General features: G+C 72.4%; 52 protein-coding genes, 1 tRNA gene, 1 pseudogene and 2 CRISPR repeat arrays (1 of these 56 only partly in view). Of the genes and pseudogenes, 26 read left to right on the forward strand and 28 right to left on the reverse strand.

Annotated features, from left to right (window positions below):
- Positions 1–2 precede the first annotated feature (2 nt).
- Positions 3–276: a CRISPR direct-repeat array (repeat unit 30 nt; unit sequence CGGGTCCATCCCCGCGCACGCGGGGAGCAG).
- Positions 277–667: 391 nt separating this feature from the next.
- Entirely contained in the window at positions 668–1,288 is a 621-nt protein-coding gene (locus tag F603_RS0116590) for a TetR/AcrR family transcriptional regulator (RefSeq protein WP_019547108.1), read from the reverse strand.
- 121 nt (positions 1,289–1,409) lie between these two features.
- Here F603_RS0116590 and F603_RS0116595 point away from each other — a divergent pair, with 121 nt between their 5' ends.
- Positions 1,410–2,876 (forward strand): amidase, encoded by a 1,467-nt coding sequence (locus tag F603_RS0116595; protein WP_019547109.1) that lies wholly within the window; start codon positions 1,410–1,412, stop codon positions 2,874–2,876.
- A gap of 148 nt (positions 2,877–3,024) precedes the next feature.
- Positions 3,025–3,787: a CRISPR direct-repeat array (repeat unit 29 nt; unit sequence GGGTCCATCCCCGCACGCGCGGGGAGCAG).
- A gap of 607 nt (positions 3,788–4,394) precedes the next feature.
- Here F603_RS0116595 and F603_RS36555 read toward each other — a convergent pair.
- The 3 genes and pseudogenes from F603_RS36555 to F603_RS0116605 form a co-directional block, all read right to left on the reverse strand.
- A pseudogene (locus F603_RS36555) lies at positions 4,395–4,580 on the reverse strand (IS982 family transposase); the annotation flags it as partial.
- A gap of 54 nt (positions 4,581–4,634) precedes the next feature.
- Positions 4,635–5,588 (reverse strand): TIGR03557 family F420-dependent LLM class oxidoreductase, encoded by a 954-nt coding sequence (locus tag F603_RS0116600; protein WP_019547110.1) that lies wholly within the window; start codon positions 5,586–5,588, stop codon positions 4,635–4,637.
- Positions 5,589–5,939: 351 nt separating this feature from the next.
- Positions 5,940–6,021: transfer RNA gene (locus F603_RS0116605), tRNA-Tyr, on the reverse strand.
- A gap of 205 nt (positions 6,022–6,226) precedes the next feature.
- On the opposite strand from F603_RS0116605, the gene F603_RS0116610 reads away from it, so the two are divergent.
- A complete protein-coding gene (locus F603_RS0116610; RefSeq protein ID WP_019547111.1) occupies positions 6,227–6,715 on the forward strand; it encodes a YajQ family cyclic di-GMP-binding protein in 489 nt (162 codons plus the stop codon).
- Between the two features lie 94 nt (positions 6,716–6,809).
- Here the strand turns inward: F603_RS0116610 and F603_RS0116615 are convergent, their stop codons facing one another.
- Positions 6,810–7,289, reverse strand: coding sequence for a nucleoside deaminase (locus F603_RS0116615; RefSeq protein WP_019547112.1), 480 nt, complete (start codon positions 7,287–7,289; stop codon positions 6,810–6,812).
- A gap of 623 nt (positions 7,290–7,912) precedes the next feature.
- On the opposite strand from F603_RS0116615, the gene F603_RS0116620 reads away from it, so the two are divergent.
- The 3 genes from F603_RS0116620 (at position 7,913) to F603_RS0116630 (ending at position 10,438) form a co-directional block, all read left to right on the forward strand.
- Entirely contained in the window at positions 7,913–8,923 is a 1,011-nt protein-coding gene (locus tag F603_RS0116620; protein ID WP_019547113.1) for a bile acid:sodium symporter family protein, read from the forward strand.
- Positions 8,924–8,998: 75 nt separating this feature from the next.
- Positions 8,999–9,862 carry an aldo/keto reductase gene (locus tag F603_RS0116625; RefSeq protein WP_019547114.1) on the forward strand — a complete coding sequence of 288 codons (864 nt, stop codon included), beginning with the start codon at positions 8,999–9,001 and terminating at the stop codon, positions 9,860–9,862.
- 141 nt (positions 9,863–10,003) lie between these two features.
- Positions 10,004–10,438 carry a DoxX family protein gene (locus tag F603_RS0116630; protein WP_019547115.1) on the forward strand — a complete coding sequence of 145 codons (435 nt, stop codon included), beginning with the start codon at positions 10,004–10,006 and terminating at the stop codon, positions 10,436–10,438.
- A 1-nt stretch (position 10,439) separates the two neighbouring features.
- Here the strand turns inward: F603_RS0116630 and F603_RS0116635 are convergent, their stop codons facing one another.
- From F603_RS0116635 to F603_RS0116690, 12 genes are all read right to left on the reverse strand, one after another.
- Positions 10,440–10,841 carry a YccF domain-containing protein gene (locus tag F603_RS0116635; protein ID WP_019547116.1) on the reverse strand — a complete coding sequence of 134 codons (402 nt, stop codon included), beginning with the start codon at positions 10,839–10,841 and terminating at the stop codon, positions 10,440–10,442.
- A 157-nt stretch (positions 10,842–10,998) separates the two neighbouring features.
- A complete protein-coding gene (gene htpX / locus F603_RS0116640) occupies positions 10,999–11,859 on the reverse strand; it encodes a zinc metalloprotease HtpX (protein WP_016909619.1) in 861 nt (286 codons plus the stop codon).
- A gap of 154 nt (positions 11,860–12,013) precedes the next feature.
- Positions 12,014–13,558, reverse strand: a complete 1,545-nt coding sequence (locus tag F603_RS0116645; RefSeq protein WP_019547117.1) for an NADH-quinone oxidoreductase subunit N — start codon at positions 13,556–13,558, stop codon at positions 12,014–12,016.
- Positions 13,555–15,186 (reverse strand): complex I subunit 4 family protein, encoded by a 1,632-nt coding sequence (locus F603_RS0116650; protein WP_019547118.1) that lies wholly within the window; start codon positions 15,184–15,186, stop codon positions 13,555–13,557. The genes F603_RS0116645 and F603_RS0116650 overlap by 4 nt, the downstream gene beginning before the upstream one ends.
- Before the next feature lie 4 nt (positions 15,187–15,190).
- Positions 15,191–17,203: an NADH-quinone oxidoreductase subunit 5 family protein gene (locus F603_RS0116655; RefSeq protein WP_019547119.1), complete on the reverse strand. Its 2,013-nt coding sequence runs from the start codon at positions 17,201–17,203 to the stop codon at positions 15,191–15,193.
- Positions 17,200–17,601 carry an NADH-quinone oxidoreductase subunit NuoK gene (gene nuoK, locus F603_RS0116660; protein ID WP_019547120.1) on the reverse strand — a complete coding sequence of 134 codons (402 nt, stop codon included), beginning with the start codon at positions 17,599–17,601 and terminating at the stop codon, positions 17,200–17,202. Before nuoK ends, F603_RS0116655 begins: the two co-directional genes overlap by 4 nt.
- Positions 17,601–18,206, reverse strand: coding sequence for an NADH-quinone oxidoreductase subunit J family protein (locus F603_RS0116665; RefSeq protein ID WP_019547121.1), 606 nt, complete (start codon positions 18,204–18,206; stop codon positions 17,601–17,603). Before F603_RS0116665 ends, nuoK begins: the two co-directional genes overlap by 1 nt.
- Positions 18,203–18,790 (reverse strand): NuoI/complex I 23 kDa subunit family protein, encoded by a 588-nt coding sequence (locus tag F603_RS0116670; RefSeq protein ID WP_019547122.1) that lies wholly within the window; start codon positions 18,788–18,790, stop codon positions 18,203–18,205. Before F603_RS0116670 ends, F603_RS0116665 begins: the two co-directional genes overlap by 4 nt.
- Positions 18,790–19,749: a complex I subunit 1/NuoH family protein gene (locus tag F603_RS0116675; protein ID WP_019547123.1), complete on the reverse strand. Its 960-nt coding sequence runs from the start codon at positions 19,747–19,749 to the stop codon at positions 18,790–18,792. The genes F603_RS0116670 and F603_RS0116675 overlap by 1 nt, the downstream gene beginning before the upstream one ends.
- Positions 19,749–21,359 (reverse strand): NADH-quinone oxidoreductase subunit C, encoded by a 1,611-nt coding sequence (locus F603_RS0116680; RefSeq protein WP_019547124.1) that lies wholly within the window; start codon positions 21,357–21,359, stop codon positions 19,749–19,751. The genes F603_RS0116675 and F603_RS0116680 overlap by 1 nt, the downstream gene beginning before the upstream one ends.
- On the reverse strand, positions 21,356–21,991 hold the full coding sequence (locus F603_RS0116685; protein WP_019547125.1) for an NADH-quinone oxidoreductase subunit B: 636 nt from the start codon (positions 21,989–21,991) through the stop codon (positions 21,356–21,358). The genes F603_RS0116680 and F603_RS0116685 overlap by 4 nt, the downstream gene beginning before the upstream one ends.
- Complete coding sequence (locus F603_RS0116690) at positions 21,982–22,353, reverse strand: NADH-quinone oxidoreductase subunit A (protein ID WP_019547126.1); 372 nt, start codon at positions 22,351–22,353, stop codon at positions 21,982–21,984. Before F603_RS0116690 ends, F603_RS0116685 begins: the two co-directional genes overlap by 10 nt.
- 269 nt (positions 22,354–22,622) lie before the next feature.
- Between F603_RS0116690 and F603_RS0116695 the strand changes: the two genes are divergently transcribed.
- From F603_RS0116695 to rarD, 6 genes are all read left to right on the forward strand, one after another.
- Complete coding sequence (locus tag F603_RS0116695) at positions 22,623–23,855, forward strand: sensor histidine kinase (protein WP_019547127.1); 1,233 nt, start codon at positions 22,623–22,625, stop codon at positions 23,853–23,855.
- A gap of 132 nt (positions 23,856–23,987) precedes the next feature.
- Positions 23,988–24,647: a response regulator transcription factor gene (locus F603_RS0116700; RefSeq protein ID WP_019547128.1), complete on the forward strand. Its 660-nt coding sequence runs from the start codon at positions 23,988–23,990 to the stop codon at positions 24,645–24,647.
- Positions 24,648–24,897: 250 nt separating this feature from the next.
- On the forward strand, positions 24,898–26,865 hold the full coding sequence (locus F603_RS0116705; protein ID WP_037956213.1) for a 2-oxoacid:acceptor oxidoreductase subunit alpha: 1,968 nt from the start codon (positions 24,898–24,900) through the stop codon (positions 26,863–26,865).
- The gene (locus F603_RS0116710) at positions 26,858–27,967 is read left to right on the forward strand and encodes a 2-oxoacid:ferredoxin oxidoreductase subunit beta (protein ID WP_019547130.1); all 1,110 of its coding nucleotides are present in this window, start codon (positions 26,858–26,860) and stop codon (positions 27,965–27,967) included. Before F603_RS0116705 ends, F603_RS0116710 begins: the two co-directional genes overlap by 8 nt.
- 172 nt (positions 27,968–28,139) lie before the next feature.
- A complete protein-coding gene (locus F603_RS32285; RefSeq protein ID WP_019547131.1) occupies positions 28,140–28,727 on the forward strand; it encodes a DUF6879 family protein in 588 nt (195 codons plus the stop codon).
- A 144-nt stretch (positions 28,728–28,871) separates the two neighbouring features.
- Positions 28,872–29,870, forward strand: coding sequence for an EamA family transporter RarD (rarD, locus tag F603_RS0116720; RefSeq protein ID WP_019547132.1), 999 nt, complete (start codon positions 28,872–28,874; stop codon positions 29,868–29,870).
- 15 nt (positions 29,871–29,885) lie between these two features.
- Here the strand turns inward: rarD and F603_RS0116725 are convergent, their stop codons facing one another.
- Positions 29,886–30,356, reverse strand: coding sequence for a hypothetical protein (locus F603_RS0116725; protein ID WP_019547133.1), 471 nt, complete (start codon positions 30,354–30,356; stop codon positions 29,886–29,888).
- 131 nt (positions 30,357–30,487) lie between these two features.
- Between F603_RS0116725 and F603_RS0116730 the strand changes: the two genes are divergently transcribed.
- From F603_RS0116730 to F603_RS0116750, 5 genes are all read left to right on the forward strand, one after another.
- Positions 30,488–30,835 carry a GntR family transcriptional regulator gene (locus F603_RS0116730; protein WP_019547134.1) on the forward strand — a complete coding sequence of 116 codons (348 nt, stop codon included), beginning with the start codon at positions 30,488–30,490 and terminating at the stop codon, positions 30,833–30,835.
- Positions 30,836–30,837: 2 nt separating this feature from the next.
- A complete protein-coding gene (locus F603_RS0116735; RefSeq protein ID WP_245600802.1) occupies positions 30,838–31,314 on the forward strand; it encodes a hypothetical protein in 477 nt (158 codons plus the stop codon).
- A 474-nt stretch (positions 31,315–31,788) separates the two neighbouring features.
- A complete protein-coding gene (locus tag F603_RS0116740) occupies positions 31,789–32,442 on the forward strand; it encodes a sporulation delaying protein family toxin (protein ID WP_019547136.1) in 654 nt (217 codons plus the stop codon).
- Positions 32,439–33,113, forward strand: a complete 675-nt coding sequence (locus F603_RS0116745) for an SdpA family antimicrobial peptide system protein (RefSeq protein ID WP_245600803.1) — start codon at positions 32,439–32,441, stop codon at positions 33,111–33,113. Before F603_RS0116740 ends, F603_RS0116745 begins: the two co-directional genes overlap by 4 nt.
- Positions 33,110–34,093, forward strand: a complete 984-nt coding sequence (locus tag F603_RS0116750; protein ID WP_019547138.1) for a sporulation-delaying protein SdpB family protein — start codon at positions 33,110–33,112, stop codon at positions 34,091–34,093. Before F603_RS0116745 ends, F603_RS0116750 begins: the two co-directional genes overlap by 4 nt.
- Positions 34,094–34,149: 56 nt before the next feature.
- Here the strand turns inward: F603_RS0116750 and F603_RS0116755 are convergent, their stop codons facing one another.
- From F603_RS0116755 to F603_RS0116770, 4 genes are all read right to left on the reverse strand, one after another.
- Positions 34,150–35,007, reverse strand: a complete 858-nt coding sequence (locus F603_RS0116755) for an ABC transporter permease (RefSeq protein ID WP_026328478.1) — start codon at positions 35,005–35,007, stop codon at positions 34,150–34,152.
- Positions 34,994–36,037, reverse strand: coding sequence for an ABC transporter ATP-binding protein (locus tag F603_RS0116760; RefSeq protein WP_026328479.1), 1,044 nt, complete (start codon positions 36,035–36,037; stop codon positions 34,994–34,996). The genes F603_RS0116755 and F603_RS0116760 overlap by 14 nt, the downstream gene beginning before the upstream one ends.
- A gap of 11 nt (positions 36,038–36,048) precedes the next feature.
- A complete protein-coding gene (locus tag F603_RS0116765) occupies positions 36,049–37,320 on the reverse strand; it encodes a LolA family protein (RefSeq protein ID WP_019547141.1) in 1,272 nt (423 codons plus the stop codon).
- 277 nt (positions 37,321–37,597) lie between these two features.
- On the reverse strand, positions 37,598–38,611 hold the full coding sequence (locus F603_RS0116770; protein WP_019547142.1) for a polyprenyl synthetase family protein: 1,014 nt from the start codon (positions 38,609–38,611) through the stop codon (positions 37,598–37,600).
- A gap of 579 nt (positions 38,612–39,190) precedes the next feature.
- Here F603_RS0116770 and F603_RS0116775 point away from each other — a divergent pair.
- Both F603_RS0116775 and F603_RS0116780 read left to right on the forward strand, forming a co-directional pair.
- The gene (locus F603_RS0116775) at positions 39,191–39,772 is read left to right on the forward strand and encodes a rhodanese-like domain-containing protein (RefSeq protein ID WP_019547143.1); all 582 of its coding nucleotides are present in this window, start codon (positions 39,191–39,193) and stop codon (positions 39,770–39,772) included.
- 217 nt (positions 39,773–39,989) lie between these two features.
- Positions 39,990–40,532, forward strand: a complete 543-nt coding sequence (locus F603_RS0116780) for a hypothetical protein (RefSeq protein ID WP_051096249.1) — start codon at positions 39,990–39,992, stop codon at positions 40,530–40,532.
- A gap of 585 nt (positions 40,533–41,117) precedes the next feature.
- Here the strand turns inward: F603_RS0116780 and F603_RS0116785 are convergent.
- The 3 genes from F603_RS0116785 to F603_RS0116795 form a co-directional block, all read right to left on the reverse strand.
- Complete coding sequence (locus tag F603_RS0116785; RefSeq protein WP_026328480.1) at positions 41,118–41,618, reverse strand: NUDIX domain-containing protein; 501 nt, start codon at positions 41,616–41,618, stop codon at positions 41,118–41,120.
- 512 nt (positions 41,619–42,130) lie between these two features.
- Positions 42,131–43,372 (reverse strand): FAD-dependent oxidoreductase, encoded by a 1,242-nt coding sequence (locus F603_RS0116790; RefSeq protein WP_019547146.1) that lies wholly within the window; start codon positions 43,370–43,372, stop codon positions 42,131–42,133.
- A gap of 157 nt (positions 43,373–43,529) precedes the next feature.
- Entirely contained in the window at positions 43,530–44,864 is a 1,335-nt protein-coding gene (locus tag F603_RS0116795; protein ID WP_019547147.1) for a carboxylate--amine ligase, read from the reverse strand.
- A 507-nt stretch (positions 44,865–45,371) separates the two neighbouring features.
- On the opposite strand from F603_RS0116795, the gene F603_RS35105 reads away from it, so the two are divergent.
- From F603_RS35105 to F603_RS0116815, 4 genes are all read left to right on the forward strand, one after another.
- Complete coding sequence (locus tag F603_RS35105) at positions 45,372–45,890, forward strand: hypothetical protein (protein ID WP_158678649.1); 519 nt, start codon at positions 45,372–45,374, stop codon at positions 45,888–45,890.
- An 85-nt stretch (positions 45,891–45,975) separates the two neighbouring features.
- Positions 45,976–46,497: a hypothetical protein gene (locus tag F603_RS0116805; RefSeq protein ID WP_019547149.1), complete on the forward strand. Its 522-nt coding sequence runs from the start codon at positions 45,976–45,978 to the stop codon at positions 46,495–46,497.
- Positions 46,498–46,627: 130 nt separating this feature from the next.
- A complete protein-coding gene (locus tag F603_RS0116810; RefSeq protein ID WP_019547150.1) occupies positions 46,628–47,155 on the forward strand; it encodes a GNAT family N-acetyltransferase in 528 nt (175 codons plus the stop codon).
- 410 nt (positions 47,156–47,565) lie between these two features.
- The gene (locus F603_RS0116815) at positions 47,566–49,278 is read left to right on the forward strand and encodes a helix-turn-helix domain-containing protein (protein ID WP_019547151.1); all 1,713 of its coding nucleotides are present in this window, start codon (positions 47,566–47,568) and stop codon (positions 49,276–49,278) included.
- 18 nt (positions 49,279–49,296) lie between these two features.
- Here F603_RS0116815 and F603_RS0116820 read toward each other — a convergent pair whose 3' ends face one another.
- The 3 genes from F603_RS0116820 to F603_RS0116830 all read right to left on the reverse strand — a co-directional run bounded on the left by F603_RS0116820 (position 49,297) and on the right by F603_RS0116830 (position 52,772).
- Positions 49,297–50,505, reverse strand: a complete 1,209-nt coding sequence (locus tag F603_RS0116820; protein ID WP_019547152.1) for an IS701 family transposase — start codon at positions 50,503–50,505, stop codon at positions 49,297–49,299.
- 175 nt (positions 50,506–50,680) lie between these two features.
- Positions 50,681–51,538, reverse strand: a complete 858-nt coding sequence (locus F603_RS0116825; RefSeq protein WP_019547153.1) for an NAD(P)H-binding protein — start codon at positions 51,536–51,538, stop codon at positions 50,681–50,683.
- Positions 51,539–51,548: 10 nt separating this feature from the next.
- Complete coding sequence (locus tag F603_RS0116830; RefSeq protein WP_019547154.1) at positions 51,549–52,772, reverse strand: acyltransferase family protein; 1,224 nt, start codon at positions 52,770–52,772, stop codon at positions 51,549–51,551.
- Between the two features lie 225 nt (positions 52,773–52,997).
- Here F603_RS0116830 and F603_RS0116835 point away from each other — a divergent pair, with 225 nt between their 5' ends.
- The 4 genes from F603_RS0116835 to F603_RS0116850 all read left to right on the forward strand — a co-directional run.
- Positions 52,998–53,996, forward strand: coding sequence for an NADPH:quinone reductase (locus F603_RS0116835; protein ID WP_019547155.1), 999 nt, complete (start codon positions 52,998–53,000; stop codon positions 53,994–53,996).
- A gap of 26 nt (positions 53,997–54,022) precedes the next feature.
- A complete protein-coding gene (locus F603_RS0116840) occupies positions 54,023–55,507 on the forward strand; it encodes an MFS transporter (RefSeq protein WP_019547156.1) in 1,485 nt (494 codons plus the stop codon).
- 56 nt (positions 55,508–55,563) lie between these two features.
- Positions 55,564–56,340 carry an alpha/beta fold hydrolase gene (locus F603_RS0116845; protein ID WP_019547157.1) on the forward strand — a complete coding sequence of 259 codons (777 nt, stop codon included), beginning with the start codon at positions 55,564–55,566 and terminating at the stop codon, positions 56,338–56,340.
- A 375-nt stretch (positions 56,341–56,715) separates the two neighbouring features.
- Positions 56,716–57,048: the 5' portion of a flavodoxin family protein gene (locus F603_RS0116850; RefSeq protein WP_019547158.1), read on the forward strand. The gene runs 288 nt beyond the window's last position; the window shows 333 of its 621 coding nt (coding positions 1–333); its start codon is at positions 56,716–56,718; its stop codon lies beyond the right edge, outside the window.

Below are 57,048 nucleotides of genomic sequence, written 5' to 3' on the forward strand. Positions count from 1 at the left end.
GACGGGTCCATCCCCGCGCACGCGGGGAGCAGTCCAGGTCGCCCAACGTTTTGATGCGGCGGGCGGGTCCATCCCCGCGCACGTGGGGAGCAGCACCCGAAGAAGACCGAGGCAGCCGTGAAGACGGGTCCATCCCCGCGCACGCGGGGAGCAGTTCCCGCTTCCTTTTCATCTCGCCGAAGCTTCGGGTCCATCCCCGCGCACGCGGGGAGCAGCGCCCAGTGACCAAGACAACGCCGTTCGCAACGGGTCCATCCCCGCGCACGCGGGGAGCAGTCTCGTTGACCTGCGCGTTTATCGGCCGCTGACCCCCGTTGAAGCAACTTTCTCCGAAAGCGACAAATAAGGCACCCTTCGGCCGGGCAACTCCACAGTTGCCGTAAGGGACTTGCGTCCGTAGCAGCACAGTCGCCCAGGCTCCTCCTCCGGCTGACAGCTACTCCCGCCGGTGCCGTCCCGGGACGGCACCGGCGAGCATCGAGCCTTCAACTGCCGCCAGAATATGGCAGGTTCAAGCACAGCTCCGCAGCTTGACGATCGGCGCCTCTCCCAACAACCCAACAGGCACCAGTCGCTCCCATCGAGCACAGAGGCACACACAGCACGACCCCTCGCTCCCACCCCAACAACTCACCCGCACCGGCGAATTCGTCGGACCGCGACACCGTCAACCGACAGACGTATTCGATACGACCGACCGCCGCCGATCCACAATCCCCTCAACGATCCTCATCACCCGCTCCCCCACCTGATCGATACTCCCGTTCTGCACACTCACCTGCGCCCCTTCGAGCACGAACGTGATCTCGGCCACCGCTTGCTCCGGCTCGGGAAGCCCCGCCTCGGTGCACATGTCGAGCAGCCTGCGGGCCTGGTGGGCCTTGTGTTCCTCGATCACCTGCCGTGCCGGATGGGAGCGGTCGGGCAGCTCGGCAAGGGAGTTGACGAACGGGCAGCCGCGGTACGTGAGCGCCGGCAGCCCCTCGGCGACGAAGCGGGCCACGGCGAGGATCTGCTCCCCGGGGAGGCCGGGGTGCTCGGCCTCGGCGTCGTCGAAGGCCGCCCGGTAGTCGGCGGCGACGATCCGCAACCACTCCGCGACCAGCTCGTCCTTGGTGCCGAAGTGCCGGTAGAGCGCCATCTTCGTGGTCTCGGCACGCTCGGCGATCGCCTGGACGCCCACCCGCCGAATCCCCTCGTCCCGGAAGAGTTCTTCCGCCGCGTCGAGGATGCGCTCGCGCGGTGGCAGTTTCGCGACTCTGCTCGGTCTCCTGGCGGTCGGTGCCATGGCCGCTCCTTGACGTCGGTCGAATGCGTGGCCACCACACTAAGGTACCCCCGCGTGCCATTCGATACCGCACGGTACCGTATGGTTCTTTACGGTATCGTCCACAACGCCGGGAGTGACAGTGAGAGTTGCCGAGTACGTGAGCCACGACGCAGTCGGGCTCGCAGAGCTGGTGGCCCGAGGCGAGGCGGCCCCCGCCGAGCTGGAAGCAGCCGCACGCGAGGCCGCTCAGGCGGTCGACCCGCACCTCGACGCCGTCGTGGAGACCTGGCCGTCCGACGACGACCCCACGCCCGGCAGCACACCGCTGTCCGGTGTCCCCTTCCTGATCAAGGACATCGGAGTCTCCATGAGCGGGAGACGAACAGAGCTGGGCAGCCGCCTTGCGGAGGGCAACGTCGCCGCCGCCGACTCCGCACTCATGGCGCGCTTCCGCCGCGCCGGCCTGGTGACGTTCGGACGCACCGCGGCACCGGAGCTGGCCTTCAGCACCACGACGGAGCCGGTGCTGTACGGCCCCACCCGCAACCCGTGGGACCCGGAACGGAGCGCAGGCGGGTCCAGCGGTGGCGCGGGCGCCGCCGTCGCCGCGGGGATCGTGCCGCTCGCACACGGCACCGACGCGGCCGGCTCGCTCCGCATCCCCGCCGCCTGCAACGGCCTCTTCGGGATGAAGCCCACCCGCGGCAGGGTCTCCATGGGACCCGACGCCGACGAGGTCTTCAACGGCCTCGCCGTGCACGGCAGCGTCAGCCGCTCCGTACGCGACAGCGCGGCGCTGCTCGACCTGGTCCACGGCCCCGAACCGGGCGACCCCTACTTCGCCCAGCAGCCGTCCCGCCCCTACGCGGAAGAGGTCACCCGCCACCCCGGCGCGCTCAGGATCGGCGTCCTCGCGCAGGCATGGGGCGGACACCGCACCACCGGGCCCGTGACCCGCGCCCTCTCCCGCACCGTGGATCTGCTGGAGTCCCTCGGCCACCGGGTGGACGAGGCCGAGGTCGCCCTCGGCTCCGACTGGGACGAGTTCGTCACGGCCAACGCCCATCTGTGGACGGCGAACCTGGCGGCCTCCGTCGACGAGCTGGCCACCGCCTTCGACCGCCCCATCGACTCCTCGACCCTCGAACCGACGACCCTCGCCAGCTACCACTACGGACGGCAGGTCAGCGGCGCGCAGTTCGTCACCGCCCTCACCGTCCGCAACCGGACAGCCCGCAGCCTCGCCCGGTACTTCACCGACCACGACATCCTGCTCACCCCGACCCTGCCCGAACTCCCCGTACCCCTGGGAACCCACACCGAGAACGCAGCGGAACTCGACGGCCACGGCTGGCTCCGCCGCGTCTTCGACCATGCACCGTTCAGCGCGGCGTTCAACGTGGCGGGCACACCCGCCATGTCCGTCCCCCTCACGACCGACGACGCGACCGGACTCCCGATCGGCATGCAGTTCGCCACCGATTACGGGTCCGAGGACCGCCTCTTCCGACTCGCCGGTCAACTGGAACGGGCACTTCCGTGGTGGGGGAGGACGCCTGGGGTGTGGGCGGGGAATTGTGCGGGAGGAGTGGTGGCGACTGGGTAACGGGGCTCGGTGGCGCGTTAGTTGACGAGTCGTGGCCGGCCCGGTCATCCCGACATGGAACTCCCGCTGCCGCGGAAACTGGGCGGGTGCCGGATCTTTCACTCGGCCGGGGAGGCGCAGTGCGGACGCATTTCGGGCGGGCGTTCTCGGGGGCGACCCCGCATGCGCGGGGAGCAGTTTTGGAGCGGCTCGTCGGCATGGATCTGCCGGGGTCCATCCCCCGCACGCGCGGGGAGCAGTCCCAGTAGTCGCGGCTGATGTCTGCGAATGCGGGTCCATCCCCGCACGCGCGGGGAGCAGGCGGCCTTCCAAGGGTGCCCTCGGGAGACCGGGGGTCCATCCCCGCACGCGCGGGGAGCAGTCCGAGGTCGGCCGCGGCGTCTTCCCAGATGAGGGTCCATCCCCGCACGCGCGGGGAGCAGGCGGCCTTCCAAGGGTGCCCTCGGGAGACCGGGGGTCCATCCCCGCACGCGCGGGGAGCAGTCCGAGGTCGGCCGCGGCGTCTTCCCAGATGAGGGTCCATCCCCGCACGCGCGGGGAGCAGGCCGTGGCCTGCTGCACCGGCCGGTAGGCGGTGGGTCCATCCCCGCACGCGCGGGGAGCAGAACGATCACCAGGAAGTTCAGACCGCAGCCCGGGGTCCATCCCCGCACGCGCGGGGAGCAGGGCCAGGAGGCGGTCGGCGGGTGTGCCGCCGCGGGTCCATCCCCGCACGCGCGGGGAGCAGGGCCTGCTGTTCGGCGTGGGTGAGGTCGTCGGGGGGTCCATCCCCGCACGCGCGGGGAGCAGTACCGCGGCCGTGAGCCGATCACCTTCGAGGCGGGTCCATCCCCGCACGCGCGGGGAGCAGGCGGGCCGGGGTGGGTGGGGAAGGCCGCCGCCGGGTCCATCCCCGCACGCGCGGGGAGCAGTCTCGATGACCTGCGTGTTTATCGGCCGCTTACCCCCGTTGAAGCAACTTTCTCCGAAAGCGACAAATAAGGCACCCCTCTCCGTGGTGGCCGACCCGCCGCGGGCGGCCTCGTTCACGGTGCTGGTCGGTAGCTCGACGACTCAACCCCCGGACGCGAGTCGTGGAATCGTCGTGTTCGCGGGCCTCACGACGGCCCACACCGGAAGCACCCTGGCCAACACTACGAGTCAGAGGAGGTGTCGTGCTCCTCGGATGCTGAAGGCAGATCGTGCTCGGCCCCGGTCGCGGGCTGTACCGCCAGGTGCGATGAGAAAGGCCGCGCGGCCCAGGGGTCGAGGTGGTCGGTGTGTTTGTCGCAGCTCGAGGCGGAGGTGCAGATTCCTGAGAGCGGCGAGGCACAGCTTCCGGGGTGATGCCTGAACGATGGGCTGAGGGCTATGGCATTCGTGGACTCCGCGGCACGAGAGGCAGGTTCCTCAACGTGCGCTGAGCCCAGGAAGGTTGGTGCGTCCGGACGGTGGCTCACGCCTGCCCCTTCGCCCTGGGCCGCCCGCACCTCGCACGGTCGCCGGAGCACGTCGGTCAGTCGCCCCTCCCTGACTCCGCCAGCGCACCTCAGAGGTGAAGCCGAGCATCGCCTGCATCGCCAGGAGCGTCACCAACTCCGCATCGCCGAGCCGAGGTGCGATACCCGCCACGGGCCGCTCCGGCTTGAGTCTTGGTGAGCCTTTCAGCGGGTCATCGATCTTCACGTACGGTGCAGCGGCGAGGGAGTTCAGTCTTATGCACACCGACAGTGGACTCCCTCGCCTCGTGCACGCAGCCGATCCCCTGGAATGCATCGGCTAGCGGAACGACGGGAGCACCTGTTCGCTCCACACCCGGAAGAACTCATCCTGATTCGGGCCGATTTGCTGGACGTAGAGTTCGTCGAACCCGGCGTCGACATAGCTCTGGACGGCTGCCCGGTGCCGTTCCACATCCGGGCCGCAGACCATTTGCCGCCCGACCGCCTCGCGGGAGACCAGCTCGGCGGCGGCAGCGAAGTCCTTGGGACGGGTCAGTGTCGACGGGACCTGTCCCGGCAGCAGCTCAGTGGCCCACAGCCGGTGTGCCAAGTCCAGCCCGGCTTCCTCGGTCTCTGCGTAGCACACCTTCATCCCGCCCTGGACGACACGCTGCCCGCCCCCGGAGTCGCGGTACAACTGGACCAGTTCGGCGTTGGGCGAGGCGGTGGCGAAGGCGTCGCCGATCCGGGCGGCCGTCTTGGTGGCGACGGGGCCGAAAGCGGAGACGGCCATCGGGACCGGCTCGTCGGGCAGCGTGTAGATGCGTGCGTCGTCCACGGAGTAGTAGTCGCCGTGGAAGGTGGTGCGCTTGCCGGTGTGCAGCCGCCGGATCAGGGTGACGGCTTCCTCCAGCATCTGCAGCCTCACCGGTGCGGGCGGCCAGGCCTGCCCGAGGATGTGTTCGTTGAGCGCCTCCCCCGTGCCCACTCCCAGTGTGAAACGCCCGCCCAACTGCACTGCCGCCGTGGCCGAAGCCTGGGCGATGATCGCGGGATGGATGCGGAAGGTGGGGCAGGTGACCGCGGTCCCTACGGGCAGGGACACCGCCTCGGACAGCGCCCCGATCACCGACCACACGAAGGCGGCCTGGCCCTGGCTGTCCTGCCAGGGGTGGAAGTGGTCGGAGATCCACAGCCGCTCGAAGCCGGCCCGCTCGGCCAGCTTCGCCTGTCGTACGAGCTCCTGCGGGGCGAACTCCTCGCAGGCCAGAAAGTAACCGATGCTCACCATGGCGATCGGAATACCGCGATACGCGTGCGGGAAACGGACCACCCCGCGCACGTCGCTGACTCGGCCCCCCACCGTCACCCCGGTGGGGCGCCGCCCGAGACACGCTTGCGCGCGTGCTGCCCGAGCGTCGGTGCACGCCGACAGCCACACCGACGTGCGGTGGTGCGTGAGAGCGCGAACACGTTCCGGGGACGCTGAAGGCTGCCTCACTCATGCCCCACACGCACTGGTCAGGGGGTGGTACGGGGTGAGACAGAACGGGGCGACGGCCCCACACCGCGTTGACATCCCGAGAACGCCAAAGGGCCCCGTGACCAGGATGGTTACTGGTCACGGGGCCCTCTGGAAGGGTGGCGGCGCAAGGATTCGAACCTTGGAAGGCTGAGCCGGCAGATTTACAGTCTGCTCCCTTTGGCCGCTCGGGCACACCGCCTGGGATTGTCGCCCGGGGCCCCGGGGGTGCTCCCTGGCAACGGGCTAAACCATACCTGATGACCCGGGGTGGTTCGCCACCCCGTTGATCAGCGGGGGTGGGCACGGTGGGAGCCGGGGCGGGGGTGGGTGGGCCTAGTCTTGCGGTTGCCCCGGTGTGCCGGGGGACATGACTGACGGACCACGACACGAGGAGCCAACTCACCATGGCCGACTCCAGTTTCGACATCGTCTCGAAGGTCGAGCGGCAGGAGGTCGACAACGCGCTCAACCAGGCGTCGAAGGAGATCTCCCAGCGGTACGACTTCAAGGGTGTGGGCGGCTCGATCGAGTGGTCGGGCGAACGGATCGAGATGCGGGCCAACTCCGAGGAGCGGGTGAAGGCGATCCTCGACATCTTCCAGGGGAAGCTGGTGAAGCGGGGGATCTCGCTGAAGGCCCTGGAGGCGGGGGAGCCGCAGGCGTCCGGCAAGGAGTACAAGATCTTCGCGACAATTCAGGAGGGGATCTCGCAGGAGAACGCGAAGAAGGTGGCGAAGGTCATCAGGGACGAGGGGCCGAAGGGCGTCAAGGCGCAGGTGCAGGGGGACGAGCTGCGCGTCACGTCCAAGAGCCGCGACCATCTCCAGGACGTCATCGCGCTGCTCAAGGGCAAGGACTTCGACTTCGCGCTCCAGTTCGTCAACTACCGCTGAGCGCAAGGCGGACAACCGGGCGGGACGAGGACGCCGGCTCCTCGGCGGTCCCGTCCGGCTTCTCCTGCCCGATCGCGTCGGGCGCCGGCGATGTTCAGCCCTCAGCGCCGTGGAAGCGCCGGAAGAGGGTGCGGATCTCGGCGGTCAGCTCGGGGGACGGTCCTGCCACCTGGATGTCCGGGGCGACCTCGCCGATCGGGAGCGTACGGACGGGCGGTAGCGGGGCCGCCAACTCCGTCAGCCACTGGGCGATTTGGGCGGAGGAGCTCGCGTAGACGACGTGGCCGAGGCCGACCCAGCCGCTGGCCGCCGCGCACATCGGGCAGTGCTCGGTGGAGGTGTAGACCGTCGCCGTGGCGCGCTCGCGGGGTGTGAGCAGGGACGTGGACAGGCGCGCCAGTGCGAACTCGGGGTGCTGGGTGCCGTCTCCGCCCGCCACCCGGTTGCGGTCCTCGGCGAGTACCTCGCCGTCGGCCGAGACGAGCAGGGAGCCGAAGGGCTCGTCGCCCGAGTCGAGGGCCTCGGCCGCCAGCTCGACGGTGCGGCGCAGGTACGTCAGGTCGTCCTCGTTCACGGGTCCTCACTTCGTTCGACATCGGTCACCGCGAGGGTAGCCCCGTCCGTCCGACGCCATGCTCCCGACGGACCCGCACGACGCCGGCCACCCGGCGCTCGCCGGCCGGCGTCCGGCGCGTCCTCGGTCCCGAGCCCGAAAGCCCGCACGGTACGGACACCGGCACCGGGCCGGAAGCCCGTCCGGCGCAAACACAGGCACAGCGCCCGGAAGCCCGCACGGCCCCTGCGACAAACCCGAAAGTCCGCGCAGCACGCACACCGGCACCAGACCGGAAGCCCGTCCGGCGCAAACACAGGCACAGCACCCGGAAGCCCGCACCGCCCCGGCAGCAGAGCCCGGAAGCCCGGACAGCACGCACACCGGCAGCCCTCACCGCGTGTCCTTCACCACACCCCGCCGGCCCGCCCGAACGCCGCCGCCCGGCGGCGGAAGCAGGGCTTCGCGTGTCCTTCACCACTCCCGGCTTCTCACCCTCCCATCCGGACTCCCGGCCGAGCGACGGGAGTTGAGAGCACCGGCGGTATGGCGAGCGCCCAGCCGGCGCGGAAGGAGGGCGGGGCAGGCGGGTCGGATGGCGAGACGGTGTTGCGCGGAGGCGCCGGGAGGCGTTGCATCGCGCCGTGCGAGAGCAGAGAGCCCAGCAGTACCCCGAAGAACCTCCGGACGAGGCGGCCCAGGGGAAGCCGCCCGGTTCGAGCGCCGACGGCGGGTCCCAGGACCGCTCGGCGCGGCGGGCCGTCACCGTCTTCCCCGTCCTCGTCCTTGTGGCGGGTGCCCTCGGGTTGGTCATGCCCGGCACCTTCGCGGGGGGCGGCGACGCGGTGCCCTACCTGCTCGGGATCGTCATGTTCTGCATGGGCGTGACGATGACCGTCGACGACTTCAAAGGGGTCGCCAAGCGGCCGTGGGCGGTCGCGCTCGGGCTGGTGGCGCACTACGTGATCATGCCGGGGCTCGGATGGGGCGTCGCGCACGCGCTCGATCTTCCTCCGCAGCTCGCGGCCGGCGTCATCCTCGTCGGATGTGCCCCGAGCGGGACGGCCTCCAACGTCGTCACCTACCTCGCGCGCGGGGACGTGGCGCTCTCGGTCTCCGTGGCGACCGTCTCGACGGTGGTGGCGCCGCTCGTCACGCCGCCGTTGACACTGCTCCTCGCCGGCGAATATCTGCCCGTCGACGCGGGGTCGATGGTCGCGGACATCCTCAAGACGGTGCTGCTGCCGGTCCTCGCCGGGCTCGTGGTGCGGCTGCTCGCCGGGCGGTACGTGACGAGGGCGCTGCCGGCCCTCCCGTGGCTCTCGGCCCTGACGATCGCCGCGATCGTCACGGTGGTGGTCGCAGGGAGTGCGGACGCGATCAAGTCGGCGGCGGCGCTGGTGATGCTCGCCGTCTTCCTCCACAACGGGCTCGGGCTCGGGCTCGGTTACGCGGCCGGGCGGCTCTTCCGCCTCGGGGAGCCGAGCAGCAGGGCGCTCTCGTTCGAGATCGGCATGCAGAACTCCGGGCTCGCAGCTTCGCTCGCGAGTGCGCACTTCAGTCCGCTCGCCGCGCTGCCGGCGGCGATCTTCTCCGTCTGGCACAACGTCTCGGGTGCGCTCGCCGCGGCGTGGTTCTCCCGCAGGGGACGCTGAGCCGCGCGGGAATCCGGCCGCCGGGCTCGCACGTTGGGGTTGCAGAAACTTTCCAGCAGAAGCGAGGAGTCCCGATTGAGTACGACCCCACCGGCGCACGCCGCCGGCACCCTTGCCCTCGGCGGCGACCTGCCCGTGCACCGACTCGGGTACGGCGCGATGCAGCTCACAGGACCCGGCGTCTGGGGCGAACCGAAGGACCCGGACGAGGCGGTCCGGGTGCTGCGCCGCGCCGTGGAGTTGGGCGTGGACTTCGTCGACACCGCCGACTCCTACGGCCCGTTCGTCAGCGAGCGCCTCATCCGCAAGGCCCTCCACCCCTACCGGGAGGGACTCGTCCTCGCCACCAAGGGCGGGCTGACGCGCGCGGGGCCCGACGACTGGCGTCCCGTCGGGCGGCCGGAATACCTGCGTCAGCAGGCGGAGTTGAGCCTCAGGCACCTCGGTGTCGAGCGCATCGACCTCTACCAGCTCCACCGGATCGACCCGCAGGTTCCGGTCGCCGACCAGCTCGGGGAGCTGGCCCTGCTCCAGCAGGAGGGCAAGATCCGGCACATCGGGCTCTCCGAGGTGAGCGTCGAACAGATCGAGGAGGCGCGGAAGCACGCGACCGTGGTCTCCGTGCAGAACCTCTACAACCTCGCCCACCGCGCGGCCGAGGACGTACTCGACTACGCCGAGCGCGAGGGCCTCGCCTTCATCCCGTGGTTCCCCATCGCGACGGGTGAACTCGCGGCGCCCGGCGGCCCGTTGGAGGGCCCGTCGAAGGACCACGGCGCCTCTCCCGCGCAGCTCGCGCTCGCGTGGCTGCTGCGCCGCTCCCCCGCGATGCTGCCGATCCCGGGGACGTCCAGCGTGGGGCACGTGGAGGAGAACATCGAGGCCGCACGGATCGCCCTGAGCGAGGACGAGTTCAAGGCGCTCGCCGAAGCGGTGTGAGGCGGCCCCGCCCGTGCCGTGGCAACCTGCGGCGCGACGTCTGCGTCCGCCGTGTCAGACCACAGCCCCCTGACACGGCGGGCGCAGCGGCCACTACGCTCGGCCGCACGCCCGAGAATCCGCCACAGCAACGGAGGCCCGATGGCTCAGCACGCTGCACCCGCACTCGCCCGTCTGCTCGCGACCGCCGGTACAGGTCACTTCGTCGCACCCCGCGTCTTCGAGGGGATCGTCCCCACGAGGCTGCCGGGCACGGCGCGCACGTGGGTCTACGCGAGCGGGGCCGTGGAGCTCGCGCTGGCGGCCGCGGTCGCCCATCCCAGGACGCGTGCGCTCGGCGGGGCTGCCGCCGCCGGGCTCTTCACCGCCCTCCTGCCGGCCCACGTGAAGATGATGAGGGACTGGCGGGACAGGTCCACCGCGCACAAGGTGATCGCCTACGGCCGGACGCCGCTGCAAGCACCGCTGGTGTTCTGGGCGTTGGAGGTCTCGCGCCGGGCCCCGCAGGAGTCCCTCCGCCCCGGTCGGCTGCTGAAGCGGCTGTCGGCGAGGAACAGCGGGGCCGCGAGCAGCTAGCTCACCACCCGGCGAACCGCTGGTCCGACGGGACCACCTGGCGGCCGAACGGCATCAGGGAGACGGGAATGAGCTTCAAGTTCGCCCAGCCAAAAGGAATGCCGATTATGGACAGGAAAAGAGGGATGCTGGTGAGAATGTGGCCGATCGCCAGCCACCAGCCGGCGAAGACGAGCCAGATGACGTTGCCGACGCAGGAGGGGCTCCCCGCGTCCCGCCGCTCCACGGTGGTGCGGCCGAAAGGCCAGAGCACGTAGCCGGCGATCCGCCCTGCTGCTATGCCGAACGGGATCGTCACCACGAAGACAAAGCAGATCAGCGCCGCCAGCGCGTAGCCGAGCGCCATCCAGATCCCGCAGAAGATGAGCCAGAGCAGGTTCAGCACCAGTTCGATGAGCTTCACCGCGGTTCCCCTCGCACTTCCCCGTCTCCCGGGACCTCCGGGGACGGCCTCGACCGAGCTTTCCACGCGGCTCGGACACACCGGCCACGTCCGGGCAGTTTCGCGCCACCCGAAGTGAAGGACGTCAACGCCCCTGGGCACGGTTGCCGGTTGGCCGTCAGTGCCGGCCGGCCATCCGCTCCAGCCTGGCGATGCGCTCGCCCATGGGCGGGTGGGTGGAGAAGAGCTTCGCCATGCCGTCGCCGCGCCGGAAGGGGTTGGCGATCATGAGATGGCTGGAAGTCTCCAGCCGGGGCTCGGGCGGGAGCGGGAGCTGCTGGGTGCCGGCCTCCAGCTTCCGCAGCGCGGAGGCGAGCGCGAGCGGGTCGCCTGTGAGCTGGGCGCCGGAGGCGTCGGCCTCGTACTCCCGGGAGCGGGAGACGGCGAGCTGGATGAGCGAGGCGGCGAGCGGGCCGAGCAGCATGATCAGCAGCATGCCGAGGAGGCCGGGCCCCTCGTCGTCGTCCGAGCGCCCGAAGGGGATCAGCCAGGCGAAGTTGACGAGGAAGACGATCACCGAGGCGAGCGCTCCCGCCACCGAGGAGATGAGGATGTCGCGGTTGTAGACGTGGCTGAGCTCGTGGCCGAGGACGCCCCGCAGCTCGCGCTCGTCGAGGAGGCGGAGGATGCCCTCGGTGCAGCAGACCGCGGAGTGCCGCGGGTCGCGACCGGTGGCGAAGGCGTTGGGCGCCGCCGTGGGCGAGATGTAGAGGCGGGGCATCGGCTGCCGCGCGGCTGTCGAGAGTTCGCGGACGATGCGGTAGAGCCCCGGCGCCTCGAACTCGCTCACCGCGCGCGCCCGCATGGAGCGGAGCGCGATGCGGTCGCTGTTCCAGTACGCGTAGCCGTTGGTGGCGAGCGCCACGACGACGGCGACGACGAGGCCCGTGGTGCCGAAGAGGCTGCCGATCCCCACGATGACGGCGGAGAGTCCCCCGAGGAGCAGGGCCGTCCTCAGCCCGTTGTGCCTGCGGTGCACAGTACGCCCTCCAGATGGTGCAGCAGGGGAACCCTGTGCCGGGTGCCGTCCCACCGGTCGGTGGGTCCTTCACGTAAGCGTCAACGCGACGCAGCCGCGGTCAGTTCCCGTTCCCCCGTGCGTGGCAGCTCACGCGAACCAGCCGGTCGGGCCACTACAGCAGCGCAGCTCCCGCGAAGCGGAGGATGAGCTGCGGCGCCCCGGAGAGCGCGAGGCCCAGGAGCGCGGTGCCGGCGACGGCGAGCGTGAGGGGCGCGGCCGTGCGCGCCGGCCCCGGCGCGGGGAGCGGCGGCCCCTCGGGGGCGCGCGCGAAGAGGACGGCGGTCCACCGGAGGTAGTAGGCGAGCGCGATCACGACGTTGACGGCCATCACGGCGGCGAGCCACCCCAGCCCTGCATCGACGGCGGCCCGGAAGACGGTGACCTTGGCGAAGAGGCCGACGAGCCCGGGCGGCAGACCCGCGAGGCAGAGCAGGAAGAAGGCGAGGAGCAGCGCCGTCAGCGGGGCGCGCGTCCCGAGCCCGCGGAGGTCGGAGAGCCGCAGCCCGCCGCCGCGCCTCACCAGCGCAACGCAGGCGAAGGCACCGAGGTTGACCACGCCGTACATGAGCGCGTACGCGACCGTCGCGCCCACCGCCTCCCCCGGCTCGTCGGCGTACGCGGCGGCGGCGAGCGGTACGAGCAGGTAGCCGGCCTGCCCGACGGACGACCAGGCGAGCAGCCGCACCGCGCTGTCCGCTGTCCCGGCGCGCTGGCGGAGCGCGGCGACGTTGCCGACGGTCATGGTGAGCGCGGCGAGGGCGGCGAGGAGCGGCCCCCACACGTGCCCGTAGGACCGGAACCCGAGGACGGTGACGAGCGCGAGCCCCGAGAACCCGACCGCCTTCCCGACGACGGAGAGGTAGGCGGCGACGGGCAGCGGGGCGCCCACGTACGTCTCGGGGACCCAGAAGTGGAAGGGGACGGCGGCGGTCTTGAAGGCGAAGCCGACGAGGGTGAGCGCCGTCCCCGCTGCGGCGAGCGTGCTCAAGCGGGGGTCGGCGGTGGGGAGTTCGCGGGCGATGTCGGCGAGGTGGAGGCTGCCCGTCGTCGCGTAGACGAAGCTGACGCCGAGGAGGAGGACGGCGGTGGCGGTGACCGAGGAGACGAAGAACTTGAGCGCGCCCTCGGAGCTGCGCCCGTCCGAGCGCCGCAGCGCGACGAGCGCGAACGACGGCAGCGAGGCCACCTCCAGCGCGACGACGAGCGTCGCGAGGTCGCGCGAGGCGGGCAGCAGGGCGGCGCCCGCTGAGGCGGCGAGCAGCAGGAACCAGAACTCACCGCGCGGCAGATCCTCGTCCTCGACCGCCGTCATCGACATGCAGGCGACGACCAGCGCCGCGCCGAGGACGAGGAGTTGGACGGAGAGCGCGAACGCGTCGGCGGTGTAGCCGCACGGCCCCGCGCCGCCGTCGAGGCAGAACGTGGCGCGTCCCTCGCCGACGAGCGGGAGCAGCGAGAGCAGTGCGAGGGCGAGTCCGGCTGCCGCGGTCCAGCCGAGGAGCCGCTTGCGCGTTCCTTCCAGGAAGAGGTCGGCGACGAGGACGCCGACCCCGAAGAGCGCGGCGAGGAGCGGCGGTGCCAGCGCCGCCCAGTCGATCGACTGCACGGCGCCCGCGGCGAGCGCGGTGCCGGGGGACGCTGCGTCGGTGGCGGTCAACGGGTCACTCCTGGCAGGAAGTTCTGCACGGCGGGGTCGGTGAGTCCGAGCAGCGCCGCGGGCCACAGCCCGGCGAGGACGGTGAGGACGGCGAGCGGCGTCCAGGCGGCGAACTCGTGGGCCCGCACATCGGTCAGTGTGTGGAGCGGCGGCTGCGCGGGGCGCCAGCCGTCCTGCTCGCTCTTCGCCGGCGCCTGCGGCTTCGGGTCGCCCATGCAGACGCGGCCGACGACGAGGAGCAGGTAGGCCGCCGTGAGGAGGGTGCCGAGCCCACCGAGGGCGAGGAAGACGAGGTAAGCGGGGCGGCTCAGTCCGTCGGCCGGGTGGTAGGCGCCGAGCAGGGCGAGCATCTCCCCCCAGAATCCCGCGAGTCCGGGGAGCCCGAGGGAGGCGACGGCACCGAAGGCGAGGAGCCCGCCGAGGCGGGGGGCGCGCGCGTAGAGGGCGGCGCCCGTGCGGCCGGCGAGCGCGTCGAGGTCGGTGCTGCCCGTGCGGTCCTTGACGGCGCCGACGAGGAAGAAGAGCAGCCCGGTGATGAGGCCGTGCGCGACGTTGGCGAAGAGCGCGCCGTTGACGCCGGTCTTGCTCAAAGTCGCAATGCCGAGGAGGACGAAGCCCATGTGCCCGACGGAGGAGTAGGCCACGAGCCGCTTGAGGTCGCCCGCGGCGCCGCGGCGCACCAGCGCGAGGCAGACGAGCGAGCCGTAGACGATGCCGACGGCGGCGAACGCGGCGAGGTAGGGCGCGAAGGTCTGCATCCCCTCGGGCGCGGCCGGCAGCAGGATGCGGACGAAGCCGTAGGTGCCCATCTTCAGCAGCACCCCGGCGAGGAGGACGGAGCCGACGGTCGGCGCCGCCGTGTGCGCGTCGGGGAGCCAACTGTGCAGCGGCCACATCGGCGTCTTGACGGCGAGCCCGAGTCCGACGGCGAGGACGGCGAGGAGCTGCGCGGTGTGCCCGAGGCCCGCGCCGTGCGCCTCGGCGAGGCGGACCATGTCGAAGGTCCCGGCACCGAGGCCGAGCACCAGCAGCCCGAGCAGCATGACGAGCGAGCCGAGCACGGTGTAGAGGACGAACTTCCCCGCGGCCGCGGTGCGTTCGCGGCCCTGCGCGTCCCCGCCGCCCCAGCGCGCGATGAGGAAGTACATCGGGACGAGGACGGTCTCGAAGGCGAGGAAGAAGAGCACCAGGTCGAGCACGGCGAAGGTGGCGAGGGTGCCGGTCTCCAGAAGGAGGAGCAGCGCCACGAAGGCCGTGGGCGTCGGCCCTGCAGGCGGCCTGAAGTAGGCGTGGAGCGCGCAGAGGAAGGTGAGCAGCGCGGTCAGCACGAGCAGCGGCAGCGAGACGCCGTCGACGCCGAGGTGGAGGCGGACGTCGAGTGCGGGGACCCAACTGGCGTCGGTCTGCGCCTGCATGGTGCCGGAGCGCGTGTGGTCGAACCCGGCGGCGAGGGCAACCGTGAGGACGAGCACGACGCCCGTGACGAGGACACCGTGCCGCAGCACCGCCTGCTCGGGCGAGCGTCCGCGGAGCCCGGGCGGAGCCGGGAGCAGCGCGGCGGCGGCCCCGAGGAGCGGCACGGCGACGACGGCGAGAAGCAGGATCTGGAGCACGGTCTCGTCGATCACGGGGTCACGCTCCTGCGGTTCCGGTGGCGGCGACGACGGCGGCGACCGCGAGGACGACCGAGCCGGCGACGAGCACGGCGAGGTACGTCTGGAGGTTGCCGGTCTGCGCGCGGCGTACGAGGGCGCCCAGCATCCGCGAGCCGCGTCCGGCGCCGCGCACGTACGCGTCGACGACGTCCCGGTCGAGCATCCGCGCCAGCCGGGAGGCGGCGAGGACGGGCCGGACGGCGACGGCGCGGTAGGCGGCGTCGAGGCGGAACCCCGCCTCGGCGGTGGTGTGCAGGGGGCCGAGGAGCAGCCGTCCGGGGTCGGCGCTCGCGGTACCCGGCGCGAGCGCGGTCGTGTGCCGCCAGGCGCCGTAGGTGACGACGGCGCCGACGAGGGCGACGCCTGTGGCGAGGACCGAGGTGGTGAGCGTCGGCGCGAGCGTCGCGCTGTCGAACCACGCGGGGAGGGCGTCGAAGAGCAGGCCGAAGGCGAGCGTCGGGACGGCGAGGGCCCAGAGCACGACCGTCATGGCGGCGGGCTGGCGCCTTGCCCGCGGCTGCGAAGGCGGGGTGTCCGGCAGCGAGTTGGGCTCGTCGCCCGGTGGGTCCTCTTCGATCGCGCCGACGCCGGTGGCGCCCGCGGGTTCGGCGGGCGCCGGGGCCTGCGCGCCGGTCCCCCGGAAGGCGAGGAGCCACATGCGGGTCGCGTACGCCGCGGTGAGGAGCGCCGTGAGGAGCCCCGCGACGAGGACGATCCAGCCGGCGACCGCGGGGACGCCGCTCCGGTGCGCGAGGGCCGCGTGCTCGGCGGCGGCGAGGACGGCCTCCTTGGAGAAGAACCCGGAGAACGGCGGGATCGCGGCGAGGGCCAGCAGGCCGAGCGTCGTCGTCCAGTAGGCGTCGGGGACGCGGGAGGTGAGCCGGCGGCGTCCCATCGCGGTGAGCGAGTTGGTGCCCGCGGCGTGGATGAGGACGCCTGCGGCGAGGAAGAGCAGCGCCTTGAAGGCGCCGTGCGAGAGCAGGTGGAAGACGGCGGCGCCGCGGTCGGCTACGGCGAGCGCGCCTGCCATGTAGGCGAGTTGGCTCAGCGTCGAGTAGGCGAGGACCCGTTTGAGGTCGTCCTGCGCGAGGGCGCAGAGCGCCGCACCCGCCATCGTGAGTCCGGCGAGGACGGCGAGGACGAGGAGCGCGGCCGCGGAGGAGGCGAAGACCGGCAGCAGCCGCGCGACGACGTAGATGCCGGCCGCGACCATGGTGGCCGCGTGGATGAGCGCGGAGACCGGTGTCGGGCCGGCCATCGCGGTCGGCAGCCACGTGTGGAGCGGGAACAGCGCCGACTTGCCCGCCACCCCGGCGAGCAGCAGCAGCGCGACGAGCGTCGGATGGACCAGCTCCCAGCCGGAGAGCGAGGAGGTGAGGCGCGTGGTGATGGTGCTGATCCGGAAGGTGCCGGCGTCGGAGGCGAGCGCGAGGATGCCGATGAGGAACGGCACGTCGCCGAGTTTGGTGGTGAGGAACGCCTTCAGCGAGGCGGAGCGCGCCGCGCGGGTCTCCCAGTGGTGGCCGATGAGGAAGTACGAGCAGACGCCCATCACCTCCCAGCCGACGAGGAGGACGACGAGGTCGTCGCTGTAGACGACGAGGTACATCGCCGCGCTGAAGAGCGAGACGAGCGCCGCGTAGGAGGGGTAGCGGGGGTCGTCGCGCAGGTAGCTCGTCGAGTAGAGCTGCACCGCGGTGGCGACGACGCCGACGAGCACGGCGACGAGCGCGGCGAACCCGTCGATGTGGAGCGCGAGTTGGACCGGCAGGTCGGCGTTGCCCGTAGGGGTGAGCTCGGTCGCGCCGCGGACGGGCGTGCCGCCGCCCTGGCGCGCGGCGACGAGCGCCGCGAGCGCCGCGGCGACCGCCGTCGGCAGCACCGCGAGCGGGCGCACGAACCCCGGCGCACGTCCGCCGAGCAGCAGTCCGGCGGCCGCGGAGAGGAACGGCAGGAGCGGGACGAGGACGGCGAGGGTCTGGGTGCTCACTCGGTGGCCTCTCCGCTGGTGTCGGGTCCTTCGCTGCCGCCCGGTCTCGCCGCGGCCGCGCCGGCGGGGGGTTGGGCCGGCTCGTCGCGCGAGTCGTCGCGCAGCAGGCGGAGCCGGTCGACGGCGCTGGTGCCCCGGTTGCGGTAGACGAGCAGCACGATCGCGAGGCCGATGCCGATCTCGGCCGCGGCGATGGCGATGGTGAAGAGCGCGAGCGACTGCCCTGCGTGGAGGGCGTCGCGGAGCCAGACGTCGAAGGCGACGAGGTTGAGGTTGACGGCGTTGAGCATCAGCTCGACCGACATCAGCACCAGGATCAGGTTCCGCCGCGCCAGCACCCCGTAGAGGCCGGTGCAGAAGAGCAGCGCCGAGAGGACGGCCGGGTAGGCGAGGTGCATCAGCGGCCTCCGTCCTCGCTCGTGCCCGCTGCTTCAGGCGGCGCTGCGGAGGCGCCCTGCCGCCGGGAGAGGACGATCGCACCGACGAGGGCGGCGAGGAGCAGCACCGAGAGCGCCTCGAACGGCAGCACCCAGTTGCGGAAGAGGGCTTCGCCCGTGAGCCGCGTCGAGCCGGCCGCCGGCACGTCGAGCCTGATCCACGTCGACCGGAACGCGTCCACCACGAGGACGACGAGCAGCACGGCGGCGCCCCCCGCGACGGTGAGCGCGGCCGGGCGGTTGCCGGAGTCGGCTTCCGGGGAGCGGCCTATCGGCGCCCGCGTGAGCATCAACCCGAAGAGGAGCAGCACGACGACGGACCCGACGTAGATCAGCACCTGCACCCAGGCGATGAACTCCGCGGTGAGCAGCAGGTATTCGACCGCCACCCCGCCGAGCGCGACCACCAACCACAGTGCGGCGTGGACGAGTTGCCGCGTGGTGACCGTCGCGACCGCGGCGCCGAGCGCCACGACTCCGACGAGGACGAACGCGATCTCCACGCCGGTCGGCGAGAGGAAGCCGGGGTGGCCGGCGGCGAGCGGAACGGAGGGAACGTGGGTCATGCGCCGTCGCCCTCCGCGCGGTCGTCCGGCGCCTGCGGTCCGGCGTCCTGGGCGCCCTCCGCTGCCTTCTGCGCCGCCTTTTCGGCTGCCTTCTGCGCCGTCGCCAGCTCCTTCGGCTCCTCGGCCGCGGGGTCGAGGGCGGGCGGCTCGGGGACCGTCCACATCCACTCGCGGAGCTTGTCGCGCTCGTGGGTGAGGTCCCTGATGTCGGTCTCCGCGTACTCGAACTCCGGCGACCAGAAGAGGGCGTCGAACGGGCAGACCTCGATGCAGATGCCGCAGTACATGCAGAGCGCGAAGTCGATCGCGAAGCGGTCGAGGACGTTGTGGCTGCGCTCCCTGCCGCCCGGGGTCGCGGGCGGCGTCGTCTCCTTGTGCGAGTCGATGTAGATGCACCAGTCGGGGCACTCGCGGGCGCAGAGCATGCAGACCGTGCAGTTCTCCTCGAAGAGGGCGATCACCCCGCGGGAGCGGGGCGGGAGTTCGGGCTGCACGTCCGGGTACTGCGCGGTCACCGTGCGCCTCGTCATGGTGCGCAGGGTGACGGCGAGGCCCTTGGCGAGGCCGGAGCCGGGAAGGGACATCAGGAGAGCACCACCTTGACGACGCCGGTGAGCGCGATCTGGGCGAGGGCGAGCGGTACCAGCACCGTCCACGCGAACCGCTGGATCTGGTCGGCACGCAGCCGCGGGTAGCTGACCCGCAGCCAGATGACGACGAACGAGAGCACCGCCGTCTTCAGCAGCGTCCACACCCAGCCGAGCCCGTCGGCGAACGGACCGTGCCAGCCGCCGAGGAAGAGCACGGCGGTGAGCGCCGAGACGACGACGATCCCCGCGTACTCGGCGAGCAGGAAGAGCGCGAACCGCAGCCCCGTGTACTCGGTGTAGGCCCCGAAGATGATCTCGGAGTCGGCGACGGGCGCGTCGAACGGCGGCCGGTGGAGCTCGGCCAGCCCGGCGACGAAGAAGACGAACCCGCCGACGATCTGCCACGGCAGCCACCACCACTCCCACTCCGCCAGGATGCCGGGCAGGGAGAGCGTCCCCGCCGCCATCGCCACCGAGGCGGCCGCGAGCAGCATCGGCAGCTCGTACGCCATGAGTTGGGCGGCGGTGCGCATCCCGCCGAGGAGCGAGTACTTGTTCGCCGACGCCCAGCCGCCCATGAGCGAGCCGAGCACCCCGACGCCGAGCACGGCGAGCACGAAGAACAGCCCCGCGTCGAGCGCCTGCACCACCCCGCCGTGCGGCGCCACCGGCACCGCGACGAGCACCAGCAGATACGGCAGCAGCGCGACCGCGGGCGCGAGCTGGAAGACCCGCCGATCCGCGCGGGCCGGCACCACGTCCTCCTTCTGCGCGAACTTGACCCCGTCCGCCACGAGTTGCGCCCACCCGTGGAACCCGCCCGCGTACATCGGCCCGAGGCGCCCCTGCATGTGCGCCATCACCTTGTGCTCCAACTGCCCCACGAGCAGCGGCAACACGAGAAACGCCACGAGCAGCGCCAGCAGCCGCCACACGGTGTCGAGCACGTCCATCAGCGGTCGTCCCCCTCTGCGCGGTGGGGGGTGTCGCCAGGGGGCGGTTCGGACTGCGCGTCGTTCCGAGGCTCTTCGGCGCCGGGTTCCGGGGCGGACTCCGGGTCGCTCGACGGCGGGTCGGCGTCGGGCTCCGCGGGGGCCGGGGGGCCTGCCGGCCGGTCGGCACCGGGCTCCGCGGGGGACGCCGGGGGACTCGACGGCCGAACGGCACCGGGTTCCGGATCGGACTCGCCCGACGGCCGCTCGGCGTCGGGCGCCGCCGGCACCTCGGGGCCACCCTGCGGCCCTTCGACCCCGGGCTCCGAAGCGGACTCCGCCTCACTCGCACCCGACTCGGCACCGGGCTCCGCGGCGGGCTCGGGGGCACTCGACGGCATCTTGGCACCAGGCTCCGCAGCGGACGCCGGGGCGCCCGGCGACCGCTCGACACCGGGTTCCGCAGCGGACTCGCCCGACGGCGGCTCGGCGCCGGGCAACGGCTCGGACTCGGGTTCGGGTTCGCCCGACCGCGGTTCGGCACCGGAAGCGGCGCGCCCTTCCCCGTCCGGCTCGGCGACCGCTCCCCCGTCGGGCTCGGCGCCGGTTGCCGCGTCGGCCGTCGTCGAGGGGGCAGCGGGCTCCGGTGCGCCCTGGTCCTGCTTTTCGTCGGCAGTGTGCCACGGTGCGTCAGGGCTGCGGGGGGCGGTCGCGTCGTTCCGGGCCCCGGGGGTGCCGGAATCGGTCGGGGCGGGGCGCGAACCGGTGGACGCCCGGGGGGCGTTCGCCTTTTCGGGTGCGGTCGGTTGGGCGCCGTCGGCCGCGCGCTGGCTCGCGGAGCCGGCGTCTGCGCTGCGGTTGCGCCGGGGCCCGCCGCGCGCCTGGCGCGCAGGTGCGGCGTCGGGCGTCTCCTCGGTGCCCGTGCTCTCCTCGGGGCGCTGGCTCGCGGAGCCGGCGTCCGCGCTGCGGTTGCGCCGGGGGCGTGCGGGCCGCTCGCCGCTGCGTCCGCCGCGGGTCGGGCGGCCGGGCAGCGGGGGCAACTGCCCCTTCTGCGGGCCCCACTCGTTGGGGTCGGGTACGCCGGGCGGGAGCATCTGGCGGCGCTTCGGGCCGCCGTGCCCCGACTCGCCCGGCTCCTTTGCGCCCGGCCACTGCTTGACGACGCGCGAGGCGAGCACGAAGTCCTTCCGCAGGGGGTGCCCCTCGAAACCGTCGGGGAGCAGCAGCGTCGCCAGATCGGGGTGGCCGGGGAAGTCGATGCCGAACATCTCGTGCGTCTCGCGCTCGTGCCAGGCGGCGCCCGCCCACACACCCGTCGCGCTCGGCAGCGACGGGTCCTCGTGCGGCACCGTCGTACGCAGGAGCAGGGTGCGGACCCCCGCGCCCTGCTCCTGCGGGAGGGCGGCGACGTGTGCGCAGACGCGGAAGCCCAGCGGGGGCTCGTCGACCGCGCTCAGCCAGTCGAAGAAGGTGCAGCCCAGTCGGTCGCGGGCGCAGGTGAGCACATCGAGCCAGGTGTCGGCGGGGACGTCGACCGTGAGGAGCCCGTACGCCTCGGTCGCCTCGGCACCGGGGCCGAAGAGGGCTCCGACGCTCCACGGCAGCCAGCCCGCGGGTTCCTCGGCGCTCATCGCTCGCCTCCCGGCTTCGGCGGCTGTACGAGCGGGCTGCCGAGCTGCCGCGCGCTCGGGCGGCCGGCGTACCGCTCGGCCGCGGACTCGGCGGCGATCTTCTCCTGGAGCTTGAGGATGCCCTGAAGGAGCGCCTCGGGACGCGGCGGGCAGCCCGGTACGTAGACGTCGACGGGGACGATCTGGTCGACGCCCTTCGTCACCGCGTACGAGTCCCAGTACGGGCCGCCGCAGTTGGAGCAGGCGCCGAAGGAGATGACGTACTTCGGCTCCGGCATCTGCTCGTAGAGCCGCTTCACGGCGGGCGCCATCTTGTCGGTGACCGTCCCCGAGACGACCATGAGGTCGGCCTGGCGGGGGCCCGGCGCGAACGGGATCACGCCGAGGCGGATGAAGTCGTGCCGCGACATCGACGCGGCGATGAACTCGATGGCGCAGCAGGCGAGTCCGAAGTTGAAGACCCAGAGGCTGTAGCGGCGGCCCCAGTTGAGTACGACCTTCATCGGCTCGGGCGCCAGTCGCGAGAGCGCGCCCAGCCGGGAGGCCGAGGGGAGTACGGGTGCGGGCAGGTCGACGGCGCCCGGCTGCCCCTCGGCGCCGGCGTCCGGTTGCCCCTGCTGGCTCACGTCCATTCCAGGACGCCCTTCTTCCATGCGTACAGCAGGCCGACGGCGAGGAAGCCGAGGAAGACGAACATCTCCACCAGCGTCACGCCGCCGAACCCGGGGTCGGCGAAGACCGTCGCCCAGGGAAAGAGGAAGACCGAGTCGACCGCGAAGACCACGTAGAGGAAGGCGTAGACGTAGTACCGGACCTGGGTGTGCGCCCAGTCCTCACCGACTGGGTCGACGCCGCACTCGTAGGTGAGCATCTTCTCCCGCGTCGGCACGACGGGCCGCAGCAGGTGCCCGGCGGCGAAGGCCACGGCGACGAAGGCGACCCCGACCACCGCGACCAGGCCGACGACCGAGTAGCCGCTGAAGTAGTCCGGCACGTCTGCCCGCCCTCACTCGCTCTCTCGGTCCGGTCTGCGTCGACGCGCTGCCTGCGGTCGGCCCCCTCCTGCGCACCCTCCCGGCCGGAACCTACGCGTCCGGTCCCGGACCGCGGCGGCGATCTGTCCGTGCGGAGTCTAGAGGTTGCGGGGACGCGGTTCTATACGCGGCCACCCACCGGCCGTGCGCCGCGGTGGGGTTCTCCCCACCACCGAACAGGCACCGCACCCCATGGCGCCTCCGCCCCGCGCCCGGCACTCTTGACGCCATGAGCCCAAGCCCTCCCCTCAGGTCCGCCGCGGGTCCCCGGCCGCACCCCGAAGCACCCTCCGCCGGGGAGGGCCACGACCAGGCGGTTGCGCGCATCGAGCTTCCGCAGCCCCGGCCGCCGCTGACCGGTGCCACCTGGCGCGAGGTCGCCCACCTGCTCAGCAACCCCCTCCCGGACACGGTCGCCTTCCTCTTCACCCTCGTCACGCTCAGCATCGGGGCCGGGCTCTCGGTGACGCTCGTCGGGCTGCCGCTCATCGCCGTCTGCCTGCTCTGCCTGCGGCGGTTCGGCGCCCTGGAGCGGGGGAGGGTCCGGCGGCTCCTCGGCGTACGGATCGACGAGCCGAGCCCGGTGCGCGCGGAGGCGCCGGGCGCCCTGCCGTGGCTGTGGGCGCACCTGAAGGACCCCGTGGGGTGGCGGCACGCGCTCTACGCGCTGATCCGGTTCCCCTGGGTCTGGTTCACGTTCGCCTCCATGCTCGTCTCGCTCCTCGTCCTCTGGCCGCTGCTGCCGTGGATCGCGCGGGGGCTAGGCAACGTCGACCGCGCGCTGGCGCGCACATTGCTCGCGCCCTCGGACGAACTGGAGCGGCGGGTCGCCGAGCTGGAGTCGGATCGTGGTGCGGTCGTCGACACCGCCGCAGCCGACCTACGACGCATCGAACGCGACCTCCACGACGGCGCACAAGCACGCCTCGTCTCCCTCGCCATGGAACTCGGCCTCGCCAAAGAAAAACTCCTCGAAGACCCCCACGCCGCAGCCCACATGGTCGACGAAGCACACGGCGAAGTAAAAATCGCCCTCCAAGAACTCCGCGACCTCGCCCGCGGCATCCACCCCGCCATCCTCACCGACCGCGGACTCGGCCCCGCCCTCACCACCCTCACCACCCGCTGCACCACCCCCACCACCCTCACCACCGACCTCACCGACCGCCCCGCACCCGCCATCGAAGGCATCGCCTACTTCACCGCCTCCGAACTCCTCCAAAACATCACCAAACACAGCCACGCCCACCACGCCGAAATCGACCTCTGGCGCACCGAGGACCGGCTCATGCTCCAGGTCTGGGACAACGGAGTCGGAGGCGCCACCGCTGGCCCCGGCAGCGGCGGCACGGGCCTCGCCGGCCTCGCCGAGCGCCTCGACTCCGTCGACGGCCTCCTCCTCATCGACTCCCCCGCCGGAGGGCCGACGACCATCACCGCCGAACTCCCCTGGCACACCTGACGGTTGACCCCGCACCCCCGACCGCACCCGGCTGCCCGAGAAGTCTGGAATGCTGGAGGATCGCTGTACCGCGCTCAGGCGGCGCAGCGGTCCTCCAGGAGGACAGCGGACCAACGGGGAAGGACGGCCGGCATGCGCGTGGTCATCGCCGAGGACTCGGTGCTGCTCAGGGAGGGGCTGACCAGGCTGCTGACAGACCGCGGCTGGGAGGTCGTCGCCGGTGTGGGGGACGGTGAGGCGCTGGTGAAGACCGTCGGCGAACTCGCCGCCGAGGCCCGCCTGCCCGACGTCGTCGTCGCCGACGTCCGCATGCCCCCGACGCACACGGACGAGGGGGTGCGCGCCGCGGTACGGCTCCGCAGCGACCACCCGGAGCTGGGAGTGCTCGTCCTCTCCCAGTACGTCGAGGAGCAGTACGCCACCGAGCTGCTCGCCGGCTCCAGCCGCGGCGTCGGCTACCTCCTCAAGGACCGCGTCGCGGAGGTGCGGGAGTTCGTCGAGGCGGTGGGGCGGGTCGCCGAGGGCGGCACCGCGCTCGACCCGGAGGTCGTGGCCCAGCTCCTCGGCCGCAGTCGCCAGCAGAACGCGCTCGCCGGGCTGACGCCGCGCGAACGCGAGGTGCTCGGGCTCATGGCGGAGGGCCGCACCAACTCCGCCATCGCACAGCAGCTCGTGGTGAGCCACGGCGCCGTGGAGAAGCACGTGAGCAACATCTTCCTGAAGCTCGGCCTCTCCCAGAGTGACGCGGATCACCGCCGCGTTCTCGCCGTCCTCCGCTATCTCGAATCCTGAGCCGCCCGCCGCACGCATCGCGGACAAGCCCCGTGCGGCACACGGGCTCGGAATAAGCGCCGCTTGAGCGGCGCTGTACGACGCCACTTGAGCAAGGCTGTAGAAAGCACGGAACAGCACGGGGGTTGGGCGTGACGGGGGGTACGCGTGTTCCAAAAAGGCGTCCAAGCTGCGATCACCCCCTGAGGAAGGCAACCCTTAGCGACGTACGATGGCTGTGAGCCGCCGCCTTGAGGAGGTCCGAACCACCGTGACCAGTCACGTCAGTAGCCCGACCGGAAAGCAGCCCACCGCCGGGGCACCGGACGGGGCCGCCGTCGAGGCGCTCGGTGGCGGAGACGCAGCCACGGGCGGTCCCAACAAGGAGGTCAGGAAGCTGGAGCGCGTCATCATCCGGTTCGCGGGGGACTCGGGTGACGGCATGCAGCTCACGGGCGACCGCTTCACCTCCGAGACCGCCTCCTTCGGCAACGACCTCTCCACGCTCCCCAACTTCCCCGCCGAGATCCGCGCCCCCGCGGGCACCCTGCCGGGCGTCTCCAGCTTCCAACTGCACTTCGCCGACCACGACATCCTCACCCCCGGCGACCAGCCCGACGTCCTGGTGGCGATGAACCCTGCCGCACTCAAGGCGAACCTCGCCGAGGTGCCGCGCGGTGCCGAGATCATCGTCAACACGGACGAGTTCACCAAGCGGGCGATGCAGAAGGTCGGCTACGCCGAGAGCCCGTTGCAGGACGGCTCCCTCGACGGCTACCGCGTCCACGAGGTCCCCCTCACCACGCTCACGGTGGAGGCGCTCAAGGGGTTCGACCTCGGCCGCAAGGAGGCGGGCCGCTCGAAGAACATGTTCGCGCTCGGCCTGCTCTCCTGGATGTACCACCGGCCGACGGAGGCGACCGAGGAGTTCCTCCGCACCAAGTTCGCGAAGAAGCCGGACGTCGCCGAGGCCAACATCACCGCGTTCCGCGCCGGTTGGAACTTCGGCGAGACGACGGAGGACTTCGCCGTCTCCTACGAGGTGGCCCCGGCCTCCACCGCGTTCGCACCCGGCACCTACCGGAACATCTCGGGCAACCTCGCGCTGGCGTACGGCCTCATCGCCGCCTCGCAGCAGTCGGACCTGCCGCTCTTCCTCGGCTCTTACCCGATCACGCCGGCCTCCGACGTCCTCCACGAGCTCTCGAAGCACAAGAACTTCGGCGTGCGCACCTTCCAGGCCGAGGACGAGATCGCCGGCATCGGCGCCGCGCTCGGCGCCGCCTTCGGCGGCTCGCTCGCGGTGACGACGACCTCGGGCCCCGGCGTCGCGCTGAAGTCCGAGACGATCGGCCTCGCCGTCTCCCTCGAACTCCCGCTGCTCATCGTCGACATCCAGCGCGGCGGCCCGTCGACGGGCCTGCCGACCAAGACCGAGCAGGCCGACCTCCTCCAGGCGATGTACGGGCGCAACGGCGAGGCCCCGGTGCCGATCGTCGCCCCCTCCACCCCCGCGGACTGCTTCGACGCCGCGCTGGAGGCGGCCCGGATCGCGCTCACCTACCGCACCCCGGTCTTCCTCCTCTCCGACGGCTACCTCGCCAACGGCTCCGAGCCCTGGCAGATCCCGCAGGTGACCGAACTCCCCGACCTGAAGGTGCAGTTCGCGCAGGGACCCAACCACACGGCGGAGGACGGCACCGCCTCCTTCCAGCCGTACAAGCGGGACCCGCACACCCTCGCGCGCCCCTGGGCCGTGCCCGGCACACCGGGGCTCGAACACCGCATCGGCGGCATCGAGAAGCAGGACGGCACGGGGAACATCTCGTACGACCCGAACAACCACGACTTCATGGTCCGCACCCGCCAGGCGAAGGTCGACGGCGTCGACGTACCGGACGTCGAGGTCGACGACCCGAGCGGCGACGCGAAGCTCCTCGTCCTCGGCTGGGGCTCGACGTACGGCCCGATCACCGCGGCCGTACGCCGCCTGCGCCGCGCAGGGGAGTCCGTCGCGCAGGCGCACCTGCGGTACGTCAACCCCTTCCCGGCGAACCTCGGTGAGGTGCTGCGCCGCTACGACAAGGTCGTCGTCCCCGAGATGAACCTCGGGCAGCTCGCGCGGCTGCTGCGGGCCGAGTACCTCGTCGACGCGCAGTCCCACAACCAGGTGCGCGGCCTGCCCTTCAAGGCCGAGCAGCTCGCGAACGCTTTCAAGGAGGCCCTCGTCCATGGCTGACACCCAGGCACCCGCGACCGCGGAGACCGGGCACGGCCGTCCGCAGGCGCTCTCGCTCGTCCCCAAGGCCGAGGCGAAGCAGTCGATGAAGGAGTTCAAGTCGGACCAGGAGGTCCGCTGGTGCCCCGGCTGCGGCGACTACGCGGTGCTCGCCGCCGTGCAGGGGTTCATGCCCCAGCTCGGGTTGGCGCGGGAGAACATCGTCTTCGTCTCCGGCATCGGCTGCTCCTCGCGCTTCCCGTACTACATGAACACCTTCGGGATGCACTCGATCCACGGCCGGGCACCGGCGATCGCGACGGGGCTCGCGGCGTCGCGCCGGGACCTGTCGGTGTGGGTCGTCACGGGGGACGGCGACGCGCTGTCGATCGGCGGCAACCACCTGATCCACGCGCTGCGCCGGAACGTCAACCTCAAGATCCTGCTCTTCAACAACCGGATCTACGGCCTCACCAAGGGCCAGTACTCGCCCACTTCCGAGACGGGCAAGATCACCAAGTCGACGCCGATGGGTTCGCTGGAGGCGCCGTTCAACCCGGTGTCGCTCGCACTCGGCGCCGAGGCGTCGTTCGTGGCGCGCACCGTCGACTCCGACCGCAAGCACCTCACGAGCGTGCTCCAGGCGGCGGCCGACCACCCCGGCTCGGCGCTCGTCGAGATCTACCAGAACTGCAACATCTTCAACGACGGCGCCTTCGAGATCCTCAAGGACGCCGAGCAGGCCGAGCAGGCCGTCATCCGCCTCACACACGGCGAGCCGATCCGCTTCGGCCCGCCGGCCGAGGACGGGCTCGGGGCCCAGGGCGTCGTGCGCGACCCGGCCACGGGCGACCTGCGCGTCGTCGACGTCGCCGAGCACGGCACGGACGCCGTCCTCGTCCACGACGCGCACTCCGCCTCACCGGTGAACGCCTTCGCGCTCTCACGCCTCGCGGACCCGCAGACCCTGCACCGCACCCCGATCGGCGTCCTCCGCGACGTCGACCGCCCGGTCTACGACGACGCGATGTCCGAGCAGCTCGACGCGGCCGTCGACCGCAGCGGCAAGGGCGACCTCGCAGCCCTCCTGCACGGCAACGACACCTGGACGGTGGTGGGTTGACCCCCGGGCGCACCCGATAGCGGGCCCCGCGGCGTCCGCCGCGGGGCCCGCTCGTGCCGTCGGCCCGGTGTTCGTGCATCGTGTCTCCGCGCACCATGTTCGAAGCGGTCAGGGCCGGGCATCGTGAGGCGTACGGGGCCCGTTCGCTCGTCGAGTGGTGAGGAGCATCGAGGTGTCCGAGATACTCGCAGGCGCGGCGCTGGCCGAGTTCTTCGACCACGGGTTCGCGCGGACGGCCTGGCGGTGGGAGACGCGCCCGGAGTACGAACTCCCGGAGGAGCGCCATGAGTTGGCGCTCTTCCTCCTCGGCGGCCCGGCCGGGGACGAGGACGGGCAGTGGCGGCGTACGCTCCGCTCGCTGCGGCGCAAAGGCAGATGCGTCGCACGGGCCCGCGTCGTCGACGAGCCGCCGACGGCCTACCAGCGGTGGCTGCTCGCGCGGGCGCGCCAGGACGCCGAGGCGGGCGAGGACCTGCGCTGCCTCACCCGCTCCGAGGCGCTCCGACTCCACGTTCCGCTACGGGACTTCTGGCTCTTCGACGAGCACACCGTCGGCTTCGTCCGCTTCGAGGGCGACCGTCCGCTCGGCATGGAGCTCACCCGGGCACCGGACGCGGCGGCGGTCGCGCGGCGGGTGCGCGAGGCGGCGTGGGAGGTGGCGAGGCCGGTCGGTGCGGCGCCCGCTCTCCGACGCGGGCCGCAGCACGCGCGCGCGGCCCGCCGCGCCGACCGCCCGGACTCGACGGGGCATCCGGCCTGAGCGCCCGCGCCTCCGAGGCCCCGGCGGGTCAGGTTCGTTCGGCGAAACGGAAATGACAGGGCCGGTCGCCGTCGTTACCTTGATGCGGGAGCCCGGTCGGCAACGAGCGCCAGGGGCCCGTCCACCACGATCACGGGAGAGGCCATGGCAGCAGCCGACGAGAAGCGGACGGGGCTGCTCTTCGGCTTCGGCGCGTACGGGCTGTGGGGACTCCTCCCCCTCTACTGGCACTTCCTCGACGCCACGGGCCCGGGCGAGCTCCTCGCCCAGCGGATGGTGTGGGCGCTCCCGACGGCGGCCGTGATCCTCGCGGTCCTCGGCAAGTGGACGTGGGTGCGCCCGCTGCTGCGGCAGCCGCGCAGGCTCGCCCTGGTCGCCGCGGCGGCCGCCGTGATCAGCGTCAACTGGTTCCTCTACATCTACGCGGTCACCCACGGCATGGTGATCGAAGGCTCGCTGGGCTACTTCATCAACCCGCTCGTCTCCATCGCCTTCGGCGTCCTGCTCCTCAACGAGCGCCTGCGCGCGCTCCAGTGGACCGCGGTCGGCGTGGGCGCGCTCGCCGTCGTCGTGATGACGGTCGCGTACGGCAAACTCCCCTGGCTCTCATTGGCGTTGGCGCTCAGCTTCGCCACCTACGGGCTGCTGAAGAAGCGGGTGGGCCTCGGCGGGGTCGAGGGGTTCAGCGCCGAGTCGGCGATGCAGTTCCTGCCGGCTGCGGGGTTCGTCGTGTGGCTCTCGGTGCGCGGCGAGTCGACGTTCGTGTCCGAGGGCGCGGGCCACATGGTGCTCCTCGCCTTCTCGGGACTCGCGACGGCGCTGCCGCTGATCTTCTTCGGCGGCGCCGCCGTCCGGCTGCCGCTCTCCACCCTCGGTCTGCTCCAGTACCTCGCGCCGGTCTTCATGTTCGCGCTGGGGCTCTTCGCCTTCCACGAGGAGATGCCGCCCGAGCGGCTCGCCGGCTTCGCGCTCGTCTGGCTCGCGCTCGCCCTGCTCACCTGGGACGCCCTGCGCACGGCCCGCCGCGGCCGACGCGAGCTGCGCCGCGCGGCCGAGCAGGCGCGCGCGAAGGGCGCCGTCGCCGCTCCCGCCGACCGGCACGAGCACGCGGGCTCCTCCGAGACGGAGCCGACGGCGGGCTGACCGCCGGGCGCGGCCTCAGCGCGCCGACCGCCCGGCCCGGGCGCCGAGCGCCTCGGCGAGCTCCTCCGGCCGCCCCGTGCCGACGATGTACCGCTTGCCCTGGCGCGTCACGACCTCGACGGCCGAGGTCCCCCGGAGGACTAGCGCCGTCGCCCCGTCGAGGGTGCGGCGGAGGCCGAGGCCGCCCATGTCGCGGGCCCGGATGGTGCGTTGGCGTACCTCGACGAGGTCGTCGAGCGGCAGGCGCTTGCGCCACACCGGGACGAGCGCAAGGGTGAGCCGGCCGTCGGCGACGGAGACCCTGCTGTGCATGGCCGCGAGGAGCAGCGGGACGACCCCGAGGAAGATCGGGAGCCCTATCCAGGAGGCGACGTCCTCCGCCTCGGTGAAGCCGAGGAGGAACGGGATGCTCAGCACGCACGCGGCGGTGCAGACGAGCACGACCGCGTCTGCCCCCCGGGGCAGCCGCCGCCGTTCGGCGAACACGGGTCGCGCACCTTCGCGGCCTCCGGACACGTCGGACCATCCTCTCCTGGGCGCCGGTCCCTGCTGCGGGCCCCGTGCGGGTCGTCAACTCTACTGCGAATGAGTCTAGTTGATGTAGTCTCATTGTCACCATGCTCCTTGAGGTCGACCCCGCGGAACCGTTGCCGCTCTACGAACAGGTGGCGGCGGGCATCCGCGCCGCCGTACGCGAGGGCTCGGTGCATCCGGGGGACCGGCTGCCGCCGGCCGCCGAGCTCGCCGAGGCCCTCGACGTCAACCGGCACACGGTGCTCAAGGCGTTCCACCTCCTGCGCGAGGAGGGCGTCCTCGAGTTCCGCCGCGGCCGGGGCGTGACCGTCGGGCGCGCCAGCGCGGCCGACGTCGAGCTGCACGAACTGCTGCGCCAGGCCGTCGCGCTGGGGAAGCGGATCGGGTACAGCCGCAAGGAGCTCGCCCGCATGATCGAGAGAGGGGAGTGACCGTGACGGTTCAGGGGGACGGCACGGGCGGCAGGAGCGGCTCCGTACGTACGGCGTGGGTGGGCGGCGCGTCCAACTGGCTGCTCGCCTTCGGCAGCCTCGCCTTCACCGCCGTACTGATCGGCCTCCAGTGGCGAAGCCTCGGGCCGGCGTCGCTCGCGCTCCTTCTCCTGCCGGTTGCGGTGCTCCTCGTCTCCCGGGTCCGGGTCGTCGCGGGCGTCCACGGGCTGCGGATCGGGCTGGGTCCTTGGGGCCGGCCGAGCCGAACGATCGGGGCCGAGCAGATCACGTCGGCCCGCGCCGAGGCCATCTCCGCGATGTCCTTGGGCGGTTGGGGCGTCCGCCGGAAGGGGTCGCTCACCGCCTACCTCGTGCGGGGCGGCGAATGCCTCGTCGTCACCACGGCCGACGGCCGCGAAGTGGCGGTGAGTTGCGACGACGCGGCGCGGGGCGCCGCCGTTCTGGACGGCGGCCGCTGACGCGAGCGGCCGTGCGCACCCCGGGTGCGTACGGCCGCGTCCACTCCGGCTCTCCAGGGAGGATGACTCAACGTCACCGCCCTCACCGGTGCCGCAACCCGTCCGGTGACATGCACCACAACGGCGCACCGGCCCCTCACCCGTGCCCCGAACGACCGCAGGTGAACGTGTTGTTCCCCTTGCCGGGAACGCCGTGAAAAAGAGCATGAAAGGCCGCACAACTTCGCGCGCTCTTTCACCAACCCGTCACGCCGGGACTCCACATATCCGAATTGGGGCGGTAGTTGCGCTTCCCCTGGCTTGTGCGTACTTGATCGAATAACAGAAGGTAGCATTCCACTTTCTACGTTTTCCTCCATCTGAAACCTGCTAGCGTTCGGTGCTCCTTCGGCGAATACGGCACGCACTCAAGTGCCGCATTTACAGGGGGAAATGTTTCCTACAGGAATCAATTGCCGGAGAGGCAGGTTTCAAGTGAGAGCAAAGTCGAAGGCGCTCGCGTCCGTCGTGGCTGCGGCGCTCGCGCTCGGCGGGGCGACCACCGCCTACGCAGCGAGCCAGGCCCCGACAGCCGAGGTCTCCGCGACCGTCCCGGTCTCGGGGAAGGTGGGGGCCGCCGATGACGGACGCTCGCTGTTCCGGGGGATTCTCTTCGGACAGGGCGAAGTCGCCGAAAAACTCGGCGAGTCGGAAGAGCTCTTCGCCACGATGGGCGAGGGCTACGAGAAGAACAACTCGTCCGACGTCCTCAAGGCGGGCGACGCCGTGATGGACGCCGTCGAGAAGAACCGCCCCGGCGCAATGGCGGAGTTCTCGACGGAGATGCGCTCGGGCGACGTCGAGCGCGTGCAGACGGCGCTCCAGAAGACCACGGACGACCTCGTGGACGTCGGCGTCATCGCGGAGGAGAAGGACGACGCGAGCGGCACCTGCCTCTACGTCGCCGTCGGTGCCGCCCTCGTCCACGTGGCGGGCGGGCTCACCGCCGCCGTGGTCGCCGTCATGGAGGCCGCGGTCGTCGGCGCCAACTGGGTCTACGGCACCAACTGGGTCATCTCCAGCGCGTCGGACAGCTCGCTCAGCAAGGAGCAGGCCGTCGCGGAGTTCAGCAAGCTCCTGAAGGCATGACCCAAGGGGGCCGCCGCGCGGCGGCGGCCCCTCCCCGCCGCCCCGACCCGGAAGTGCCGATGTCCCCGACTCCCCCTGTATGGCGCGCGTCCGCACCCGCGCGCACCGCGGTCCCCCGCGCTGCCGTGTGGACGGCAGGCGCCTTCGTCTTCCTCACCGCGCTGTACGGCATCCACGCGCACCTCCCGTCGAACGCGCTCGAGCTGCCGGGCGAAAGCCGTGCCTCGCAGGAGGCGGCGACGCACGTCCTCCCGCAGGGCTGGGCCTTCTTCACCAAGTCCCCGCGGGACCCGGCCGTCGAGATGTACCGGGTCAAGGCCGCGGGCGAGACCGTCAAGCTCTCCGCGACCCCGCACGCCTCGGCCGTCAACAGCTTCGGGCTCGACCGGTATTCGAGGGCACAGGGACCGGAGTACGCGAAGCTCCTGGAACGGGTCCCGGAGAAGGACTGGCACAGATGCGCCTCGGACGACGCGCGCACCTGCGCGGCCGAGGACAAGCGGAAAGGCCGGAAGGTCGTCAACCGCACACCGTCGCCGAGCTTCTGCGGCGACGTGCACGCCGTCTCCTCGAAACCGTACCCCTGGGCCTGGCGCGGCCTCGTCGAGAAGACGCACAAGGCGGAGCGCTCCCTCCACCTCTCCGTCTCCTGCAAGGGGGCGCAACGATGAAGAAGACGTTCGACCTTCCGATCCCCTGGGGCAACTGCCTCGGCCTGGCGCGCACCCTCATCGCGCTGGGCACGGCCGCCACCCTCGTCTTCAGCAAGACCGACTCGCTCTTCGGCCTGCTCGTCAACCGCGGCCAGGCTCCCTACTGCGACGGCGTGCGCGCCGCGAGCGCCTTCTGCGTAGCGCCCGACGGCGGGCTGGAGGCGGCGCGTTGGGTCTGCGTGGCCGTGTGCCTCCTCACCGCCAGCGGCTGGCGCCCGAGGTTCACCTGCGTCCCGCACTGGTACGTCGCGGCGAGCCTCTACAACAGCATCTCCATCCCCGACGGCGGTGACCAGGCCGCCTCCGTCCTCGCGCTGCTGCTGATCCCGGTGGGCCTGACCGACCCGCGCCGCTGGCACTGGCAGCCGACGGTGCAGACCGGCGAGCCGTCGCGGGGGCGTGCCTGGTCGGTCGCGGTCGGCGCCGTCTTCACCTTCGCCGTCCAACTCCAGGTCGCGGGCGTCTACTTCCAGGCGAGCGTCGCCAAGCTCAGCCACGAGGAGTGGGCCGACGGGACCGCCCTCTACTACTGGGGCAACGACCTCGCCTTCGGCGCCCCCTCCTGGTTCGCGCCCCTCGTCCACCTGCTCACCTCGGCACCGCTCACCGTCGCGCTCCTCACCTGGGTACCGCTCTTCATCGAGTTCGGCCTCTTCCTCTGCCTCTTCCTGCCGCTGCGTGCCCGCCCCTGGCTTCTCGCCGCCGGCTTCCTGCTCCACCTGTGCATCGCGCTGATGATGGGCCTCTGGAGCTTCGCCTTCGTGATGTGGGGCGCCCTGCTGGTGCTGTGCAACCCCATCGGCCGCCACGTCGTACGGGAACCCGCCGACGAGGAGCAGCGCACCGAAGACCCGGCGGCCCCCGAGAGCCGACAGGCCGCGGACGAGGGTCCGTCGCGGGAGGCCGCACTCCAGCCCGCCGGAAGCGAGAGCGGCTGACGGCGATCGGACGCGGCGCGGCCGGGGAACAGACGGCCCCCGGCCGCGCCGTACGCTCAGGCCGTGATGTCGCGCGTGGTGAACCGCGCCCAGGCGGCCGAGCCGAAGACGACGGCGTAGACGGCCTGGAGGCCGAAGTTCCGCAGCAGTCCGTCCCAGTACACCGGGTCCCGCAGGAGGTCGGCGAAGCTCAGCCAGTGGTGCGGGAAGAGGTAGGGGTGGACGCTGGAGAGCTGCGGAACGGTGCCGAGGATCTGGACCGTCATCAGCAGGCCCACCGTCGTCGCCATCGCGGCGATGCCGCTGCCGGTGAGCGTCGAGACGAAGAGCCCGAGCGCGGCGAACCCGACGAGCGAGAGCGCCACCGCGGCGGCGACCGCGAGTGCCCGCAACAGCCCCTCGGCGAACGGCACCGTGGTCCCCGAGAGCAGCGTCACGTCGCCGACGGGGAAGAGGAGCACACCCGTGACGAGCGCGGCGAGGAGCACGACGGCCGTCGCCGCGAAGCAGAAGACCACCGTGGCGGCGAACTTCACGGCGAGCAGCCGCGTCCGCCCGGCCGGCGCCACGAGGAGGTACCGCAGCGTGCCCGAACCGGCCTCCCCCGCCACCGAGTCGCCGGCGACGACGCCGACCGTCATCGGCAGGAAGAACGGCAGCACGGCGGCGAGCGACGCGAAGACGAGGAAGAGCCCGTTGTTGGTGATCTGCGAGAGGAACGCGGGACCGCCCGCGGCGCCGCCGTCCGACGTCTGGATGCGCACCGCGACGCCGACGAGTACGGGCACGGCGGCGAGCACCGCGAGCATCGCCACCGTCCGCCAGCGGCGGAACGTCAGGCGGATCTCGCTGCCGAGGAACCCGGGCGCCCCCCGGAGGCGCGGGGCCTGCGGCACCGTCTCAACCTGTGACATCGAAGCCCTCTCCCGTGAGCGAGACGAAGACGTCCTCCAGCGAGGCGCGCTCCACCCCGAACGCCCGCACCCGCACCCCGGCACGCACCAACTCCGCGTTGAGCTGGGCGAGTTCGACGTTCTCCTCGGCGCCCGGCGCCTCGCCCGTGACCCGGGGCGTCCCTGCGGGCTCCTCGGGGACCTCGACGGCGAGGCCGCGCACGCCCTGCTCCTTGAGGACCCGTACCGCCTCGACGGTGTCCGGCGTCGCGACGGCTAGGCGGCCGCGCGCCCCCGCCGAGAGCGCGGCCACGGTGCCCTGGCTGATCAGCCGGCCGCCGCTCATCACGGCCGCGTGCGAGCAGACCTGCTCGATCTCGTCGAGCAGGTGGGAGGAGAGGAAGACGGTGGTGCCGTCGGCCGCGAGGCTCCGCACCAGGCTGCGGATCTCGCGCATGCCCTGCGGGTCGAGCCCGTTGGTCGGCTCGTCGAGGACGAGGAGGCGGCGCGGCTGGAGGAGCGCGGCGGCGAGCCCGAGGCGCTGCTTCATGCCGAGCGAGTACGCCTTCGCCTTCTTGCCCGCGGCCCCCGCGAGGCCGACCCGCTCCAGCGCCGTCCCGACGCGCTCGCGCCGGGTGCGCGGGGCGGCCGTCGGGTCGGCCGCGTCGAGGCGGAGGAGGTTCTCGCGGCCGGTCAAGTAGCCGTAGAGCGCGGGGCCTTCGATGAGCGCGCCCACGTGCGGCAGCACCTCGCGGGTCGAGCCCGGCATCGGGCGGCCGAGGAGGTGCGCGGTGCCGCTGGTGGGCTCGATGAGGCCGAGCAGCATGCGGATCGTGGTGGTCTTCCCCGAGCCGTTGGGGCCGAGGAAGCCGAAGACGCTGCCTGCGGGGACGGTCAGGTCGAGCCCGTCGACGGCCGGGGCCCCGCGTCCGTACCGCTTGGTGAGTCCGCGGGCGGCGACGACCGCTTCGGCGGAGCCGGACGCGGGCACGCCCCGCTTCGGCGGGGAAGCGCTCCGGGGTGGCCCCGGTGCCCGGTCCGACTCCGCCATCGCATACCGCCCTACTTCTCGGCGGCGGCGTTCGCCGCCTCGACGAGCCCGTCCTTGGTGACGGCGCCCACGTAGACCGCGCCATCGTCGGTGAGGAGCGCGTTCACCACGCGGGTGCTGACGACGCGCCCGTCGCCGAACTCGCCGCTCACCTTCTCGGTGAAGCCGTCGAGCATACTCTCGGCCTGAGAGTCCCCGTCCTCGCTCCCGGCGCCGAGGGCGCCCGGCGCCTTCAACTTCGCGACGCTGCCCCAGCCTTCGCCGAGGATGTCGAACGACTCCGGGCCCGGCGCGGCGTCCGGCTTCGCCTTCTGCTCGCCCCGGTGGTCCTCGGGCTTCGCCTCGGTGACGTCGGTGCCCTTCGGCGGCTTGAAGTCGAAGGAGCCGGCCGACGGCTTGCCGAAGTCGACGTCGGAGTAGGCGACGTCGACGACGGGATTGCCGCCCTCGCGGGCGCCGAGCGTGAACTTCAGCGGGGTGCCCGTCTTCGCGTCGACGGAGATGCGGGCGTCCTTGACGGTGGTGTGCTCCGCCTTCTTCGGCGCGACGACGAGCTGGTAGGCGTCGCGTCCCGCGACCTTGGCCGTCCCGTCGACGGAGACCGAGGTGGTCCCGTCGGCCGCCTTCAGCACCTGGCGGGCGGCCTCGCGCGGGGTGAGGTCGGCGTACTTGCCCTCCTTCGAACCCTTGTCGGCCTTGCCGTGCGCGCCCGGCTCCGCCTTGGTGTGCCAGGCCGAGTTGCTGCCGCTGTCGTACGCCCAGACGTCGGCGCCGTTGCGGATGATGTTGTACTCCGCCGCCTTCTCGACGAGGGAGACGCGCTGCCGCTCGGGCCCGTCCATGGCGACCCGGAGCGTGTGCTCGCCCGAGGCGAGCTGCATGAGCCGCCCTTCGGGCGCTGCCGGGCTGCTGCCCTCGCCGTCCTTGCCCTTCTCGCCCGAGGGCGCTTCGCTCTCGCCGTCCGGGCCGCCGCCGAACGGTCCGCCGCCGTCGGAGCCGACGGAGCCCGGGAGTTCGGGGAGACCGAGGTCGGTCTTGATCTTGACGGTGCCGGAGAGCTGGTCCGTCTCGGCGCCTGCGACCTTGGCGACCAGCTCCTCGGCCGTGACGTCCGGAAGGTCCGGACCGCCGGTGTCGGCGAGCGCCGGGACCAGGCCGACGGTCGCGGCCGTCAGGCCGACGACCGCGACGGGGACTCCGTACCTGACGGCCCGGCGCCCCGGCTTGCGCGGGGCCCCCTGCGGCTCGTCCGGCGTCGGACTGCTCGGTTGGATCTGTGCCATCTGTTGCCCTACCTCCGATGTCGGCGGCGGTGTATGCCAACGCACTCGTCCACCCCTCGCCGCCATTCTCACCCGAACCGGTGCGGGATGGTGCCCTCCATGGCAACAGATTGCGGCGTGCGCTGCGTCAGCCGGCGGGGCCAACTCGGCGGCGGCGTACGTACTCCGGAGGTAGGAGCCGCGGGGCGGCGCCGTACGCGCGCGGACGCAGCGGTCGCGACCTGCGGCTGAAGGGCGCGGGCCGCGGACACCGAACGGGCGCGCTGCGGCCGGGTGTTCAGCCGGCCCGGTGCACGACGGAGTCGCAGAGCCCGGAGAGCGCGGCCTTCGCGGGGCACTCGGGGAGCGGCGCCAGCATCTCGCGCGCCTCGTGCGCGTACCGGACGGTGTCCCTGCGGGCCTGCTCCAGCGCGGGGTGGGCGCGCAGTCCCGCGAGGGCCTCGGCGTGCCGGTCGTCGTCGGTGAGGTCGCCGTCGAGGAGGGCGCAGAGCCGGCGGTCCTCCGGGGTGGCGTCCGGGCGGGCGGCCTGCGCGCGGAGGTGGAGGACGGGGAGGGTGGCGATGCCCTCCCGCAGGTCGGTGCCGGGGGTCTTGCCCGACTCGGTGGAGTCGCTGGCGATGTCGAGGACGTCGTCGGCGAGTTGGAAGGCGACGCCCATCCGTTCGCCGTACTGGGTGAGCACCGAGACGTGGCTCTCCTCGGCGCCCGCCATCATCGCGCCGAACCGGCAGGCGACCGCGACGAGCGAGCCCGTCTTGCCGGCGATGACGTCGAGGTAGTGGTCGATCGGGTTCTGCTCGGCCTGCGGGCCCGCCGTCTCCAGGATCTGGCCCGTCACCAGCCGCTCGAACGCCTCCGCCTGGATGCGGACGGCGTCGGGGCCGAGGTCGGCGAGCATGTGGGAGGCGCGCGAGAAGAGGAAGTCGCCGGTGAGGACGGCCACCGAGTTGCCCCAGTTGGCGTTGGCGCTCGGGACGCCGCGGCGGACGTCGGCCTGGTCCATGACGTCGTCGTGGTAGAGGGTCGCCAGGTGGGTCAGCTCGACGACGACGGCCGAGGGGACGACCCCCGGCGCGTACGGGTCGCCGAACTGCGCGCCGAGCATGACCAGCAGCGGCCTGAACCGCTTGCCGCCCGCCCTGACCAGGTGCCGTGCGGCGTCGGTGATGAACGGTACGTCGCTCTTCGTGGCCTCGATGAGGCCCTCTTCGACGTCGGCGAGGCCCGCTTGGACGTCGGTCTCGAGAGTCTGATCCCGCACGCTCAGCCCGAAGGGCCCGACGACGGTCACGAGGGGTACTCCTGTCTGCGGACGTTGATGGAACGAGCGACAGCGATCGCGCGAAACCTCAATATCTCGGTGTCACCATCACCCGGCAGCGTATCCGGTCACTTGACGATCATGGCGGGCGCCCGACCCAGCTCCCCACCAACCAGGACGAACTCCACGGTGTGCGCCATGGTGCACGGTCACCGGCCGTCCGGGGAAGGCCGCATCCGCGCTCGCCGACGGGAAGTTCACCCCGCCGACGTGCGGGAACCCGTACGGGTGCGTATCCCTCCTGCCGCGCGTTCCATGCGTGTGCGGCAGGATTTCGGCGGCGGAGGAGTCAACTCGGGTACGGCCCCGAGCCCGGCGGCCCAGCACACGGGAGGCTGCGGCGAGTTGCGGGACGACGTCCGCCCGGTCGCGGCCCTCCTCTCTCATCCCGGGGACGGCGCAGCGCCGGCCCCGAACGCGGCGCGGGCGACGAGCCTCACCGTCCCCAGCTCCCCCGCCCCGCACTCCTCCGCAGGTACAACTCGACGTTGGCCCCGCCCGACGGCCGGGACAGGACCGACGCACACCGCAAGAACCTGGAGATCCTCCGTGAGCAACGCCGAGACCACCCTCACCCCCGAAGAGGCCGCCGAACGGACGGCCGACCTCGCCGTCGTCGACGTGCGGGCACCCGCCGAATTCGCCACCGGGCACCTGCCGGGCGCCTACAACGTCCCGCTCGACCGGCTGCGCCAGGGCATCCCCGCGCTCAGCTCCGCGGCCGGCGGTGCCGGCCTGCTCTTCGTCTGCGCCTCGGGCGGCCGCTCCGAGCAGGCGCGTCGGGTGCTCGCGGAGGAAGGCGTGCGGGCGGCCTCACTCCGGGGCGGCACCACCGCCTGGCGCGAGGCCGGGCTTCCCCTCGAGCGGTCCGAAGGGGCGCCGCGCGTCTGGCCGACGGGGCGGCAGGTGCGGTGCGCCGCCGGCGCGCTCGTCCTCGTGGGGCTCGCCGGCGGACGGTTCGTCTCGCCGAAGGCGCGGGCGGTCTCGGCGCTGATCGGGGGCGGCCTCGCCCTCGCCGAGGCCGGCGGGACCCGCGGCATGGCGGCGGCCCTGGCGAAGCTGCCGTTCAACCGCCCCGGTGCGGCGGACCTCGACTTCGACTCCACCCTCCGCGCCCTCGCGGCGCGCTGACCCGCGGTGGCCCGGTCGCCCGGGCTCAGGACCGGCCGGCGGTGCGTGCGGCGGGGTGCGCCTCGCGCCGGAGCGCGGGCGGCAGCGTACGGGGCGAGAGTGCGCGCCGAACTCCGTACAACCGTCAGGGGAGTTGGGCTGTCTCAGTAGGTGTCCAGGGGCCATTGACCACATGCCCCTGATATTCGACCAGAGCCGTACAAAGGGGGAAACATCCATGCGTAACCCGCTCACCAACCGGTACGGAAAGGGAGCAATCGCCGTGGCCACCGGGGCACTTCTGCTCTTCCCGGCAGGCGCCGCATACGCCGGCAGCGGTCCGGCGCCCTCGCCCTCGCAGCGCGCCGACACCAGCACGACCGCACCTTCGGAGAAGGGAAACCCGAACAGCAAGCTCGCCCGCGCCGCCGGGGTCTGCGACGACGCGCACGAGATCGGCACCAAGGGCGTCGCCACGCGGGACGGGGTGCAGGTCGCCTCGGTGAAGCAGTTCTACTCGGAGAAGTGCGAGGAGAACTACGCGTACGTCTGGGTCTGGGACCAGTTCCGCGACGGCGCCGCCCCGTACGACGTCTCGCTCGCCGTCTACGACCACGACACCGACGAGTACCACGGAAAGAAGGTCGCGGAGAACACCACCGACCAGGAGTTCTGGACCGAGGGCACCGGCACCGTGTCGGACTGCACCTCGGCGGTGGGCTCCCTGCGCGCCGAGGGCGACCCGCTGACCAGCCAGGCCGCCTCCAGCAAGCGCTGCTGAGCCGCCCGCCGGCGCCGCTCCGACCAGGCGGCGCCGGCGGACCGGGGGGCGCGCACCCGCGCCGATGCGTCCAGGGGGAAGACCGCGGAGGGGCCCGGCGACTGCACGCCGTCGGGCCCTTCCGCGCGCCTGTCGAGCGGGGTTGACGTTCCGTCGGTCGCGTCCCGGAGCAACTCACGTCATTCGGCGCCGACTTCACGGTTGGAAGGACGTGTGCGGCGCCGGAACCACGCCGCGGCACGCGTCTCTCTTCCGCGCCCGAGGCGCCCGGGCTACGCATTGTCGCCAGATGTCACGCCCACATCAGCAGCGGTGCAGGGGCAGCGGCTTCCCGGTAGGACCCAGCGGTCTTGTCCTAGCAAGTGGCGGTGCCGCTCCCGTGCTTGCATCGGTTGAAGCACCGTTCCACGACGTTGCGTTGCCCGCAGAGCTTCTCGTCAGAGACGGGCGGCCCGATCTTCCAGTACGGCGGTGCATCGGGTGCAGTCGTCAGTGTTTCCGCCGGTGGCCGCCGCACGGTCGTCAGCTCTTACACCACCTGACGACTAACTGCTGCGCCAAGCCGTATCCGCACGTAGCAAGATCTCAGTGCCAACCGTCGAGGGACACCTGCGGCCCGTTGCCAAGGTAGTGGTGCAGTGCGCTGGCAGTGGTGTCCACGAACTCTTCGGGGATCTCGTCCACGTCGACCCAGCGGACCTGGGCATGCTTGCGGGGCTCGCGGTTTTCGGGTTGGCCGGTCCAGTCACGGGTGGTGAAGACGACGGTGAAGAAGCCGTTGGGGGCTTCGACGCCGCGGGCGCCGTGGATGAGGTGGGCGACGCGGAGGGACTCGGATTTCACCGTCAGGCCGGTCTCCTCGTGCAGCTCACGCACGGCGGTGTCCGTGATGGGCTCACCGGGATCGTTCTTGCCGACGGGCAGGTCCCATTTCCCTTGGGCGAACTTGGCGTTGGGGCCGCGCTGGAGGAGCAGGACGCGGTCGTTGGCGGTGTCGTGGACGATGACGGCGGCGACCAGCAGGGTCATCGACTCCAGGGCGGGCGGGAGGGCGCTGGGCGGGTTGTCGGTGTGCGGCTGGGCCACGGCATCGGGTGGAGCGTCGTCACAGTGCAAGCCGATCTCGCGGGTGGCGACGGTGCGGCCGGTGCGTCGAGAGAGGGCCTCGGCGAGGTACTGCGGAACGCGTCCGGTGGGGCGGCGCACGCCGTTGATCCAGTGGGAGATGTTGGCCCGGCCGGTCTGGAGCACTTCACCGTTCTCCGCTGCCACTTGACGTACGGCACGCGCCAACGCCTCGTATGTAAGTCCCGATTCGGCTGCCGCGTCCCGGAGCCGGGTGTTGCGTTCATACCGCGTTTTCACAGCCCCTCCCCGGACAGTGATGCATTCCGGGCATACCACTTTGTGTGCTGTACACCGTACCGACGGTGAGCGTTGCTCTGTTCACTGTTTGCAGGCCGCCCGGAGCACACGGGCACATCCCGCACCGGGCACCACGCGCAGCCTGCCGACCCTCCTCGTCCAGTCCGACTCTCACATCGGCTTGCTGCCCAAACACTCACGACTGTGGAGTGTTGGGTTTTCACACGCCGCCCCTACCCCCCATACCTCCCCGCCACCGCAGCAGCGAGACGCGGAGACGCGAACCCCGTCCCCACCACGAACCGCATCACGGGCCCGTACGAGGCCGCCGCCGGAAGCCCCGTGAAGTACAGGCCCGGCACGGAGGAGGCGAACCCGGGGCCGAGCAGCGGCGAGGTGTCGCGTCCGGTGGGGGTGAGCCGTGCGCGCAGTTCGGTGCTGAGGAATCCGAGGGTGCCGAGGTCCGTGCGGTAGCCGGTGGCGGAGACGACGTGGTCGGCTTCGAGGCGGCGCCCGCCGCCGAGCCGGAGCGCGATCCTGCTGCCCCCGTCGACGCGGTCGGCGCGGACGAGCGCGTGCCCCTGCGTGACGCCGACGCCCGAGGCCATGAACCGCTCGCGCAGCCACCAGGCGCCGAGCGGCCCGAGCACGCGGTGCGCGAGCCGGGAGCGGACGGGCGCCGGAAGGTAGCGGTACGCGTCGGCGTAGTAGGCGAACCCGTGGAGCGACCAGGCGCGTCCGAACGGTGAGTCGGGGCGCAGCCGGGGCTGGTGGTCGGGCGGCGCGCCGAACCCGACGGCGGAGGCGCGGCGCGCGACGACGCGCACCGAGGCGCCGGCCTCGGCGGCGAGCACCGCCGTCTCGAGGCCCGACTGGCCCGCGCCGACGACGAGGACCTCGCGGCCCGCGAGGTGCCCGAGCTCCCCGTGGTCACCGCTGTGTGAGACGAGCGCACCCGCGGCCGTCCCGCCGTCCACCGCAGCCGCGGCGGCAAGTGGCCGCGGTATACGGGCACTTGCTGCGAGCCCCGTCGCGACGACGACGGCGCCCGCTTCGACGAGCTCCCCCGAGTCGGCCTTGACCTCGAAGCCGCCGTCGGGCGTCGGGTCGACGGACACGATCCGGGTGCGCGTGAGGTCGGGGAGGAGCGTGCGCTGGAACCACTCGCCGTAGCGCGCGAAGGTCTCGACGGGCACGAGGTCCCAGTCGGACTCGTAGCGGCGCTCCCCCGACTCGACGCAGTAGTCGAGGAGCGTGTGGCCGGGCCGCGGCGCCGAGATGTTCGAGGCGGCCGGCGTCGACTTCAGCAGCATGCCGGGCGGCATGTTCTCCCGCCAGCTCACCATCGGGTCGCCGAACACCCGTACCGGTACACCGAGTTGGCGCAGGTGCGCGGCGGCCGAGAGCCCGTAGGGCCCGGCACCGATCACGACGGCCGGGCGGGCTTGCGGTTTCCTGCCGGTTTTCTGGTCCACCTGGGTCCCTCCCCCTCTGCTGCGCCGCCGGGCCGATCCCGGCCGCCTTCCTCCCACGGCTGCGCCGCTCCCCCCGGGGCCGCGCCCTCTCGTTCTCTCCCACTCGCCCGCCGGATATGAGGGGTTGCTCCGGTGCGCCCTCGTGCGCCCCTCGGGGTCAGCGCCGCGCGCGCCAGAGCCGCCAGAGGTGTCTGGCTCCCGGGCGCACCAGGCGTGCGGCCATCACCGCTGCGGGGAGCGGGTCGTCGGAGGCCGCCCAGGCGAGTTCGGTGCGGTCGGCGCGGGAAGTGGCGTGCGGGGCGCGGTAGTCGGAGCCGAGGTACGCCAACCGGGCGGCGGCGTCGACGTGTTCGACGACGAAGCGGCGCCGCCGAGACCGCCCGCCCGACGGCACCGGGCGGCCCGTGAGGTCGAGGTGCTGCGCCCGCACCACGTCGACGCCCGCGTCGTCCTCGAAGAGCCGGAACTGCGCGCCCATCCGCGGGTTGAAGTCGAGCAGGCGGTAGCGGCCGTCCCTGCGGTCGTACCGCCAGTCGAGGTCGAGGATGCCGGAAAAGCCGACGAGCTTGGCGAACTGCGCGGAGAGTTCGGCGAGTTCGGGGTTGTCGGCGGTGCAGGCCGCGGCCGTCATACCGGCGTGCGGCGGCCAGGAACGCATCTTGACGCCGGTGAAGAGGACGCGGACCGCCGCGTCGGCGTCGACGTAGGCGTGGACGATCCAGTCCTCGGCGTCCTCGCGCGGCAGGTACTCCTGGAGCACGACGCCCGGGTCGTCCGCCCAGCCGCGCGCGAGCCGCAGCAGGTGCTCGCGGTGGGCGACGAAGGTGGTGCCGTCGACGGCGGGAGCCGAACGCCGCTGGTACGCCTCGCGGTTCTTCGCGACGAGCGGGTACCGCGCCCGCTCGGCGTAGGTGAGCAGTTCGCCCCTGGTGCGGGGCGCGGCACCGGCGGGCGAGGGGACGCCGTGCTCGGCGCAGAGTTCGTGGAGGCCCTGCTTGCTCGCGAGCCGCCGCGGCAGTCCGGGCGGGACCCGCGGAAAGAGGAAGTGGTCGGCGAGGAGCGGCTGGTGCTCCGCGATGAGGACGGCCGCCTCCTCGTCGGTCGGGAGCAGCACCGCGGGCCCTCCGATCCGGCGGGCGGCGCGGAGAAGCCCCGTCGTCAACGCCTCTGCCGGCTCCCTCCCGCTCGTCGGGAAGACCAGCGCCTCGCGGAGGTACCGGGAGCGGGCCGCCGGGGTCCAACTGTCCTCGGTGAGTGCGTACATGGGCACGCCTGCGCGGCCGAGGCTGCGGACGGCGCCGAGCCCGCCGTGGTGGAGCGGGTAGTCGCCCACCTTCACGACGAGCGCCGGGACCGTGGTGTCGAGCGCTGGGACGGTGTCCGCGCGCCGCCTCCCGGGCGCGGCGCGCCGGCCCGTCCGCGCCGTGCGCCGAGCCTCGCCCGCTCCTGCGTCGCCCGCTCCCCCTGGTCCGCGCACGCTGCCGCCCGCCACCGCTCCCCCTCTTGGCGCCGGGCGCCCCGGTCCTGCCCCGGGTGCGTCCGCCTGCCCCCGCAGACGACGGTAGAGCGCCGTGCGAGTCCCGCACCAACCCCTTTTGCGACAACAAAGGGGGCTTCCGGTTGCTTTGCCATTGCTTTGCCGCCTGGGGCAGGCTTGAGGTCGGAGTTTACCCGTATGAGTGAACCGCCCTTTGCGTACCGAGGGTCGGGTGCGTAGTGTCCTTCTCGACGGCGCCCCGCGCACGCTGCACCGCCCCCGAGTGCAGCGCGTGCGGGGCGCCTCGCTGCGTCGGCGCAGGTGGTCGGCGCTCCCCCAACCCGCCTCCGTGCGGCCCCTGTTGCCATTCCGTCGACGATCCCGGACGTCGCGGCCACGGCGCCCCGGGTCGCCCTGGTGCTAACTTGACCTCTGGCCCACACCGGGCCTCGTCCGCACGGGCGGACCACGACGCCGCCCGCACCGACGGTGCACGACCACGGCACGACCGAGGGGGAACAGGTGCGCAGGGCAGGACGGTTGAGCGGCGCGGTGGCCGGGTGTGCGCTGGCCGCCCTCCTGCTGGGCGGGTGCAGCAGCAGCGGCGAGGACGACGAGAAGGGCACCCCCTCCGGGGCCCCCTCCGCACCGGCGCGGCCGTCCGACGGCGCAAAGGCCGCCGACCTCGTCGGCGCCTGGAAGAACGACGCGCAGCCCGGCGACAACGACCTGCGCATCCTCACCATCAGCAAGAGCAAGGCCATGCTCACGGGCAAGACGACCTGCGCCGGCACCGTCGAGGACAGCGGAGGGGACGTGCGCCTCGACCTCACCTGCCCCGACGGGAGCGACGAGTTCGCGCGCGGCGTCGCGGAGGCGTCCGAGGACGGCAGCCTCACCGTCTCCTGGGAGTCGGGGACGGCCGACCGGTTCACCAAGGCGGAGGGCACCCCCAGCAGGCTGCCCTCGACCCTCCCCAGCGACGTACCGACCGGGGCCCCGGGCGACACCGACGAGAGGCTGCCGGACCTCGAAGGCTGACCGAAGAGCACCCCCGGCGCGGCCCACGCGGTCCGCGCCGCCCTTACGCCTGCCACACAACTGCCAACCAACGGAGGGGAATCCAGTGCGCACATCGGCACTCAGAACAGGGGCCGCCGTCGCCGCGGCAGCCGCGGCGCTGCTCGTCGGTGGCTGCGGCAGCAGCGACGAAGGCGGCGACGACAAGGAGCAGGCGGCCCCCTCGGCGACGGAGAGCACCCCCGCAGAGGAAGCCGCCGACGGCTCGGACGAAGAGGGTTCCGCGACTCTCACCGGGGTCTGGCGCGCACAGTCCGGCGGCGGGAAGCAGCTCCTCACCATCGCCTCGGACGGCGTCTCGCTCCTGTCGGGGAAGCACGTCTGCACGGGCCGCGTCCTCGACGACGAAGGGCAGGCGCTCGTGCTCAAGTGCCCGGAGGGCGTCGGCGAGGAGCGGACCAACGGGCAGGTCGAGACGCTGGAGGCGAAGACGCTGAAGATCGCCTGGAACGGCGGCGCGACGGACACCTACGCCAAGGTCGCCTCCGCGCCGGAGAACGTTCCGAAGACCCCCGGCGACCTGCACGACCTGGAGGACCTGGACGGCCTGGAGGACCTGCTCCCCTGAGCAGCGGTGGCGTCAACTCCCCATCGAACGACGAGCGTTCGGTCTCCCGCACGGTCAACGCGCGGGAGGCCGCGTGTACATGCAATGCGGCGGCCGACGGTGTGTCAGAGGTGCGTGGCAGACTCACCGCATGTCCCTATCCCCCGAACTCGCCTCCGACCGGCGGATCATGCTGATACCGCTCGACGAGCCCCTCCTCCGTGACCTCCTCGCGACCGCCGTGGCCGAAGCCGAACCGGCCGAGGTCATGCCGGAGCCCGTCGAGGGCGCAGGCTGGTCGCCCGAGGTCCGTGAGGCGTTCCTCCGCTTCCACCTGACGCGCTCGCTGAGCGCGGCCCCGGTCGAGCGGACGTACGCAGTCGTCGTCGACGGAACCGTCGCCGGCGCGGCGCGGCTCGCCCCGCTCGAAGAGGGCGAGGGCGCCGCCGAGTCGAGCCTCGTCGAGGGCGGCGTCTGGCTCGGCCGCGCCTACCGCGGCTCCGGCATCGGAAAGGCGGTGCTGCGCGAACTGGTCCACGGCGCCAAGGCGTTCGGCGCCGCCCGCCTGCGCACCCGCACGACCCGCGAGAACACTAGCGCGCTCCACCTCCTCGGCGCACTCGAAGGCGTCGAGCGCGCCGAGAGCGGCAGCGAGGTCGTCTTCACCGTCCATCTGTAGCCCCGAGGCGGGGCGCCCCGCGCGGCGGACGGTCACGCACCCCGCTGCGCCGGGCACACCCGCCTCGGAATTACCGCGCACGGAAAACGAAGGGGCGCAGAAATCGAGGAATGCAGAGGGAATGCAAGAGCATAACTCGCCTGTGATAGCGAGGTGTTGACGCTTCACAAGCTCCCTACATAGCATCCCCCGCATACAGGACCGTCGGCTCAGGGGGCGCCGTGCGGCCTGACGGGGGAGGGGCGAAGTTGTCGAGCGCAGGCGTGGAGACGGCGGCTCTGGGAGCCCTCAGATCGCTCGCAGAGGGAGAACGGGCGACAGATCCGGGGGCATCGGGCGGGACCCGGCGCCCGGACGGGCACGACGACCCGGGAAGCGTCAGGGAACTCGCCTTACGTATCTCAGGACGCATGGAATACCACCGCAAACGCGAGAACGAGCAGGCCGCACTCGTGGATTCGCTCAGCGAGCTGATGCTCGCCGAGGATCTCCCCGCGCTGCTCGGAATTCTCACCCGCCGCGCACGTCTCATGATCGGCGCCGACGTCTGCTATGCGAATCTCCGCCGCGGAACTCCGCACGAGCCCGTGCGCTCAGCCGACGGAAACGCGACACCGCTCCCCACGCCCTGGCCCGGCGCACAGGACGGCCTCGACGAGCGCGTCCTGGAGCACGGCGCACCGCTCTGGCTCCCCGACTACCCGACGGGCGAGGCCGGCCGTCACCCGGCGACCGAAGCAGCGGCCCGCGCCGAGCAGTTGCGGAGCATCCTCGCCGTACCGCTCCTGCACGGCAGCGAACCGCTCGGCGTGCTCTACGCGGCCTACCGCACCGCCCGCCACCTCGACGCGCACGAGCAGTCGCTGCTCCTGCGGTTCGGCAGGCTCGCGAGCGCAGTGCTCCACTGGGCGCGCTCCGTCGAGCAGGCGCGGTCCGAGAGCGCCGCGCTGGAACAGGCGGCGGCGAGGGCCGAGGAGGAGCACGCCAGGGCGGCTGCCGTCGCGGCGCACCGCAGGCGACTGGTGGACGCCGCGCTCCGGGGCGGCATACAGACCGTCGTCGGCCTCGCCGAAGAGCTGCTGGAGGGCACGGTCGCCGTCTACTCACCGCAGGGCGCGCTCCTCGCCGGCTCCCGCTCCTCCGCCACCCTCACTCCCCCGGAGCGCCCGAGCGCCCCCTTGCCCGGGCCCGGCGAGCCACCGCGCCGCCTGCTCGACGGCACCTGGGTCGCCCCCGTCCACGCCGCCGGCGAGCACCTGGGCACCCTCGCCGTGCGGGCCCCGTCCGAACTCGCCCCCGACGCACGGCGATTACTCGGCCCCACGGCGCAGGCGCTCGCCTTCCGGATGCTCCTGGAGAGCGGAGCCGCGCCCGTCAGGGGCAGGGAGGCGCACGAGCGGCTGCTCGACGAGCTCCTCGGCCGGCAGAACGCCGCACCCCAGCAGACGGCGCTGCGGTTCCTCCGCCACGGGGTCGACCTCGGGGAACCGCATGTCCTCGTCGTGGCGCAACGCGAGACCGCCCCCGACGCATCCCAACGCACGCGTCTCGACCGCGCGTTCGGCGACGCGTGGCCGAGCCGCTCCCGCGGCGCACGCACGGTGGTCCTGGTACCGGGAAGCGACGCGGCCGCGGCAGCCAGGCAGGTGCACGAGCGGATCGCCGCACTGGAGGACACTCCCCCGACCGTCGCGAGCGCGGGACCGGTCCGCGGCCCGGAAGGCTGCCGCGAGGCGTACCGGGAGGCGTCCAGGTGCCTCGCCGCCATGGCAGCCCTGAGCTGGTCGGGCCGCCCCTCATCGACCGACGAACTCGGCTTCGTCGGGATGCTGCTGAGCTCCGACCGCGACGTCACGCGCTTCGTCGACGCGCAGATCAGCGCCGCCCTCCGGTACGACGACGAACGCTGCACCGACCTCGTCCCCACGCTGCTCGCCTACTTCGAGACCGGCGGCAGCCCCACGCGGGCCGCTCAGCGGTTGCACGTGCACCCCAACACCGTCAGCCGCCGGCTGGAGCGCGTCGGCGAGTTGCTCGGCGACGACTGGCAGTCGCCCGAGCGCTCCTTCGACATCCAACTCGCCGTGCGCCTCACGAGGTTGCGCGGGCTCCTCGAAGGTTGAGGCGGCCCGTACGGCCCGTCAGTGGCAGAACTGCGGCAGCGCCCGGTGGGCCTCGTGCGCCGAGACGGCGGCGACGAGGTGCGCGACGGAGGCGAGGGTGACGTGGCGGTGCCACCCGCTGAACGACCGGCCGGCGAAGTCGCGGACGCCGACCTCCTCGGAGACGGTGGCGAGGTCGGTCTCGACGCGGTCGAGGAACCTGGTGAGCCGCAGGAGGCGGTGGAGGGGTGCGTCGGTCATGTCGGTGAGCCACACGTCGTCGGACCGGCCGCCGTCGGCCGGCGAGACGCCGAGCAGTAAGAGGGTGCCCGCACCGTCCACGCCGCGCCGCCGGTGCGCCGGGACCGGAGGCGCGTGCACGGGCAGCGTCGTGACGTGGCGCCAGGTGGTGCCCGTGTGCGGCGGGTGCGCGACGGGACGGCGGAAGTCGCGGAAGGCGTGCAGGAGTTGACGCCCCCCGACCGGTCCCGCGACGCGCAGGGGGACGCCTCCGTGCGGTGCCTGCCGGAACTCCTGGGCACCGCTGATGCGCAGGAGGAAGGGCACCCCCACAGCACGCAGCCGGCCTACCGTGCGTGCCACGTCGGCCTTTCCGACGTGCATCACGACGGGTCCTGCCGACCGCTCGAGGCCGATGTCGAGGTAGGTCTCGACGGCGCACTCCTCCGCCGTCTCCTCCTCCCACCCCTCCGGTATCAGCGCCTTGCGCCGGCGCGGGCCGTCCTCCAGCCACGCGCGCGAGAGGTGCAGCCGCCATCCGACGGGGACGCTCAGCTCGTCCCGCACCGCCCATACGCTCATCGAGCGCTGCGCGTTGACGACCTGCCCCGACTCCGGGACGAGGTAACGGTCGACGCCGACCGAGTGCCGGCCGGCCTTCGGCGTGACGACCGGGCGGATCACCCAGGCCAGCGGCGGGACCGCACGCTGCACGTACGCGGCGAGCGCCTGCCGGACCGGGACCCACTCCCAGGTGGAGCTGCTGACGAAGTGGTGGAGGCTCTGCTCGGCGGACGCCTGGCCGAGGAGCGCCGCGATGTTCCGTATCGACTTGCGCCCCTCGGCGAGGAGCAGACCCCTGACGTACTGCTCGCCTCTGCGGCGCTGGTCCATGCGCGGGATCGACGCGAAGAGGCCGGCGCACAGCTCGGAGAGGAAGCCGTCGTCGAGAGTCTCGGCCAGATCCGGAGGCGGCTCCGTGCCCTGCTGGTGCGTGCTTGTCCCCACGTCGTGTACCCCCGTATTGCACGTAGTTGACAATCTTCTCTTTTGAACGGCAAGTCTAAATTTTTCGCTCCTGTCTACCCAGGTGCTCCCGTCACACAGATCCGGCCGCGGACGAGGGTGCGCCCACTGGTTCGGTGTTCCGCCCCGGCCGGGGACGTCCGGCCGGGGCGGTCCTTCACTCGCGGAAGTCGGCCGCGTGGTCGGCCGCCCACTCCTCGAAGGTGCGGGGCGGGCGTCCCGTGAGCCGCTCCACCTCGTCGGAGAGTTCGGTGGGGCGGCCGTCCGAGCGCGCCCAGTAGCCGACGACGCTGTCCCGCACCCACTCCGGGATCAGGTCGGCGAGTTCGGCTCTCGCCTTCTCCTCGCTCAGCTCGACGAACTCCAGCGGACGGCCCAACACGCGGGAGAGCGCCTCCAGTTGGCGGCGCTGGGTGATCGACTCGGGCCCGCTGACGAAGTACGCCCGCCCCTCGTGCCCCTGCTGGGTGAGCGCCACCGCCGCGACGGCCGCCACGTCCGCCTCGTGGATGGCGTCGCTGTGCGACTCCGGGTAGGGGAAGCGGATGGCGCCCTGGGTGCGGATGCTCTCCGGCCACCCCCACATCAGGATGTTGGTGGCGAAGTTGGCGGGCCGCAGGAAGGTGTAGGGGATGCCCGACGCCTTCACGGCCTCCTCGGCCTCCACGTGCATCGCGGTGATGGCCTGCTGCTCGGGGAAGCCCGCCACCACCGTGTGCGAGGAGAGGAGCACGACCTGCTCGACGCCGGCCTCGCGCGCCGCGCGGACGAAGGTCTCGGTCCCGCCGGGTACCGCGTAGAGGAAGACCTTGCCGACCCCGTCCAACGCGGCCTCCAGCGTGGCCGGTCGGGTGAGGTCGACGGGGACCGTCTCGACTCCGGCCGGGACCGCGGAGGGCGGGCTGCTGCGCACGCCGGCGCGCACGGGCGCGCCCTGGGCGCGCAGTTGCTTCACCACCTCGCGGCCGACCTGCCCGGCGGCGCCGGTGACCAGGATCTTGCGGTCAGTGCTCACGGTGCGTCTCCTATCGCGTCGATGTCGTATCCGGTTGCAGGGCTGTGCGCTTCTGGGACCAGCGCCGGGTGAGCGGGCGCTCGACCAGCCCGTAGAGCGCCCAGGAGAGCCAGACGGCGACGACGGCCTCGGCGAGGAGCAGCCCGATCGTCGCCGGCGTGCTGAAGAGGTCGTCGCCCAGCACCTTTCGCCCGTAGGTGAGGACGACGTAGTGGAGCAGGTAGAAGGCGAACGAGATCTCGCCGAGCCAGACCGCCCTCCGCGTCCTGAGGAGGCTCGGGCGGCCCTCGATGTCGGCGGTCGCCGCCGCCGCGATGACGAGCACGATCGGGACGATGCAGATGCTGCGCTGCGCGTACAGGTACGGCACGAAGCCGGTGAGCACGTAGGCACCGGCGAGCAGGGCGCCCGACCACAGCAGGCCGATGTTCCGCCAGCGGCCGTTGCGGACCATCAGCGCCACCAGGATGCCGAGCGCGAACTCCAGGAGCCGCGTCGGCGGGAGGACGTAGGTGACCCAGTACTGGAGCGGCGAGGCATCGTAGCCGCCCGGCACCTGCGGGGTCGAGGGGAGGAGCCGGTAGGCGGCGAAGGGGATGGCGAAGACGCCGACGACGACGCCGGCCGCCCAGTACTTCAGCCGGTACGCCGGTATGCGCCGCAGCAGGGTGTAGAGGAGCGGGAAGGAGGCGTAGAAGACGAGCTCGACCCCGAGCGACCAACTCGGCGTGTTGACGCTGAAGTAGGTGTCGAAGTCGGGTATCCACACCTGGAGCATCAGCAGGTTCGCCGCCGCCCGCCAGAAGTCCGTGAAGGCGTAGGCGAAGAGCAGCATGGCGAGGAGCCAGGTGACCACGTAGTTGGGGTAGATCTTGACGAACCTCCGACGCAGGAAGGCCCCCGCGCCGTCGCGCTCGCGCACCGACCACGTCAGCACGAACCCGCTGAGCACGAAGAAGAAGCTGACACCGAGGGCGCCCGCCTGCTCGGCGGCCCGGGTGAAGGCGTTCTGTGCGTCGTCGCTCGCCAGCAGGCGCAGGCTCGGGATGGGGAGCGCCGCGTGGTAGAGGAAGACGAGAAGCGCCGCCGGGAACCGCAGCCCGGTGAGCGACGGGAGGCGGACCCCCTTCCGGCCCTGGGTGCCTCGGGGCGCGTCCGCGCCGGTCGGCGCTCCCGCTTCGGGGCGCTGGGCGCCCACCTTCCTCCCGTCCACGGACAGTTGCTCGCTCGACATCGGACCCCCGTTTCTTGCACGTTCACGTGCGTGGTGCAGTGATCGATCGAGCAGCGTCGGAACAGCCCGCCGCTGCCTCGACTTGACTACACTAGACGGTGCAGGTCATTGTCTTTACTGATCAGTGCAGAGTGTCAGGTCTGAGGTGAACTCCTAGGCGAGGGAGGGAAGTTGACGGCAGAAAGGCCCGGCGCCGACCGACCGGAAGCAGGCCCGGACGGCACCATGCAGGCGGCCTACGTCACCGCACGCGGCCCCGCGGACCTGATCCGCCACGGCACCCTTCCGGCCCCGCGCCCCGGACCCACCGACGTCCTCGTCCGCACCACCGCCACGACCGTCAACCCCGTGGATACGCTGGTACGTTCGGGCGTCTTCGACACGCCGCTGCCGTTCCCGTTCGTCGTCGGCCGGGACCTGGTGGGCACCGTCGTCGAGGCGGGCCCGGGCGCGCCGGGCTTCGCCCCGGGCGACCGGGTGTGGTGCAACAGCCTCGGTCACGAGGGCAGGCAGGGCGCCGCGGCGGAGCTTGCCGTCGTACCGTGCGACCGTCTCTACCGACTGCCGCCCGACGTCGACCCGTTGAACGCCGTCACGGTGCTGCACCCCGGCGCGACGGCCTACTTGGCGCTCTTCACGCACGGCGGCCTCACCGCCGGCCGGACCGTCCTCGTCGGCGGCGCCGCCGGCAGCGTCGGAAGCTGCCTGGTGACGCTGGCGGCTGCCGCGGGCGCCCGGGTGATCGCGACGGCGCGCCCGCAGGACCACGCCTACTGCACCTCCCGCGGAGCCTCGGCCGTCGTCGACTACCGGGCCCCCGACCTCGCGGACCAGGTACGCGGACTCAGCCCCCGCGGCGTCGACCTGCATCTCGACACCAGCGGCGGCAACGACCTGCGGACCGCCGTCGGGCTGCTCGCGCCGCGCGGCCGGATCGTCCTGCTCGCCGGCGCGGGCTCGGAGTCGCTGCTGCCGGCCGGCGCGCTCTACCTCAACGACGGCTCCGTCGCCGGATTCGTCATCTCGCACGCCACGACCGCCGAACTCGCCGAGGCGGCCGGCGCGGTCAACAGGCTGCTCGCCGAAGGCGCCCTCTTCCCCCGCGAACGGGAGCTGCTCCCGCTCAGCGCCACCGCCGAGGCGCACGCGCGGGTGGAGCAGGGGCTGCACGGCCGCCGACTCGTCCTGCTCACCGAGGCCACGCCGACGGCGTACGCCCGCTGACGCCCGCACTCAGAAGGGAACCCGCTGTGACCTCGCCGTTAGGCGTCCCCACCACGGCTCCGCGCCGCCAACTCGGCCTGACGCTCGCCCTGTTGGCCTTCGCCCAGCTCATCATCTCCATCGACTACAACATCGTCTTCGTCGCCCTGCCCGACATCGGCCGCGAACTCGGCTTCTCCTCGCAGACACTCCAGTGGGTGGTGAGCGCGTACGCCGTGGCCTTCGGCGGGTTCCTGCTCCTCGGCGGGCGCGCGGGCGACCTCCTCGGCCGCCGCCGGATGTTCCTCCTCGGCCTGCTGCTGTACGGCGTCTCCTCCCTCGTGGGCGGCTTCGCCACCAGCCCGGGGCTGCTCGTGGCGGCCCGTGCCGTCCAGGGGCTCGGCGGCGCCTTCCTCTTCCCCGCGACGCTCTCGCTCGTCAACACCACCTTCGAGGAAGGCCCGCAGCGGTTCCGGGCACTCTCGGTGTGGGCGGCGGCGGGGGCGAGCGGCATGCTGCTCGGGTCGCTGCTGGGCGGCCTGCTGACGGAGGGCTTCGGCTGGGAGGCGGTCTTCTTCGTCAACGTGCCGCTCACCGCGCTCGCCGGGCTCGCCGCCTTCCGGCTGATCCGCGCCGACGGGCCGCGGGAGAGCGGGCGCCGCTTCGACCTGCCGGGCGCCGTGAGCGCGACCGCGGGCGTGACGCTCATCGTCTTCGCGCTGGTGCAGGGGCCCGCGTCGGGCTGGGGAGCGCCGGTCGTCGTCGGCGCGGCCGTCGCGGGGGTCGTGCTCGTCGCCGGCTTCCTCGCGATGGAGAGCCGCTCGGCCGACCCGCTGATGCCGCTGCGGCTCTTCCGCAACCGGAACCTCAGCACGGGCTCGGGCGTCACCTTCCTCTTCATGGCGACGTTCGGCACGCTGCTGTACTTCCTCACCGTCTACTTCCAGGACGTCCACGAGTACAGCGCGCTCCGCACCGGCATGGCCTTCCTCCCGCCGATGGCGGCCGGCTTCACCGGCTCGATGCTCGGCGGCCGCCTCGCCGCGCGCACCGGGGTGCGGCCCACGCTGCTCGGCAGCTTCGTCGTCGGTTCCCTGGCGACGGCGGCGCTCGGGCTCGGGATGTCCGCCGAGGCGAGCTACGTCTCGCTGCTGCCCGCGCTGCTCGTGCTCAACGTCTGCCAGGGGATCGTGTTCACCACGATGTTCGGCGCCGCTTCGACCGGCGTACCGGGCCAGGACCAGGGGATCGCCTCCGGCATCGTCTCGACGGGCCAGCAGATCGGCAGCGCGGTCGGCCTCGCGGTCCTCGTCGGCGTGGCCAACTCGGCGACCGACGGGTCCTCGGCCGAGGCGGTCAGCGACGGTCTGCGGACCGCCGTCTTCGCGACCGCGGGCGGCATCGCCCTGCTCATCCTGCTCGCCTGCAACTTCAAGAAGCCGCCGGAGCAGCCCACTTCGGACGCGGCCCCGACCGACGAGGCGCAAGGCGGCGAGGACGCGGACCGCCAGCGCGTCGGCCCGGCCGACTGAGCCCCCCGCGCACCACCACCGCGCCGCAACAGCCACCACGAAGAGAGCGAGGAACCATGCCTTACTGCAATGCCGCCAACACCCGCGTCCACTACCGGGTGGCAGGCGAGGGCGCGCCCGTCGCCCTCGTCCACGGCGTCGTCTTCGACGCCGAGGGCACCTGGGGCGGACTCGTCGACAGCTTCACCGACAAGCACACGGTGATCCTCCCCGACTACGCCGGCACCGCCAAGGCCGAGGACGACGGCGGCGAACTCACCGTCGAGGCCCTCACGGAGCAGGTCGTCGCCGCGATCGAGGCGGCCGCGCAGGGCCCCGTCGACCTCGTCGGGTTCTCGCTCGGCGCCGTCGTCTCGGCCTCCGTCGCTGCCACCCGGCCCGACCTGGTGCGCCGCCTCGTCCTCGCTGCGGGGTGGGCCAGGCCCGACGACGAGTACCTCCGCAACCTGATGACGCTCTGGGCAGGTCTTGAGGACGACGCCTCCTTCGGCCGCCTCGGTACGCTCACCGCGTTCAGCCGCGGGTTCCTCAACACCGTGGGGCGCGAGCAGGTGGAGGCGATCATCGCGGGCGGCGAGCGCACCGAGGGAGGCGCACGCCAGGTGGACCTCGCGCGCCGCGCCGACATCCGCGAGCTGCTGCCGCGGGTGGAGGCCGAGACGCTCGTCATCGGGTGCGCCCAGGACGCCACCATCCCCGTCGAGTTGACCCGCGAGCTGCACACCGCGATCCAGGGCAGCACCTACCAGGAGCTCGACTGCGGCCACGTCGCCGTCATCGAGAAGGGCCCCGAGTTCGTCAAGCTCGTCCAGGAGTTCATCGAGCGTCCCTGAACAACCGAACACCACGCCGGTCCCCGACCGGCCCCCAGGGCGGGACGTCCCAAGCGGGCGCCCCGCCCTCGGTCGTCGCGGCACCGGGGCAGGCCCGACTCCCCTGCCCCGTACGGCTGTTATGCGTCGACTTGATGGAGTAGGGACCACCTGACGAAGTAGGACAGAGCAGTTGAGGCCCGGCACGCGCCGGCCCGAGGATCGGAAACGCTCCGGACGACCGCGCGTCGCCACGGAGCGCGGCCGGCCCGGCGCGGGCAGCCGGCGCTGCCGTGCGCAGCCGTTGCCCGCGCGGCTGTCGCTGCCGCCGCCGCTGCCGAGCCGGCCGGTCGGCCGGTCGCTGAACCCGCCCACTCGTCGAGGGAGTACTCCGGCATGACCCGTGTCGCCGTCGTCCACTACTCGTCCACAGGCAACACCCACCGGCTCGCCGTCGCCGCGGCCGCGGCAGCGGAGAAGGAGGGCGCCGAGGTCCGGCTGCTCCGCATCGCGGACCCGCATCCGGACACGGTGGTGCCGGGCACCGAGGCGGCCGTCGGCGAGCACGCCGCGGCGTCGCAGGACATCCCGGAGGCCGCCCTCGACGACCTGGAGTGGGCCGAGGGCATCATCGTCGGCACGCCCGTGCGGTTCGGGCTGCCCGCCTCCGCCGTGCTGCGCTTCGTCGACGCCACGGCGCCGCTCTCGGTGCCGGGGAAGCTGCAGAAC

This window comes from Streptomyces sulphureus DSM 40104, assembly GCF_000381025.1.
GTDB lineage: Bacteria > Actinomycetota > Actinomycetes > Streptomycetales > Streptomycetaceae > Streptomyces > Streptomyces sulphureus.

Bases quoted from the DNA above. Each gene is read 5' to 3' on its own strand.
- F603_RS0116590 (WP_019547108.1), bottom strand. From the start codon at position 1,288: ATGGCACCGACCGCCAGGAGACCGAGCAGAGTCGCGAAACTGCCACCG.
- F603_RS0116600 (WP_019547110.1), bottom strand. From the start codon at position 5,588: ATGGTGAGCATCGGTTACTTTCTGGCCTGCGAGGAGTTCGCCCCGCAG.
- F603_RS0116610 (WP_019547111.1), top strand. From the start codon at position 6,227: ATGGCCGACTCCAGTTTCGACATCGTCTCGAAGGTCGAGCGGCAGGAG.
- F603_RS0116630 (WP_019547115.1), top strand. From the start codon at position 10,004: ATGGCTCAGCACGCTGCACCCGCACTCGCCCGTCTGCTCGCGACCGCC.
- nuoK (WP_019547120.1), bottom strand. From the start codon at position 17,601: ATGCACCTCGCCTACCCGGCCGTCCTCTCGGCGCTGCTCTTCTGCACC.
- F603_RS0116665 (WP_019547121.1), bottom strand. From the start codon at position 18,206: ATGACCCACGTTCCCTCCGTTCCGCTCGCCGCCGGCCACCCCGGCTTC.
- F603_RS0116670 (WP_019547122.1), bottom strand. From the start codon at position 18,790: ATGTCCCTTCCCGGCTCCGGCCTCGCCAAGGGCCTCGCCGTCACCCTG.
- F603_RS0116675 (WP_019547123.1), bottom strand. From the start codon at position 19,749: ATGGACGTGCTCGACACCGTGTGGCGGCTGCTGGCGCTGCTCGTGGCG.
- F603_RS0116680 (WP_019547124.1), bottom strand. From the start codon at position 21,359: ATGAGCGCCGAGGAACCCGCGGGCTGGCTGCCGTGGAGCGTCGGAGCC.
- F603_RS0116685 (WP_019547125.1), bottom strand. From the start codon at position 21,991: ATGGACGTGAGCCAGCAGGGGCAACCGGACGCCGGCGCCGAGGGGCAG.
- F603_RS0116695 (WP_019547127.1), top strand. From the start codon at position 22,623: ATGAGCCCAAGCCCTCCCCTCAGGTCCGCCGCGGGTCCCCGGCCGCAC.
- F603_RS0116700 (WP_019547128.1), top strand. From the start codon at position 23,988: ATGCGCGTGGTCATCGCCGAGGACTCGGTGCTGCTCAGGGAGGGGCTG.
- F603_RS0116710 (WP_019547130.1), top strand. From the start codon at position 26,858: ATGGCTGACACCCAGGCACCCGCGACCGCGGAGACCGGGCACGGCCGT.
- rarD (WP_019547132.1), top strand. From the start codon at position 28,872: ATGGCAGCAGCCGACGAGAAGCGGACGGGGCTGCTCTTCGGCTTCGGC.
- F603_RS0116730 (WP_019547134.1), top strand. From the start codon at position 30,488: ATGCTCCTTGAGGTCGACCCCGCGGAACCGTTGCCGCTCTACGAACAG.
- F603_RS0116745 (WP_245600803.1), top strand. From the start codon at position 32,439: ATGACCCAAGGGGGCCGCCGCGCGGCGGCGGCCCCTCCCCGCCGCCCC.
- F603_RS0116750 (WP_019547138.1), top strand. From the start codon at position 33,110: ATGAAGAAGACGTTCGACCTTCCGATCCCCTGGGGCAACTGCCTCGGC.
- F603_RS0116755 (WP_026328478.1), bottom strand. From the start codon at position 35,007: ATGTCACAGGTTGAGACGGTGCCGCAGGCCCCGCGCCTCCGGGGGGCG.
- F603_RS0116760 (WP_026328479.1), bottom strand. From the start codon at position 36,037: ATGGCGGAGTCGGACCGGGCACCGGGGCCACCCCGGAGCGCTTCCCCG.
- F603_RS0116765 (WP_019547141.1), bottom strand. From the start codon at position 37,320: ATGGCACAGATCCAACCGAGCAGTCCGACGCCGGACGAGCCGCAGGGG.
- F603_RS0116780 (WP_051096249.1), top strand. From the start codon at position 39,990: ATGCGTAACCCGCTCACCAACCGGTACGGAAAGGGAGCAATCGCCGTG.
- F603_RS0116810 (WP_019547150.1), top strand. From the start codon at position 46,628: ATGTCCCTATCCCCCGAACTCGCCTCCGACCGGCGGATCATGCTGATA.
- F603_RS0116815 (WP_019547151.1), top strand. From the start codon at position 47,566: ATGGAATACCACCGCAAACGCGAGAACGAGCAGGCCGCACTCGTGGAT.
- F603_RS0116830 (WP_019547154.1), bottom strand. From the start codon at position 52,772: ATGTCGAGCGAGCAACTGTCCGTGGACGGGAGGAAGGTGGGCGCCCAG.
- F603_RS0116835 (WP_019547155.1), top strand. From the start codon at position 52,998: ATGCAGGCGGCCTACGTCACCGCACGCGGCCCCGCGGACCTGATCCGC.
- F603_RS0116845 (WP_019547157.1), top strand. From the start codon at position 55,564: ATGCCTTACTGCAATGCCGCCAACACCCGCGTCCACTACCGGGTGGCA.